At 72.6% G+C, this 57,671-nt stretch carries 48 protein-coding genes and 2 pseudogenes (2 of these 50 cut by a window edge); 25 read left to right on the top strand and 25 right to left on the bottom strand.

The genetic code is table 11. The features are described 5' to 3' along the window. Positions 1-534, top strand: the 3' portion of a protein-coding gene (locus tag OG335_RS19220; protein WP_405015452.1) for a potassium channel family protein. Its footprint begins 486 nt before the window's first position; only the last 534 of its 1,020 coding nucleotides appear in the window; its start codon lies off the left edge, out of view; the stop codon is at positions 532-534. A 15-nt stretch (positions 535-549) separates the two neighbouring features. Here OG335_RS19220 and OG335_RS19215 read toward each other — a convergent pair whose 3' ends face one another. The 5 genes and pseudogenes from OG335_RS19215 to OG335_RS19195 all read right to left on the bottom strand — a co-directional run bounded on the left by OG335_RS19215 (position 550) and on the right by OG335_RS19195 (position 4,578). Next, positions 550-1,758 (bottom strand): molybdopterin molybdotransferase MoeA, encoded by a 1,209-nt coding sequence (locus tag OG335_RS19215; protein ID WP_405012348.1) that lies wholly within the window; start codon positions 1,756-1,758, stop codon positions 550-552. Further along, positions 1,755-2,036: pseudogene (locus tag OG335_RS19210) on the bottom strand (DUF6457 domain-containing protein); the annotation flags it as partial. The gene OG335_RS19215 and the pseudogene OG335_RS19210, both read right to left, overlap by 4 nt. Before the next feature lie 219 nt (positions 2,037-2,255). Then, positions 2,256-2,822, bottom strand: a pseudogene (locus OG335_RS19205) (molybdenum cofactor guanylyltransferase); the annotation flags it as partial. 40 nt (positions 2,823-2,862) lie between these two features. Then, the gene (locus OG335_RS19200) at positions 2,863-3,774 is read right to left on the bottom strand and encodes an MBL fold metallo-hydrolase (RefSeq protein WP_405012347.1); all 912 of its coding nucleotides are present in this window, start codon (positions 3,772-3,774) and stop codon (positions 2,863-2,865) included. Between the two features lie 156 nt (positions 3,775-3,930). Beyond that, on the bottom strand, positions 3,931-4,578 hold the full coding sequence (locus OG335_RS19195; protein WP_405012346.1) for an FMN-dependent NADH-azoreductase: 648 nt from the start codon (positions 4,576-4,578) through the stop codon (positions 3,931-3,933). Between the two features lie 104 nt (positions 4,579-4,682). Between OG335_RS19195 and OG335_RS19190 the strand changes: the two genes are divergently transcribed. Continuing rightward, positions 4,683-5,042, top strand: coding sequence for a winged helix-turn-helix transcriptional regulator (locus OG335_RS19190; RefSeq protein WP_405012345.1), 360 nt, complete (start codon positions 4,683-4,685; stop codon positions 5,040-5,042). A gap of 103 nt (positions 5,043-5,145) precedes the next feature. Here OG335_RS19190 and OG335_RS19185 read toward each other — a convergent pair whose 3' ends face one another. Continuing rightward, positions 5,146-5,916, bottom strand: a complete 771-nt coding sequence (locus tag OG335_RS19185; RefSeq protein WP_405012344.1) for a polyprenol monophosphomannose synthase — start codon at positions 5,914-5,916, stop codon at positions 5,146-5,148. A gap of 347 nt (positions 5,917-6,263) precedes the next feature. Between OG335_RS19185 and OG335_RS19180 the strand changes: the two genes are divergently transcribed. Next, entirely contained in the window at positions 6,264-7,658 is a 1,395-nt protein-coding gene (locus OG335_RS19180) for a phosphomannomutase/phosphoglucomutase (protein WP_405012343.1), read from the top strand. A 119-nt stretch (positions 7,659-7,777) separates the two neighbouring features. Next, the gene (manA, locus tag OG335_RS19175; protein ID WP_405012342.1) at positions 7,778-8,968 is read left to right on the top strand and encodes a mannose-6-phosphate isomerase, class I; all 1,191 of its coding nucleotides are present in this window, start codon (positions 7,778-7,780) and stop codon (positions 8,966-8,968) included. A gap of 204 nt (positions 8,969-9,172) precedes the next feature. Here manA and OG335_RS19170 read toward each other — a convergent pair whose 3' ends face one another. Both OG335_RS19170 and dnaB read right to left on the bottom strand, forming a co-directional pair. Next, positions 9,173-10,009, bottom strand: a complete 837-nt coding sequence (locus OG335_RS19170; RefSeq protein ID WP_405012341.1) for a hypothetical protein — start codon at positions 10,007-10,009, stop codon at positions 9,173-9,175. A gap of 240 nt (positions 10,010-10,249) precedes the next feature. Then, a complete protein-coding gene (dnaB, locus tag OG335_RS19165) occupies positions 10,250-11,854 on the bottom strand; it encodes a replicative DNA helicase (protein ID WP_405012340.1) in 1,605 nt (534 codons plus the stop codon). A 494-nt stretch (positions 11,855-12,348) separates the two neighbouring features. Between dnaB and OG335_RS19160 the strand changes: the two genes are divergently transcribed. Further along, a complete protein-coding gene (locus OG335_RS19160) occupies positions 12,349-13,674 on the top strand; it encodes an MATE family efflux transporter (RefSeq protein ID WP_405012339.1) in 1,326 nt (441 codons plus the stop codon). Between the two features lie 99 nt (positions 13,675-13,773). On the opposite strand, the gene rplI is transcribed toward OG335_RS19160, so the two are convergent. From rplI to rpsF, 4 genes are all read right to left on the bottom strand, one after another. Then, complete coding sequence (rplI, locus tag OG335_RS19155; protein ID WP_405012338.1) at positions 13,774-14,220, bottom strand: 50S ribosomal protein L9; 447 nt, start codon at positions 14,218-14,220, stop codon at positions 13,774-13,776. Positions 14,221-14,237: 17 nt separating this feature from the next. Continuing rightward, positions 14,238-14,474: a 30S ribosomal protein S18 gene (rpsR, locus tag OG335_RS19150; RefSeq protein WP_030270170.1), complete on the bottom strand. Its 237-nt coding sequence runs from the start codon at positions 14,472-14,474 to the stop codon at positions 14,238-14,240. A gap of 111 nt (positions 14,475-14,585) precedes the next feature. Next, positions 14,586-15,197 (bottom strand): single-stranded DNA-binding protein, encoded by a 612-nt coding sequence (locus OG335_RS19145; protein ID WP_405012337.1) that lies wholly within the window; start codon positions 15,195-15,197, stop codon positions 14,586-14,588. Positions 15,198-15,301: 104 nt separating this feature from the next. After that, positions 15,302-15,592 (bottom strand): 30S ribosomal protein S6, encoded by a 291-nt coding sequence (rpsF, locus tag OG335_RS19140; protein ID WP_405012336.1) that lies wholly within the window; start codon positions 15,590-15,592, stop codon positions 15,302-15,304. A 308-nt stretch (positions 15,593-15,900) separates the two neighbouring features. On the opposite strand from rpsF, the gene OG335_RS19135 reads away from it, so the two are divergent. The 3 genes from OG335_RS19135 to OG335_RS19125 all read left to right on the top strand — a co-directional run bounded on the left by OG335_RS19135 (position 15,901) and on the right by OG335_RS19125 (position 18,562). Then, on the top strand, positions 15,901-16,206 hold the full coding sequence (locus OG335_RS19135; protein ID WP_405012335.1) for a hypothetical protein: 306 nt from the start codon (positions 15,901-15,903) through the stop codon (positions 16,204-16,206). 182 nt (positions 16,207-16,388) lie between these two features. Beyond that, positions 16,389-17,507 carry a lipid II:glycine glycyltransferase FemX gene (locus OG335_RS19130; protein WP_405012334.1) on the top strand — a complete coding sequence of 373 codons (1,119 nt, stop codon included), beginning with the start codon at positions 16,389-16,391 and terminating at the stop codon, positions 17,505-17,507. A 32-nt stretch (positions 17,508-17,539) separates the two neighbouring features. Further along, a complete protein-coding gene (locus OG335_RS19125; RefSeq protein ID WP_405012333.1) occupies positions 17,540-18,562 on the top strand; it encodes an alanine racemase in 1,023 nt (340 codons plus the stop codon). An 82-nt stretch (positions 18,563-18,644) separates the two neighbouring features. On the opposite strand, the gene OG335_RS19120 is transcribed toward OG335_RS19125, so the two are convergent. After that, the gene (locus tag OG335_RS19120) at positions 18,645-20,309 is read right to left on the bottom strand and encodes a glycosyltransferase family 87 protein (protein WP_405012332.1); all 1,665 of its coding nucleotides are present in this window, start codon (positions 20,307-20,309) and stop codon (positions 18,645-18,647) included. 99 nt (positions 20,310-20,408) lie between these two features. After that, a complete protein-coding gene (locus OG335_RS19115) occupies positions 20,409-22,973 on the bottom strand; it encodes a transglycosylase domain-containing protein (RefSeq protein ID WP_405012331.1) in 2,565 nt (854 codons plus the stop codon). A 388-nt stretch (positions 22,974-23,361) separates the two neighbouring features. Between OG335_RS19115 and OG335_RS19110 the strand changes: the two genes are divergently transcribed. The 4 genes from OG335_RS19110 (at position 23,362) to OG335_RS19095 (ending at position 27,654) form a co-directional block, all read left to right on the top strand. Further along, positions 23,362-24,048: a PadR family transcriptional regulator gene (locus OG335_RS19110; RefSeq protein WP_405012330.1), complete on the top strand. Its 687-nt coding sequence runs from the start codon at positions 23,362-23,364 to the stop codon at positions 24,046-24,048. Positions 24,049-24,182: 134 nt separating this feature from the next. Beyond that, a complete protein-coding gene (locus OG335_RS19105; RefSeq protein WP_405012329.1) occupies positions 24,183-25,265 on the top strand; it encodes an inositol-3-phosphate synthase in 1,083 nt (360 codons plus the stop codon). 261 nt (positions 25,266-25,526) lie between these two features. Further along, the gene (locus tag OG335_RS19100) at positions 25,527-26,825 is read left to right on the top strand and encodes an MFS transporter (protein WP_405015451.1); all 1,299 of its coding nucleotides are present in this window, start codon (positions 25,527-25,529) and stop codon (positions 26,823-26,825) included. 76 nt (positions 26,826-26,901) lie between these two features. Continuing rightward, on the top strand, positions 26,902-27,654 hold the full coding sequence (locus OG335_RS19095; RefSeq protein ID WP_405012328.1) for a hypothetical protein: 753 nt from the start codon (positions 26,902-26,904) through the stop codon (positions 27,652-27,654). Between the two features lie 104 nt (positions 27,655-27,758). On the opposite strand, the gene OG335_RS19090 is transcribed toward OG335_RS19095, so the two are convergent. Together OG335_RS19090 and OG335_RS19085 are read right to left on the bottom strand one after the other, a co-directional pair. Then, positions 27,759-28,469 carry a restriction endonuclease gene (locus OG335_RS19090; RefSeq protein WP_405012327.1) on the bottom strand — a complete coding sequence of 237 codons (711 nt, stop codon included), beginning with the start codon at positions 28,467-28,469 and terminating at the stop codon, positions 27,759-27,761. Positions 28,470-28,614: 145 nt separating this feature from the next. Next, a complete protein-coding gene (locus OG335_RS19085; protein WP_405015450.1) occupies positions 28,615-30,036 on the bottom strand; it encodes a CCA tRNA nucleotidyltransferase in 1,422 nt (473 codons plus the stop codon). Between the two features lie 356 nt (positions 30,037-30,392). Here OG335_RS19085 and OG335_RS19080 point away from each other — a divergent pair, with 356 nt between their 5' ends. The 7 genes from OG335_RS19080 (at position 30,393) to trxA (ending at position 41,336) form a co-directional block, all read left to right on the top strand. Beyond that, a complete protein-coding gene (locus tag OG335_RS19080) occupies positions 30,393-32,807 on the top strand; it encodes a DUF6049 family protein (protein ID WP_405012326.1) in 2,415 nt (804 codons plus the stop codon). Between the two features lie 41 nt (positions 32,808-32,848). Then, the gene (gene murJ, locus OG335_RS19075; RefSeq protein WP_405012325.1) at positions 32,849-35,356 is read left to right on the top strand and encodes a murein biosynthesis integral membrane protein MurJ; all 2,508 of its coding nucleotides are present in this window, start codon (positions 32,849-32,851) and stop codon (positions 35,354-35,356) included. Between the two features lie 224 nt (positions 35,357-35,580). Continuing rightward, positions 35,581-37,926 carry a hypothetical protein gene (locus OG335_RS19070; protein WP_405012324.1) on the top strand — a complete coding sequence of 782 codons (2,346 nt, stop codon included), beginning with the start codon at positions 35,581-35,583 and terminating at the stop codon, positions 37,924-37,926. A 26-nt stretch (positions 37,927-37,952) separates the two neighbouring features. Beyond that, positions 37,953-38,762 carry an RNA polymerase sigma factor SigM gene (gene sigM / locus OG335_RS19065; RefSeq protein WP_405012323.1) on the top strand — a complete coding sequence of 270 codons (810 nt, stop codon included), beginning with the start codon at positions 37,953-37,955 and terminating at the stop codon, positions 38,760-38,762. Then, positions 38,759-39,691 (top strand): hypothetical protein, encoded by a 933-nt coding sequence (locus tag OG335_RS19060; protein WP_405012322.1) that lies wholly within the window; start codon positions 38,759-38,761, stop codon positions 39,689-39,691. Before sigM ends, OG335_RS19060 begins: the two co-directional genes overlap by 4 nt. 239 nt (positions 39,692-39,930) lie before the next feature. After that, complete coding sequence (gene trxB / locus OG335_RS19055; RefSeq protein ID WP_405012321.1) at positions 39,931-40,899, top strand: thioredoxin-disulfide reductase; 969 nt, start codon at positions 39,931-39,933, stop codon at positions 40,897-40,899. 110 nt (positions 40,900-41,009) lie between these two features. After that, a complete protein-coding gene (gene trxA, locus OG335_RS19050) occupies positions 41,010-41,336 on the top strand; it encodes a thioredoxin (protein WP_405015449.1) in 327 nt (108 codons plus the stop codon). Between the two features lie 126 nt (positions 41,337-41,462). On the opposite strand, the gene OG335_RS19045 is transcribed toward trxA, so the two are convergent. The 9 genes from OG335_RS19045 to rpmH all read right to left on the bottom strand — a co-directional run bounded on the left by OG335_RS19045 (position 41,463) and on the right by rpmH (position 48,198). Then, a complete protein-coding gene (locus OG335_RS19045; RefSeq protein ID WP_405012320.1) occupies positions 41,463-42,080 on the bottom strand; it encodes a GNAT family N-acetyltransferase in 618 nt (205 codons plus the stop codon). Between the two features lie 113 nt (positions 42,081-42,193). Further along, on the bottom strand, positions 42,194-43,282 hold the full coding sequence (locus OG335_RS19040) for a ParB/RepB/Spo0J family partition protein (RefSeq protein ID WP_405012319.1): 1,089 nt from the start codon (positions 43,280-43,282) through the stop codon (positions 42,194-42,196). After that, positions 43,279-44,247, bottom strand: coding sequence for a ParA family protein (locus OG335_RS19035; RefSeq protein ID WP_405015448.1), 969 nt, complete (start codon positions 44,245-44,247; stop codon positions 43,279-43,281). The genes OG335_RS19040 and OG335_RS19035 overlap by 4 nt, the downstream gene beginning before the upstream one ends. A 306-nt stretch (positions 44,248-44,553) precedes the next feature. Beyond that, positions 44,554-45,381, bottom strand: a complete 828-nt coding sequence (gene rsmG, locus OG335_RS19030; RefSeq protein WP_405012318.1) for a 16S rRNA (guanine(527)-N(7))-methyltransferase RsmG — start codon at positions 45,379-45,381, stop codon at positions 44,554-44,556. A 155-nt stretch (positions 45,382-45,536) separates the two neighbouring features. Beyond that, positions 45,537-46,073, bottom strand: coding sequence for a protein jag (locus tag OG335_RS19025; RefSeq protein WP_405012317.1), 537 nt, complete (start codon positions 46,071-46,073; stop codon positions 45,537-45,539). 79 nt (positions 46,074-46,152) lie between these two features. After that, positions 46,153-47,298 (bottom strand): membrane protein insertase YidC, encoded by a 1,146-nt coding sequence (yidC, locus tag OG335_RS19020; RefSeq protein ID WP_405012316.1) that lies wholly within the window; start codon positions 47,296-47,298, stop codon positions 46,153-46,155. Between the two features lie 3 nt (positions 47,299-47,301). Further along, positions 47,302-47,616: a membrane protein insertion efficiency factor YidD gene (gene yidD, locus OG335_RS19015; RefSeq protein ID WP_405012315.1), complete on the bottom strand. Its 315-nt coding sequence runs from the start codon at positions 47,614-47,616 to the stop codon at positions 47,302-47,304. Next, positions 47,613-48,041: a ribonuclease P protein component gene (rnpA, locus tag OG335_RS19010; protein WP_405012314.1), complete on the bottom strand. Its 429-nt coding sequence runs from the start codon at positions 48,039-48,041 to the stop codon at positions 47,613-47,615. Before rnpA ends, yidD begins: the two co-directional genes overlap by 4 nt. Positions 48,042-48,060: 19 nt before the next feature. Next, positions 48,061-48,198, bottom strand: coding sequence for a 50S ribosomal protein L34 (rpmH, locus tag OG335_RS19005; RefSeq protein ID WP_078850492.1), 138 nt, complete (start codon positions 48,196-48,198; stop codon positions 48,061-48,063). 433 nt (positions 48,199-48,631) lie between these two features. Between rpmH and dnaA the strand changes: the two genes are divergently transcribed. The 6 genes from dnaA to gyrB form a co-directional block, all read left to right on the top strand. Next, positions 48,632-50,464 carry a chromosomal replication initiator protein DnaA gene (dnaA, locus tag OG335_RS19000; RefSeq protein WP_405012313.1) on the top strand — a complete coding sequence of 611 codons (1,833 nt, stop codon included), beginning with the start codon at positions 48,632-48,634 and terminating at the stop codon, positions 50,462-50,464. 997 nt (positions 50,465-51,461) lie between these two features. After that, positions 51,462-52,592, top strand: a complete 1,131-nt coding sequence (gene dnaN / locus OG335_RS18995; RefSeq protein WP_405012312.1) for a DNA polymerase III subunit beta — start codon at positions 51,462-51,464, stop codon at positions 52,590-52,592. Between the two features lie 210 nt (positions 52,593-52,802). Next, on the top strand, positions 52,803-53,678 hold the full coding sequence (gene gnd / locus OG335_RS18990; protein WP_405012311.1) for a phosphogluconate dehydrogenase (NAD(+)-dependent, decarboxylating): 876 nt from the start codon (positions 52,803-52,805) through the stop codon (positions 53,676-53,678). 27 nt (positions 53,679-53,705) lie between these two features. Beyond that, positions 53,706-54,839 (top strand): DNA replication/repair protein RecF, encoded by a 1,134-nt coding sequence (recF, locus tag OG335_RS18985; RefSeq protein ID WP_405012310.1) that lies wholly within the window; start codon positions 53,706-53,708, stop codon positions 54,837-54,839. Positions 54,840-54,900: 61 nt separating this feature from the next. Further along, the gene (locus OG335_RS18980) at positions 54,901-55,476 is read left to right on the top strand and encodes a DUF721 domain-containing protein (RefSeq protein ID WP_405012309.1); all 576 of its coding nucleotides are present in this window, start codon (positions 54,901-54,903) and stop codon (positions 55,474-55,476) included. 271 nt (positions 55,477-55,747) lie between these two features. Next, positions 55,748-57,671, top strand: the 5' portion of a protein-coding gene (gene gyrB / locus OG335_RS18975; protein WP_405012308.1) for a DNA topoisomerase (ATP-hydrolyzing) subunit B. Its footprint extends 77 nt past the window's final position; the window shows 1,924 of its 2,001 coding nt (coding positions 1-1,924); the start codon lies at positions 55,748-55,750; the stop codon falls past the right edge of the window.

Here is a 57,671-nt window from a genome sequence, read left to right as displayed (position 1 = left end):
CAGAAGGTCGTCGACCAGGCCTCCCTGGACGGGCTGGTCGGCGTCGTCGGGGACGGTACCCGCAGCGAGACCCTGCAGCGCGCCGAACTCCCCCGCGCCGCCCGCATCGTGGTCGCACCCGAACGCGACGACACCGCGGTGCTCGTCACCCTCACCGCCCGCCAGCTCAACAAGGCCGCCACCGTCGTCGCCGCCGTCCGCGAGGACGAGAACGCGCCGCTGCTGCGCCAGAGCGGCGCCAACGTCGTCGTCACGAGTTCGAGTTCGGCGGGACGCCTGCTCGGCATGTCGATCCTCAGCCCGCACGCGGGCGCCGTCATGGAGGACCTGCTGACGTACGGCAGCGGCCTCGACGTGTCGGAGCGGCCGGTCACGGCGGCCGAGGCGGGGCGCAGCCCCCGGGAGTGCGAGGACCTCGTCGTCGCGGTCGTCCGCGGGCGGCAGGTGCTCGCCTACACCGACCCGGACGCGGCGGCGCTGCGCCCCACCGACCGGCTGATCGTCATCCGCGACGCCGTCCACCACCAGGTCTGACGGCGGCCGGCCGGGTCACGGCAGGGCGAGCACCTCCGCCGGGCCGCCCGCCCGGACACCGCCCGGCGGCACCACGGCGACGGCCTCCGCGACCGCGAGGCCGCGCAGCATCGCCGGGCCGTCGAACGGCAGCGGCACCAGGCCGTCGGCGGTCCGCACCACCGGCACCAGCCGGGTGTCCGCGGGATGCCCCGGCAGGTCGACGGCGGCGCTCTCGGTGCGGCGGCGCGGCGCCGGGCGCCCGGACAGCGCGTGCAGCAGGGGCAGCGCCAGGGTGAGCGCCCCGGCCGCGGCGGCCAGCGGGTTGCCGGGCAGCCCGACCAGGTGGCCGCCACCGGGCAGCGCCGCGAGCAGCATGGGGTGCCCGGGCCGCACGGCGACACCGTCGACCAGCAGCCGGGCCCCCTCCCCGGCCAGCACGGGGTGCAGGAAGTCCGCCGGGCCGGAGGCCGTGCCGCCGGTGGTGACGACCACGTCGGCGGACGCGTGCCGGACGGCGTCGCGCAGCACCGCCCGGTCGTCGCCGATCCGGCGGCAGCCGGTGACCTCGGCCCCCGCGGCGGCCAGCCACGGCGGCAGCAGCGGGCCCAGGGCGTCCCGCACCCGGCCGGGGCCCGGCACCCCGGAGTCCTGGAGCTCGTCGCCGAGGAGGAGCAGCTCGACGGTCGGCCGACGGCGCACCGTCAGCCGGTCGTGGCCCGCGGCGGCGGCCAGGCCGAGAACCGCCGCGGTCACGGGAGTGCCGGCGGGCAGCAGCACCTCGCCGCGGCGGCACTCCTGACCGCGCGGCCGGACGTCCTGCCCCGGCCCGACCTGCCCGTGCAACAGGCCGTGCGCGAGCCGCCCGTGCTCGCGGCGCAGCACGCCGGTCGCGCCGGTCGGCAGCTGCGCGCCGGTGGCGATCTCCACCGCGCGGCCGTCGGCCAGCGGTGCGGGTGTGCTGCCGGCCAGCAGGCGCCCTGCCGGCCGCCACGGCCCGGGGCCGGCGACGGCCCAGCCGTCCATGGCGGAGGTGTCGAAGCCCGGCAGGTCGGTGACGGCGGTGAGCGGTTCGGCGAGGGTGCGGCCGAGGGCGGCCGCCGGCTCCACCTGCTCGGCCGGGACAGGAGCCGGGGCGGCCCGGCGGGCCTCCCGGCGGGCCTCCGGCCACGGACGGTCACGGGCGGGGCCGGGTGCGCCGGTCGCGGCGGCGGGGCCGTCCACGCGGGTCAGGCCGCCGTTCACGGCCCCTCCGGCGGGGCGGCGGCCACCCAGCGGTCGGCGAGGGCCCGGGCCCGGTCGGAGGCCTCGGCGACGGCCTCGGCGCCGCCGCCGCGGGCCGCGGCCGCGTACCCCACCAGGAAGGCGGTCAGCGGCGCACCGGGCCGGGCGACCCCGTGCGCGACCACCCGGGCCAGGTCGAGCAGACCCGGTACGTCGACGTCGAGGTCGATGCCCAACTCGGTGCAGACCTCGGTGATCCAGTCATCCAGCGTGCGCTCCATGGCCCCATGCTGCCCGATGGCCGTTCCGCGGGCGGTGGCACCACCGTGAGCGGGTCACTTCGTTTCGCTCACCGCCGGGCGCCGACCGCGGTGAGCAGGGGCCGCGCACCAGGTCCGTGCAGGCCCGGCGGGCTCAGCGCGGGCTGCCTCAGCGCTTGGCGGGCTCAGCGCGGCGGGCTCAGGGCCGGGCGGGCTCAGCGCGGCTGCCTCAGCGCGGCGGGCTCAGGGCCGGGCGGCGCGGGCCCGGGCGAGCGCGAGGTCGTCCCAGGTGTCGCAGTCGAGGGCCACCGCGCCGGTGTCGGGCACCCGGACGGTCCGCAGTCCACCGGTCAGCCGGCGCAGGGGGCGGTTCGCGGGGGTGCCGAGCGCGGCCAGGGCATCCCGGAGGGCGTCCGTCCGGTAGGCGGCGGTGAGGGGCTGGTCGCGGCCGTCCGCGTCGACCAGCACGGCGGCCTGCGCCTGCGGGTCGTCGTCGAGCGCGGTGAGCAGCCGCTGCAGGGTCGCGGGGTCGAGGAAGGGCAGGTCGGCGGCGAGCAGCAGCACCCGTCCGGCGGTCACCCCGGCCAGGCCGGCGGCGACCGCGGCGACCGGCCCGCCGCCCGCCGGTTCCTCGCGGGCCCACCGCACGCCGGGCCGGGCGACCGCGCGGGCGGGGCCGACCACCACGGTGGTGCGGGCACCGGCGCATGCGTCGAGCACCCGGTCGAGCAGCGTGCGGCCGCCGACCTCCAGGCCGGGCTTGTCGGCACCGCCGAGCCGTCCTGCGGCGCCCCCGGCGGGCACGATCACGTCGAAGACCGTCATGCGGCCAGTATCCGCCGGTGCGGCGGGGCCCGTCCGGTCCTCAGTCCTCGTCGACGATCTCCGCGTCGACGATCTCGCCGTCCTCGGGCGGGGCCGTGTTGGCGGCGGCGCCGAGCTCCAGGATGGCGGGCAGCGTGAGGGCGCCGTAGCGCTCGTTCATGGCCGCGGCGAACGCCTCGGCGTCGTGCGGGTGCGCGGCGAGCGCCCGGTCGAAGTCCTGGAGGTACTCGCCGGTGAAGGAGAGCACCCGCAGGGCGTCGTCGTCGGCGCCCGGGGCGCGGTGCCCGGCGACGACCCGGTCGACGCCGAGGTCGGCGATCCTGGCGAGGTTGTGGGCCCAGTCGATCCGCCGGTACGGGTCGGTGTCGGCCGTCCACACGTGGGTGCCGTTGTAGACGAAGTCGCCCGCCAGCACGGTGCGGATGCCCGGGATGTGCACGACCGTGGAGTCCTCGCAGTCGCCCTGGCCGAGCGGCAGCACGTGGATCAGCTGCTGGTCGACCATCAGCGGCTGCGGCAGCAGCGGGGCCGGCAGCAGCGGCTGGTCGGGGATGTCGTCGCCGTAGACCGGCTTCCACTCGGCGACCTTGGCGGCGCCGGTGCGGGCGATGCCGTCCACCACGCCCGGGGCGGCCAGCAGCCGCGCCCCGGGGAAGAGGCGCAGCACCTCCTCGGCCCCGAAGTAGTGGTCCGGGTGGCGGTGGGTGACGACGATCGCGAGGAGCGTACGTCCCTTGCCGGCGATCCACTCGGCGAGTTCGCGGCCGGCGCTGCGGGTGAGCTGGGCGTCGACGAGGATCGCGGTGCTCCCGCCCATGATCAGCGTGGAGGTGGCGAAGAAGGCGCTCTCCGGCCCGGTGAAGACGTCGATCTCCAGCGGGGGCGGCGGGTGGCCCGGCCCGGGGGCCGCGCGGTCGGGTCCGGCGGTCTCGTCGGGCGGGTTGGGCGTCACGTCGGCTCCCTCGTCGGCGCGGCGGGCCCGGGCGGGCCGCTCGTGCGCACCAGCTTGGGCGGTGGAGAGCCGGATCGCCGGTCAGGCGCGCCCGGGAGGGTGGCCTCGGCCACCGCCCGGGCGCGACCGGTTCGCCCCCGCACCACGGGCCTCCGGTCAGGCCGGGACGCCTGCGCCGACGGCCTGGGCACGGGCGGCGGCGTCGACGAGCGCCTGTGCCTTGGAGGCGTCGGCCAGGTCGGTGAACTCGGCCATCGCCGGGTTGACGCGGGCCAGCGTGAACTCGGGCACCACGAAGTCGACCTCCAGGCCGAGCATGCCGGTCAGCACCTTCTCCAGGTACGTGGTGACGAACTCGAAGCTCTCGCGGGGCGTGCCCGGCCCGTACGCGCCGCCGCGGGAGGAGACCACGGTGACCGGGGTGCCGGCCGCCGAGGGCTGCTCGCCGGCGCTGCGGCCCATGAGGATCACCTGGTCCAGCCACGCCTTGAGGCTGGAGGGGATCGTGAAGTTGTACATCGGGGTGCCGATCACCACGGCGTCGGCCTGCTCCAGCTCGGAGATCAGGCGGTCGCGGAGGTCGTGCGCCTCCTGCTGCTCGGGGCTGCGGTGCTCGGCCGGGACGAAGCCCGCGGTGATCCCGGCGGCGTCGAGGTGCGGCAGGGGCTCGGCGGCGAGGTCGCGGTAGATCACGGTGGCGCCGGGGTTGGCGGCCTCCCAGGCGGCCCGGTAGGCGGCGCTGACCTCACGGGAGACGGAACCCTCGGAGAGCGCGGACGAGTCGATGTGCAGCAGCGTGGGCATGGGAGCCTCCCTTTCGATAGTCGCTGCAATATTCTCTGCAGCTGTCAAAACAGTAGCAGCTTACTTTTCTATAGTCACTGGCGCCGGGGCAGTACCCTGGACCCATGACCCAGGAATCGGCACCGCCGCACCCCGCGTGCACCGGGGTGGACGTCACCATCACCCGGGTCTTCGCACTCCTCGGCAAACGCTGGACCGGCCTCGTCGTCGCCGTCCTCGCGCACGGCCCCGGCCACTTCTCCGAGCTCCGCCGCGCCATCCCCGGCATCAGCGAACGGATGCTCTCCGACCGCCTCACCGAACTCGCCGAAGCCGGCCTCGTCGTCCGCGAGGTCGAGGCGGGCCCGCCGCTGCGCGTCCGCTACCGCCTCACCGAATCCGGCTGCGCCCTCGGCCCCGCCATGACGGAGCTGCGCAGCTGGGCCGAGCAGTACCTGCCGCCGACGCCCCCCGGCGTCTGCTGACCCCCGGACACGCAGAACGCCCGGACACGCAGAACGCCCCGGCGCCGCGGGCCGACGGAATCGTCGTCCTGCAGCGCCGGGGCGTTCCCGGGTGTGCTGGGGGTCAGGTGGTGCGGTTCTTGCGGGTGAGCTTGTCGATGCGGGCGCGGACGCCCCAGGCGGTGACGCGCCAGAGGGCTTCGACGACGATGTTGCGGCTCATCTTGGAGGCGCCGTGTTCGCGTTCGACGAAGGTGATGGGGACCTCGGCGACCTTGTAGCCGGCCTTGACGGTGCGCCAGGCGAGGTCGACCTGGAAGCAGTAGCCGGCGGAGGCGACCTGGTCCATGCCGAGGCCGAGGAGGGTCTCCTTGCGGAAGGCCCGGTAGCCGCCGGTGACGTCCCTGATGGGGACGTCGAGCATGAGGCGGGAGTAGGTGGAGCCGCCGCGGGAGAGGAGCAGGCGGGACCTGGGCCAGTTGACGACCTTGCCGCCGGGAACCCAGCGGGAGCCGAGGACGAGGTCGGCGGTGCGCAGGCCGGTGAGCAGGCGGTGGAGTTCCTCGGGCTGGTGGGAGCCGTCGGCGTCCATTTCGACGAGGACGTCGTAGCCGTTGTCGATGCCCCAGCGGAAGCCGGCGAGGTAGGCGGCGCCGAGGCCTTCCTTGCCCTTGCGGTGCAGGACGCGGACGTGGTCGTCGTCGGCGGCGAGCTTGTCGGCGAGGTCGCCGGTGCCGTCGGGGCTGTTGTCGTCGGCGACCAGAACGTGGACCTCGGGGACCGCGGCGCGGACCCGGGAGACGATCCGCTCGATGTTCTCGGCCTCGTTGTAGGTCGGGATGATCACCAGCACCTGGCCGAGATCGGCGAAGGTGCTCTCCTCAGGGGCAGTCACGTCAGAGCCTTTCGAACAAGGGGGACAATGCGGCGAGCCCGCAGCCGGAGGTGGGGATCGACAGCGCACGTCATCGAGACAGGGCCCGGGTAAGCACCGGGCAAGGAACCCGGAAAGCGGATCGTACAACGTCGCGTCCACCCGGTGTCCGGCCGGGCCGGACCGCCCCCGGCGGGCAGGTAGCCTCAGGTCAACCTGAACACCCGTGGGTCGCGCAGCAGCCGGTCGCTCGCACCCGGCACCCGCCCCCGGCAGCACCGCTCCCGGCGGGCCGCGGTGCCGGAGCCCGCGCCGGGTGTCGAGCGACAGCGTGCGGACCGACCGCACCGAACAGGGTGGAGCCCCCCATGCGGGATCTGAGTCAGCTGGTGAAGGCGTACGACGTCCGGGGTGTGGTGCCGGATCAGTGGGACGGGTCGCTGGCGTGGGCGTTCGGTGCGGCGTTCGTGCGGGTGGTGGGGGCGTCGGCGGTGGTGGTGGGGCATGACATGCGGCCGTCGTCGCCGGGGTTGTCGCGGGCGTTCGCGGAGGGTGCGGCGGCGTTCGGGGCGGATGTGGTGGAGATCGGTCTGTGTTCGACGGATCAGCTGTACTACGCGTCGGGGTCGATGGATCTGCCGGGGGCGATGTTCACGGCGTCGCACAATCCGGCGGAGTACAACGGGATCAAGTTGTGCCGGGCGGGGGCGGCGCCGGTGGGTCAGGACACGGGGTTGTCGGAGGTCCGGGCGCTGGTGGAGTCGTGGTGCACGGGTGCGGACGGTGGTGTGGTGGTGCCGGCGGCCGCGGTGGGGACGGTGGTGGGTTCGCTGTCGTCGCGGGAGACGCTGGAGGGGTACGCGTCGTATCTGCGGGGGCTGGTGGACCTGTCGGGGATCCGGCCGTTGAGGGTGGTGGTGGACGCCGGGAACGGGATGGGCGGTCACACGGTGCCGACGGTGCTGGCGGGGTTGCCGCTGGAGGTGGTGCCGATGTACTTCGAGCTGGACGGCACGTTCCCCAACCATGAGGCGAATCCGCTGGATCCGGCGAACCTGGTGGATCTGCAGGCGCGGGTGAGGGTGGAGGGTGCGGACATCGGGCTGGCGTTCGACGGGGATGCGGACCGGTGTTTCGTGATCGACGAGCGGGGTGAGCCGGTGTCGCCGTCGGCGATCACGGCGCTGGTCGCGGAGCGGGAGATCGCGCGGGCGCGGGCGGGGGGTGAGGAGCGTCCGACGGTGATCCACAATCTGATCACGTCGTGGACGGTGCCGCAGGTGGTGGCGGACGCGGGTGCGGTGGCGGTGCGTACCCGGGTGGGGCATTCGTTCATCAAGCAGGAGATGGCGCGGACGGACGCGGTGTTCGGGGGTGAGCACTCGGCGCACTACTACTTCCGGGATTTCTGGCGGGCGGACACGGGGATGCTGGCGGCGTTGCACGTGCTGGCGGCGCTGGGCGGGCAGGAGCGGCCGTTGTCGTCGCTGTGCGAGCGTTACGACCGGTATGCGGCGTCGGGGGAGATCAACTCGACGGTGGCGGACCAGGTGGGGCGTACGGCTGCGGTGCGGGCGGTGTACGGGGTTCTGGAGGGGGTGTCGACGGACGAGCTGGACGGGTTGACGGTCGCGGGGGACGACTGGTGGTTCAACCTGCGGGCGTCGAACACCGAGCCGTTGCTGCGGTTGAACGTGGAGGCGAAGGACCCGGCGCGGATGGCCGAGCTCCGCGACGCCGTCCTCGCCCTCGTCCGCGCCTGACCCCACCCCACGCGGCGGCCCACCACGGGCCGCCGCGCGGGACACCGCCCGTACACCACGCTCGGCTAGAGTCGTCCGTCCCGACCGACCACCCTGCACGCCAGCGAGGAACCGAGCCGATGGACAGGCTGCACAACACCGTCCGCCCCTACGCCTGGGGATCCACCACCGCCATCCCCGCCCTGCTGGGCGAGGAGCCCACCGGTGAACCGCAGGCCGAGATGTGGATCGGCGCCCACCCCGGTGCACCGTCCCGGCTGGAGCGGAACGGCGCCACGACCACGCTCGACCAGGTCGTCGCCGCCGATCCCGAGCGCGAGCTCGGCGCCGCCGCTGCCCGGTTCGGCCCCGCCCTGCCCTTCCTGCTCAAGGTCCTCGCCGCCGGCCTGCCGCTCTCCATCCAGGCCCACCCCACCCTCGCCCAGGCCCGGTCCGGCTTCGCCGCCGAGAACGCCGCCGGCATCCCCCTCGACGCCCCCCGGCGCAACTACAAGGACGCCAACCACAAGCCCGAACTCATCTGCGCACTCGACGAGTTCGAAGGACTCTGCGGCTTCCGCACACCCGCCGACGCCGCCCGCCTGATGGCCTCCCTCGACGTCCCCGGGCTCGCCCCGCTCATCGACACCCTGCGCAGCAAGCCCGAGGCCGAGGCCCTCGCCGACGCACTCGCCGCCATCCTCTCGATGACCGGCGACCACGCGGCCCGGACGGTCGCCGACGTCGCCCGCGCCGTCACCGCCGCCGCACCGGCCGACCCGACCGGCGCACTCGCCGGATACGCCTTCGCCGCACGGGAGTTCCCCGGCGACACCGGCCTCGTCGCCGCCCTGCTCCTCAACTTCGTCCGCCTGCAGCCCGGCGAGGCCCTCTACCTGGGCGCCGGGATGCCGCACGCCTACCTGCGCGGCACCGGCGTCGAGATCATGGCCAACTCCGACAACGTGCTGCGCTGCGGGCTCACGCCCAAGCACGTCGACGTGCCGGAGCTGATGCGGGTCGTCGTGTTCGAGGCCTCCGAGCCGGACGTCCTGCGACCCGCCGCCGCAGCCGACGGCGAGCACCACTACCCCGTGCCGATCGACGAGTTCCGGCTCTCCCGCTACGCCCTCGGCGCGCAGCCCGCGGTCGTCCCCGGCGACGCCCCGCAGATCCTGCTGTGCACCGCCGGCACCGTACGCCTCACCGCCCGCGACGGCAGCACGCTGGACCTCTCCCCCGGCCGGTCCGCCTACCTCCCCGCGGACGGCACCGCCACCACCCTGGCCGGCCCCGGCGCCACCGTCTTCCGCGCCACCGTCACGCTCTGACCCGGCCCACCCCGCTCGCCCCCGCCTCGCGGAGCTGTCCGCCCCCGTGGCGTCGGGCCGGCTCACCGTAGGGGGCCGGCTCACCGTGCGGTGGCCCGGGTTGCCGTCCTCGCGTTGTGAGGCGGTGCCGACCCCGGACATGCCACGGGGCCCGCACCCCGGAAGGGATGCGGGCCCCGCGGCGGCCGACCGGCAGCGGCCCGATCAGACGCCGGACGTCCGCCGGCGCACCGCCACCACGACACCGGCCCCGACCAGCACCGCGGCGCCGCCCACGAGGGCGATCCCGGCGGTGGCCGGCGAGGAACCGGTGGCGGCGAGGGCCCCCGGGGCGGCCGTGGCGGATGGCGCCGCCGACGCACCCGGGGCCGGCACCGTCGCGGACGCGCTCGCGCTCGCGGAGGGTGCGGAACCCGTACCGGTGGTGGGGGTGGTGCTCCCGGTCGGCGAGGCGCTGGCAGCCGCCCTGGCGTCGGCCAGCGCCTTGTCCGCGGCCTGCTTGACGACCAGTGCCGCCTTCATGGCCCGCTCCGCCGCGCTGTACTCCTGGATGATCTTCACCTGGGCGTCCGCCAGCTCGTCGTGGGCCGCGGCGGACGCGGCGGCGGCCACGGCCTTGGCGGCAGCGGCGGCCTCGGCCGCCGCCTTCGCGTCGGTCACGGCCTGCTCGGCGTCCGCCCGGTCCTGCGCTCCGGCGCTCTCCGGGAGGGCGTCCAGCGCGGCCTTCGCGTCGGCGAGTGCCCGGTCGGCGGCCTTCGCCGCGGCGGCCGCGGCGATCGCCGCCTGCCGGGCCTCCTCGGCCTTGCGGCTCAGCTCGTTGGGCTTGCTGAGGAAGTCGTCCATCACCTTGTACGCGGCAGCCGCGGCGGCGACCGCCGCGTCGTAGGCCTGCTGGGCGTCGGCGGCCGCCTGCTCCAGCTCGGCCAGGGTCGGCGCCGTCCGGGTGTGGGCCACCGGCGTCGCCTCGGCGAAGGAAGGAACGACGGCGAGCAGCGCAACGGGCGCCATCACGACGGCCACGAGCGCACTGCGAATCTTCAAGAGAACTCTCTCCGGTAGGGAAGGACTGCGTGCCGCGGCCACGGCCGCGCGCAGGGGAAGGAGCTGGCGACCCGCTCGTACGGCGATCGGCGGCCCGGCCTCGGCGAGGGTACCCGAACCACTCTGAGGTGTCATCAGACAATTCCGCAGCCCGGCGCTACGGCTCCCGCAGGCCTGACCCCGCCCGGCGCCCGCCCCCTGCCGCCCTCCCCGCGACGGACGGCTCCGCGGGCGGCCGGCTCAGGTGACGTCGCGGGTCATGTCGACGAAGCGCGAGTAATGGCCCTGGAAGGCCACGGTGATGGTCGCGGTGGGGCCGTTACGGTGCTTGGCGACGATCAGGTCGGCCTCGCCCGCGCGGGGCGACTCCTTCTCGTAGGCGTCCTCGCGGTGCAGCAGGACGACCATGTCGGCGTCCTGCTCGATGGAGCCCGACTCGCGGAGGTCGGAGACCATCGGCTTCTTGTCGGTGCGCTGCTCGGGGCCACGGTTCAGCTGGGAGAGCGCGATGACCGGCACCTCCAGCTCCTTCGCGAGGAGCTTGAGGTTACGGGACATGTCCGAGACCTCCTGCTGGCGGCTCTCGGCGCGGCGCGAGCCGCCCGCCTGCATCAGCTGGAGGTAGTCGATGACGACGAGCTTGAGGTCGTTGCGCTGCTTGAGGCGGCGGCACTTGGCGCGGATCTCCATCATCGACAGGTTCGGCGAGTCGTCGATGTAGAGGGGCGCGTTGGTGACGTCGGGCATGCGGCGCGCGACGCGCGTCCAGTCGTCGTCGGTCATGTTGCCGGACCGCATGTGGTGCAGGGCGACCCGCGCCTCGGCCGAGAGGAGGCGCATCGCGATCTCGTTGCGGCCCATTTCGAGCGAGAAGATCACGCTCGGCAGGTTGTTGTGGATGGAGCAGGCCCGGGCGAAGTCCAGGGCGAGGGTCGACTTGCCCATCGCGGGACGGGCCGCGATGACGATCATCTGCCCGGGGTGGAGGCCGTTGGTGAGGGCGTCGAAGTCGGCGAATCCGGTGGGCACGCCGGACATCTGGCCGGCCCGGGAGCCGATCGCCTCGATCTCGTCGAGGGCGCCCTCCATGATGTCGGCCAGCGGCGCGTAGTCCTCGCTGGTGCGCTGCTCGGTGACGGCGTAGATCTCGGCCTGGGCGGCGTTGACGATCTCGTCGACGTCGCCCTCGCCGGCGTAACCCATGCCCGCGATCCGGGTGCCGGCCTCGACGAGCCGCCGCAGCACCGCCCGCTCGTGGACGATCTCGGCGTAGTACTCGGCGTTGGCCGCGGTGGGAACGGAGTTGACGAGGGTGTGGAGGTAGCCGGGGCCGCCGACGCGGGCCAGCTCGCCGCGCTTGGTCAGCTCGCCGGCGACGGTGATCGGGTCGGCCGGCTCGCCCCGGGCGTACAGGTCGAGGATCGCGCCGTGGATCATCTCGTGGGCGGGCCGGTAGTAGTCGGCGGGCTTGAGCACCTCGACGACGTCGGCGATGGCGTCCTTGGACAGCAGCATGCCGCCCAGCACGGACTGCTCGGCCGCGAGGTCCTGCGGCGGCACCCGCTCGAAGCTCTCGCCGGAGGGGCTGCGGTCCTCGGACGCGCCGCCGTCGCGGTCGTCGCGGCGGCGCCGGTCGCCCTTCTGGTACGAGCCCTCGCCCCGCTGGAACGTCCCCTTGCCCGCACCGTCGCGGCCGCCGACCTCGCCGCGGCCCCGGGAGACCGGCAGGCGGTCGCTGGGGGTGTCGGGGAACGAGGCCCCCGGGGCGAAGGCGTCGTCGGACGGCTGCCAGTCGTCCTCCGGCGGCGGGGGGACGTCGTGGTCGTCGTACTGGGGGCCGGTCAACGCGTGTTCCCCGATCAGCGAGTCGTGCGAGTGGTGCGAGCCTTGCCGGTGGCGCGGCTCCTTCCTACGCCACCGGGCCGACATTTCCGGCGCCGGGCACCAGGTGTCGCACGGTGCGGGCGCGGTCCGCCGCGGTACGGGGGCGGAGGGCCGGGAGGTCGGGTCGGGGCCCACGCTACGGCGCCGGGGGCCGTTCGGCCAAGATGGTTATCCACAGGGGGTGTGGACGACGGGCGCCGGGCTGTGGAGAAGTGCCGCAAACCTGTGCACAACCCTGTGGACGGCTCTGTGGATAACCGCACGACCCCCCTACCGTCAACCTCCTGACCTGCGCCTCCCTCCTCGGACGGCTGTGCATGAGAAATACTTCACACGGCCGGGTATCCACTGCGTCCACCGCACGGACCGGGCCCGGGGTGGATCTCGATCAGGATTTCGAGTAAGTGATGCAGTCCACCCACATCCCTTACCTGTGGATGAGTAGGCTGGCTCACATGACCACGCCGTCCACCCGCCGCCGCCACGACCGCGAGATCCTCGCCCTCGCCGTACCGGCCTTCGGCGCCCTGGTCGCCGAACCGCTCTTCCTGCTGGCCGACTCCGCCATCGTCGGCCGCCTCGGCACCGCCCAGCTGGCCGGCCTCGGCATCGCCTCGGCCGCCCTCACCACCGCCATCGGCGTCTTCGTCTTCCTCGCGTACGCCACCACCGCCGCCGTGGCCCGCCGCATCGGCGCGGGCGACCGCCGCGCCGCCGTCCAGCAGGGCGTGGACGGCCTCTGGCTCGCCCTGCTGCTCTCCGCCGGGCTGACGGTGCTCACCCTCGCGCTCGCCCCCCAGGCCGCCGCGCTCCTGGGCGCCTCCCCCACGGCCGCCCCGTACGCCGTCACCTACCTGCGGATCAGCGCCCTCGGCATACCGGCGATGCTGGTGGTGCTGGCGGCCACCGGCGTGCTCCGCGGCCTCCAGGACACCCGCACCCCGCTGCTGGTGGCGGTGGCCGGGTTCGCCGCCAACGCCGGGCTCAACCTCGGCCTGGTGTACGGCGCCGGGCTCGGCGTGGCGGGCTCCGCGTGGGGCACCGTGCTGGCGCAGAACGGCATGGCCGCGACGTACCTGCTGGTGGTGGTGCGGGGGGCCCGCCGCGAGGGCGCGAGCCTGCGCCCGGACCCAACCGGCATCCGGGCCTGCGCCCGGGCCGGCGGGCCGCTGATGGTGCGCACCCTCAGCCTGCGCGCGGTCCTGCTGATCGCCACCGCCGTGGCGGCCAACCTCGGCGACGCCGAGATCGCGGCGCACCAGATCACGCTGACCATCTGGGTGTTCACCGCCTTCGCGCTGGACGCGATCGCCATCGCCGGCCAGGCGATCGTCGCCCGCCACCTGGGGGCCGACGACGTGCCGGGGGCCCGGGCGGCGACCCGGCGGATGCTCCGGTGGGGCCTGGGCACCGGGGTGGTGCTCGGCCTGCTGATGGTGGCGGCCGGACCGCTGTACGTGCCGATGTTCACCGCCGACCCGGCCGTGCGGGGCCTGCTGTCGACCGCGCTGCTGCTGGCCGCCCTGACCCAGCCGGCGGGCGGGATCGTCTTCGTCCTGGACGGTGTCCTGATGGGCGCCGGGGACGGCGGCTACCTCGCGCGGGCGATGCTGGGCACGCTGCTGGTGTTCGTTCCCGCGGCGGTCGCCGTGCCGCTGCTCGGCGGCGGGCTGGCCGGCCTGTGGTGGGCGATGAACCTCTTCATGCTCACCCGGACGGCGTTCCTCGTCCTGCGGGTGCGCACCGGGCGGTGGCTGGTCACCGGCGCGGTGCGGACCTGAACGGAGCCGGCGCCCGCGCCGGGAGGGCACGGGCGCCGGACACGACCGAGGGCCGGCCTCCCCGGGGGGAGACCGGCCCTCGGGCCACGACTACGGCAGTCAGCCGGCCACGACGTCGACGTCGAGGTTGGCCAGCACGTCGGAGTGCAGCTTGACCGAGACCTTGTGGGTGCCCACGGTCTTGATCGGCGAGGCGATCGCGACGGCGCGCTTGTCCACGACCGGGCCGTCGGCAGCCTTGATGGCGGCGACGACGTCGGCCTGGGTCACGGAGCCGAACAGGCGGCCGGCGTCGCCGGAGCGAACGGCCAGCTTGACCTGCAGGCCCTCGAGCTTCGCCTTCACCGAGGTGGCGGCTTCGAGGGTCTGGATCTCGTGGATCTTGCGGGCGCGACGGATCGCGTCGACGTCCTTCTGGCCGCCCTTGGTCCAGCGGATGGCAAAGCCACGCGGGACCAGGAAGTTGCGGGCGTAGCCGTCCTTGACCTCGACGACCTCACCGGCGCTGCCGAGGCCGGGGACCTCGTGAGTGAGGATGATCTTCATTCTTCGGTCACCCTCTCTTAGCGCGTGGTGGAGGTGTAGGGCAGCAGCGCCATCTCACGGCTGTTCTTCACAGCCGTGGCGACGTCGCGCTGGTGCTGGGTGCAGTTGCCGGTGACCCGGCGGGCACGGATCTTGCCGCGGTCGGAGATGAACTTCCGCAGCAGGTTCGTGTCCTTGTAGTCAACGTAGTTGACCTTGTCCTTGCAGAAGACGCAAACCTTCTTCTTCGGCTTGCGAGCAGGCGGCTTCGCCATCATGTGCTCCATTGGGAATGGACGGTCCGTCGACACGGTGGACGTCGGACCGCACGAAATCTCTCAGCATGCCTGGGCCCGGTCCGAGGACCGTGCCCGGCGCGCACCGCTTTAGAACGGGGGCTCCTCCGAGAAGCCGCCGCCCGAGTTGCCGCCCCAGCTGCCGCCCTGGTTTCCACCAGAGGGAGCCGAAGAGGCCCACGGGTCGTCGGACGGGCCGGACTGGCCGCCGCCGGAGTTTCCACCCCAGTTGCCGCCACCGCTGCCGCCCTGCTGGCCGCCGCCGCTCCAGTTGCCACCGGACGGCGCGCCGCCCTGCTGGCCGCCGAAGCTGCCGCCACCGCCCTGGCCGCCGGACCGGTTGGCCCGGGTGACCTTGGCGGTCGCCGACCGCAGGCTCGGGCCGACTTCGTCGACCTCGACCTCGAAGACCGTCCGCTTCTCGCCTTCCTTGGTCTCGTAAGACCGCTGGCGCAGTCGGCCCTGCACGATGACGCGCATGCCGCGCTGCAGCGACTCGGCCACGTTCTCCGCCGGCTGACGCCAGACGTTGCACGTGAGGAAGAGGCTCTCGCCGTCCTTCCACTCGTTCGTCTGACGATCGAAGGTGCGCGGGGTGGACGCGATACGGAACTTCGCGACCGCCGCACCCGACGGGGTGAAGCGCAGCTCGGGGTCGTCGACGAGATTGCCGACGAGGGTGATGACGGTCTCGCCTGCCATGGTGGTGGTGACCTCTCGGAAAAGGAGTTCTGCGGTGCTCGCTCGGTGTTTCACGTGAAACACCGGACGTGAGCCTCCCGACACCCGGAGGTGTCAGCAGTGGCTCAGTGGGTGTCCGGGCGCAGGACCTTGGTCCGCAGGACCGACTCGCTCAGGCCGAGCTGGCGGTCGAGCTCCTTGACGACCTCAGGCGTGGCCTTCAGGTCGATGACCGAGTAGATGCCCTCGGACTGCTTGTTGATCTCGTAGGCCAGACGGCGACGGCCCCAGGTGTCGATCTTCTCGACCTTGCCGCCACCAGTGCGGACAACGTTGAGGAAGTTCTCGATCAGGGGGGAGACAGCGCGCTCCTCGACCGACGGGTCGAGGATCACCATCACCTCGTAGTGACGCATGGGTAACCCACCTCCTTTGGGCTCAACGGCCACGGTCTCTCCGTGGCAGGAGGGTTGTGCAGCGTCGCACCGGTGCAGCGACGACTCCGACCACCGTAGTGGCGGGGTCTGACAACCGGTGCCCGGCGAAGGGCACACGGGTGCACATCTACACCAGTGCAGACCGCACAGCCTACCTGCCCGGGTGCGGCGGACCAAAATGCCTACCGGTTGTGATCCTGGGCATATCACCATCAATCTGGACAGAACGGCACGTCTCCGACGCGCGCCGTGCGGATCGCCCCGATCCACCCCGGGAGGTGGGCTCCATGGCACAGACCCTTCGCCGATTTCCGGCCGTCACCCTCAACACCGACGGACACACGCACCCGCGCGAGAACTCCCTCGCCGCGGCGGCGGCCGTCCTGGGCGTGCTGGCGTTCGTCAGCTCGTTCTTCGACAGCCTCCACATCATGACCTCGTGGACCGGACTCTTCGGGATCGTGGCCGGCATGTGGGGGCAGTTCATCTCGGTCACCACCGCCGAGCGCTTCGTCCTCATCATCTCCGTGGGCCTGGCGGGCTTCGGCTTCTACCTGGGCCTTTCCCACGGCGGGTTCTTCGGGGGCGTGTAACGACGACCGCGCGCCGGAATTCTGCGTGACCTCCGGCGCCCTCCCCGCGTCCTTACCTGTGCACAGGTATGCGGGGAGGGCTCCGGCACGTCGGCCCAGCCCCACCGAAACGGACCATTCCGGGCGATAGGGTCGCCGTGATCTCACCCCTGGACCGCCCGACCGAGGAGGAGCAGCCCCGCATGAGCCTGCGCATGAGGACGATCACCCGCAAGGAACACCTGGCCTTCATCCAGTCCCGTCCCTCCGCCAGCCACATGCAGGTGCCGTCCTGGTCGGACGTCAAGGCGGAGTGGCGCTCCGAGAGCCTCGGCTGGTTCGACAGCACCGGCACGATCGTCGGCGCCGGGCTGGTGCTCTACCGCCAGCTGCCGAAGGTGAAGCGCTACCTGGCCTACCTGCCGGAGGGCCCGGTGATCGACTGGTTCGACCGCGACCTCGACGGCTGGCTCCAGCCGATGCTCGCGCACCTCAAGGCGCAGGGCGCGTTCTCGGTGAAGATGGGCCCGCCGGTGGTCGTCCGCCGGTGGGACGCCGGCACGATCAAGGCCGCGATGGCCGACCCGCAGGCCAAGCGGCTGCGCGACGTCGAACCCGACTGGTACGAGCCGCGGGCCTTCGAGATCGCCGACCGGCTGCGCAAGGCCGGCTGGCTGCAGGGCGAGGACGGCGGTGCGGGCTTCGGCGACGTCCAGCCCCGGTACGTCTTCCAGGTGCCGCTCGCCGACCGCTCGCTCGACGACGTGCAGCGCGGCTTCAACCAGCTCTGGCGGCGCAACATCAAGAAGGCCGAGAAGAGCGGCGTCGAGGTCGTCCAGGGCGGCTACGAGGACCTCCCGGTCTTCCACCAGCTCTACCTCGTCACCGCGGAGCGGGACCACTTCACGCCGCGTCCGCTCTCGTACTTCCAGCGCATGTGGCGCGCGCTGACCGACGAGGACCCGAACCGGATGCGCCTCTACATCGCCTACCACGAGGGCGAGCCGCTGGCGGCGACGACGATGCTCGTGGTCGGCGAGCACGTCTGGTACTCCTACGGCGCCTCCGCCGACCACAAGCGCGAGGTCAAGCCGTCGAACGCCGTCCAGTGGCGGATGATGCGCGACTCGTACGCGCTCGGCGCCGCCGTCTACGACCTGCGCGGCATCAGCGACACGCTGCAGGAGGACGACCACCTCTTCGGCCTGATCCAGTTCAAGGTGGGCACCGGCGGCCAGGCCGCCGAGTACCTCGGCGAGTGGGACTTCCCGCTGAACAAGCTCCTGCACAAGGCACTCGACCTCTACATGTCGCGCCGCTGAGGCGCGCTCACCACATCCTCGGGGAGTGACCGATGACCCTGTCGCTGTACGTGGACACCGCCCGCTGGCGGGCGCACCAGCAGGCGGTGCTGGCGGATTTCCCCGGTCTGGTGCCGGTCGCCAAGGGCAACGGCTACGGGCTGGGCGTCACCCGCCTCGCCGAGGAGGCGGCCCGGCTCGGCACGGGCGTCCTCGCGGTCGGCACCGCCCGCGAGGCCGCCGCCGTCGACTTCCCCGGGGACGTCCTGGTGCTCACCCCCTGCCGGGCCGGCGAGGACGTGCCGGGCCTCCCGGCCCGGACCGTCCGCACGGTGGCCCACGCGGACGTGCTGCGGGCCCTGCCCGCCGGCACCCGGGTGGTGGTCGAGTGCATGACCTCGATGCGCCGGCACGGCATCGCCCGGACCGACCTGCCGAAGCTGCCCGCCGACGGGCCGGTCGTGGAGGGCTTCGCGCTGCACCTGCCGCTGGACCGGCCGGACGGCTCCGACCCGGTGGAGGAGGTTGCCGACTGGGTGCGGGCGGTCTCCGCCGCCGGGCCGCCTCCCGCCACGGTCTACCTGAGCCACCTGGCGGCCCCGGACGTGACCCGCCTCGGCGCCCTCTTCCCCGACACGGTGTTCCGCTCCCGGATCGGCACCCGGCTCTGGCTCGGCGACGTCCAGGCCCTGCACGCCGCGGCCTCCGTCCTCGACGTCACCACCGTCGCCAAGGGCGACCGGTACGGCTACCGCCAGCACAAGGCGCCGTCCGACGGCCATCTCCTCGTGGTGACGGGGGGCACCGCCCACGGCGTCGGCCTGGAGGCCCCCAAGTACCTGCACGGCATGCTGCCGCGGGCCAAGGGACTGGCCCGGGCGGGCCTCGCCACGGTGAACCGCACCCTCTCCCCCTACGTGTGGGACGGTCGGCAGCTCTGGTTCGCCGAACCGCCCCACATGCAGGTGTCGATCCTCTTCCTGCCGGGCGACGTCAAGCCGCCGGTGATCGGCGACGAGCTCGCCCTGAACATCCGTCACACCACGACCCACTTCGACCGGGTGGTCGACCGGTAGGCCCTGCCGTGCCCGGGCCCGTCCGTCCGTCCGTCCGTCTGTCCGTCCGTCCGGGCAGGTCCGGTCCACCGGTCACGCGGCACTACGGGCGCTCGGGCTCCGGCGCCGGCCCGACCGGCCCGACCGGCTGCGCGTGCCCGGCGGCCGCGTCCCCGCCCGGTTCGCCGTCCGGGTCGCCGTCCGGGTCCGCGTCCGCACCGAGCACGTCGTGGCGGGCCTCGGCGACGTCCGCGAGCCAGTCGGTCTGCGGCTGCGGCGCGAACGCGCTGTACGTCGCCTCCTCCCGCAGGCGCCGGGCGGTGCCGAGCACGAACACGTCGGGGGCGCCGTCCAGCACACCGCCGGACGGGTCGTCGCTGCCGTCCCAGCGCACCGGGTCGACCTCCGGGTGGAGCATGTCGCGGATCACCATCACGCAGAGGTAGAGCGTGCCGAGCAGGTGCACCGCGATCGCCAGGTGGTACCAGTCCTGGCCGATGCCGTGCTGCTTGGAGTCGCCCGTGTAGGCGAGGTAGGACCACACCCCGAGGAAGTACAGCACCTCGCAGGTCTGCCAGATCAGGAAGTCGCGCCAGCGCGGACGGGCCAGCACCGCGAGCGGGATCAGCCAGAGCACGTACTGCGGCGAGTAGACCTTGTTGGTGAGCACGAACGCTGCCACCACCAGGAACGCCAGCTGCGCGAAGCGCGGGCGGCGCGCCACCGACAGCGCCAGCCAGCCGACGCCCAGGCAGCAGAGCACCAGCAGCACCGAGATCCAGGTGTTGAGGGTGGGCAGCTGCTCGTTGCGGTTCTGCATGAGGATCAGCCAGAACGAGCCGAAGTCCTCCTTGCGCACCTGGCTGAAGGTGTAGAACGTCGCCCAGCCCTTGAAGTTGGCGATCATCACCGGAAGGTTCACCAGCAGCCAGGCCGCGGCCGCACCCCCGAGCGCCTGCCCGAACGCCCGCCAGCGCCCGGCCCGCCAGCACAGCACCAGGAGCGGACCGAGCAGCAGCACGGGATAGAGCTTGGCGGCGGTGGCCAGCCCGATGAAGACACCGGCCGCCGTGGGACGGGAGTTGGCCCAGTACGCCATCGCGACGGCCGCCAGCGCGACGGCGAGCATGTCCCAGTTGATCGTGGAGTCGAGCGCCAGGCAGGGTGCCAGCGCGAACAGCAGCGCGTCCCAGGGGCGGCGGCGGTGCGTGCGGGTCAGCGCGACGACCGTGACGACCGCGCAGATCATCAGCATGCCCGCGTTGACCATCCAGAACCACTGCTCGCGCTCCTGCAGGGCCCCGCCGGACTTCGTCATCCATGCCGCGACCTGCATGAACAGGCCGGTCAGCACCGGGTACTCCAGGTACTGCATGTCGGCCGAGGGCGACGGCAGCTGGTCCAGGTACGGGTGGCGTCCGGTGTCGAAGCCGCGGCCCGAGAAGAGGTGCGGGATGTCGCTGTAACAGGCGTGCGTGTACTGCGTGGTGGCGCCCTGGAACCACCCGCCCTCGTAGCACGGGATCTTCTGGGCGAGCCCCAGCACGTACGTGACGATGACGACCAGCGCCAGGAAACGGGCCGGGGTCCACCAGGACGTCCCGAGCAGGGCGCGGCGGCCGGGCGGGCCTCCGAGGAACTCACTGCCGGCCGCGGCAACCGGGTCCTCGTCCGCCGGGACGACGACGGTGTTGGGCAGCGGGCCGGCGGCCGGGGCGGGTGGGGCCGCGGCGCTGTCGTCACGGGTGCTGGGCGTCATGGCGCACATCCTGCCGCACCACCGCTCGGAGGACGAGGAGACCCCGGCAAACACTCCGGCGCCGGCCCGCCCCGAAGGGTGGGCCGGCGCCGGAGTGGTGCCGCTGCTCTACTGGCCGGCTTGCGGACTGCTGGTGTCGGTCGCCGTGGGCGACGGTTTGCCCGGCCGGGTGGGCGTCCTGGTCGGCGGGCACAGGATGAGGCAGCTGTCCGTCGCCGTGGGCGACGGGCTGCTTCCCGGGCTGGGCCCGGTCGCGGTCGGCGAGGCCGACGGCGAGGCCGAGTCGGACGCGCTCGGCGAGGCCGAGGCGGAGGGCGAGGGCGAGGCGGTGGACGGCGCACCCGAGGAGTCGAGCTTCACGCCGGAATCACCGGGCTCCGGGAAGGACTTCGGCTTGCCGGGGCCGATGATCTTCATGTAGCGGGTGAAGACGTCGGTCGGGAAGTCACCACCGTGGATCTCCTTCTTGCCCGCGGTGCCGTCGAGCGAGAGCAGGCCGGGCTTGCCCGGCTCCTCGCGCCACATGCCGACCGCGGTCGAGAGGCTCGTGGTGTAGCCGACCCACCAGGCCGAGGTACCGGCGTCGGTGGTACCGGTCTTGCCCGCCACCGGGAAGCCCAGCTCGTTGGTCTTCTTGCCGGTACCGGCCTTGGCCACGTTCTCCAGCACGTCCGTGACGTCGTTGGCGACCGCGGCGTCCAGCACCTTCTTCACCGCCGGCTTGGTGAAGTTCGGCATCTCCACGCCGTCCTTCAGCACCTTCGTCACCGAGTACGGGTCGGCCTGCTGCCCACTGGCGGCGAACACCGAGTAGGCGGAGGCCATCCGGATCGCGCTGGGGGTCGAGGTGCCGAGCGGGAAGGTGATGGTGCTGGAGGGCGCGAGGCTCTCCTTGCGCAGGCCCATCTGCTTCACGAGGGCCTCGACGTTCTTGCCGCCGACGTCCTGGTTGAGCTGCACGAAGGGCACGTTGTAGGAGTTCCGCATGGCCTCCTTGAGCGTGACGTACCCGGGCTTCGAGGTGCTGTCGTTGCGCTGCTTGTACGGCTGGCCGTTGTCCCCTATGACCGGGCTGCCGTCCGACTTGAAGATCTCGGAGAGGTTGTCGGCCTCGTACCGGCTGTCGGTGCTGATCCGGGTCGGCTTGCCGTCCTCGTCCATCGTGGTCTGCACGCCCATCTGCATGGCGGCGGCCAGGACGAACGGCTTGAAGGTCGAGCCGACCGGGATGCCGGCGGCGTCGGCGTTGTTGGTGTAGTGCCCGTTCTCGATGCCGGAGCCGCCGTAGAGCGCCACGATCGCACCGTCGTTGGGCACGATCGAGGCCGCGCCCATCTGGACGAACTTGTCCTCGTCGCGCTTCTCCGGGTTGAGGTTGTCCGCCTCGAAGCCCTCGACGGACTTCTTCAGGGCGTCGACCTTGGCCTTGTCGAACGTGGTGTAGATCTTGTAGCCGCCCCGCTGGAGGCTGGCCTGGTTGATGGTCGGGTCCTTCGCCATCAGGTACTTGTTCGCGGTGTCGACCAGGTAGCTGATCTCACCGGTCATGTTGGCCGCGGGCTTGGGGTCGATCGGCGTGGGGAACGTCGCGCCGCACGCGGTGCGGTCCGCCTGGGAGATGAAGCCGGCGGCGACCATCCGCGTCAGCACGTACTCCCAGCGCTCCTGCATGCGCTTCTTGTTCTCGGGGTTCAGCGACGGGTCGTAGAGCCCGGCACCCTTCAGGAGGCCGGCCAGCATCGCGCCCTTGCAGGCGTCGAGGTCCTTGGCGTCGACGCCGTAGTAGGCCTGGGCCGCCGCCTGGATGCCGGTCGAACTCCGTCCGTACCAGCTGGTGTTGAGGTAGCCCTTGAGCACCTCGTCCTTCTCGCCGGCGATCTTCAGCGTGATGATCATTTCCTTCGCCTTGCGGGTCAGGGTCTGATCCTGGCTCAGGTAGTAGTTCTTCACGTACTGCTGGGTGATCGTCGAACCACCCTGGGTCTCACCGCCGGTGGCCATCTTGTAGACGGCGCGGGCGATGCCCTTCGGGTCGATGCCGCTGTCGGTGCGGAACGTCTCGTTCTCGGCCGCGATGGTCGCGTCCTGCGCGGCACGGCTGATGTCACCGAGCTGGACGATCTGCCGGTTGGTGGTGCCCTTGCGGGTCATCTCCGAATTGTCGGCCCAGTAGTAGATGTTGTTCTGCTCGTCGAAGACCTTGTTGGGGTCCGGCACCTCCGTGACGGCGAAGGCCGCACCGACCACCGCGACACCGCCGCCGAAGAAGACGAGGAACAGCGTCAGGAGCTGCTTCCACGACGGCAGCCAGCGACGGAACCCGTCCCTGCCGTGCCGCGGGTAGTCGATGAAGCGCTTCTTGCCGGGCGGGCCGCCGGCGCTGCCCCGGCCACCGCCGCCGGCGGGCGCACCACGGCGGCCGCCCTTCTGGCCCTGCTTGCGCATCTCGGCACGGGTCAGCCGGGGCTGCTGCGCCGTCTCCCGGGGGGCGGCGGCCCGGGCGCGGCGCAGCCCGTCCGCACGCAGCTCGTCCGGCGCGGGGGGCCCGTAGGAAGGGGCCCCCTCCGCCGGCGCGCCGTACGCGTGGGGGCGGCCGTCGGGCTGTCGGCCGTCGCCCCGACGGCCCGAGGGCTCGCCGCCCGCGTTGGGCGACCTGCGCCGGTGTTCGCTCATCTCTCAGCAACTCCTCGGTCGGGCTCTTCGGGCCCGAAGGCAGGGTTCACATCCGATGCCCGCAACCGCCTTAACCCCGGAGGTGGTCCTCGTGCACACGCGACAGCGTACGCACCCTTGAACTTCCTCAAATCCGACATTATGCATCAAATAACTCAAATTGGCGTCAGATCATTACAGGCCCGTTGCCTTCGCCACCGCGTCGCCCTTGACGCGGACCGCTCCGAGTACCACCGAATGCCCTGTGATCACGTTCACGCGTGGCCCCCTTGCTCGCATCGTGACCCGGGTTTACTGTTCTCGATATATCGAGCCGATACATCGGGACGGCATAAGCCACCCGTGTGCACCGGCCCGTTCCACGACGACGGGGAGAGGAGGCGGCAGGGTGAGCAGGCGTTCCGGCGTGCTGGAGTTCGCCGTCCTCGGCCTGCTGCACGACGCCCCGATGCACGGCTACGAGCTGCGCAAGCGGCTCAACGTCCTGCTCGGATCGTTCCGCGCCTTCTCCTACGGCACGCTCTACCCCTGCCTGAAGAACCTGGTCGCCCAGGGCTTCCTGGTCGAGGACAACCCGGACCTGGAGTACGTCCCGGCCACGGCGCTCAACGGCAAGCGGTCGAAGATCGTCTACCGGCTGTCGGCCGAGGGCAAGCACCGCTTCGAGGAGCTGCTCGCCGACTCCGGCCCCGACGCCTGGGAGGACGAGCACTTCGGCGTCCACTTCGCGTTCTTCGCCCGGACCGACAGGGCCGTGCGGATGCGCGTGCTGGAGGGCCGTCGCAGCCGGCTGGAGGAGCGCCTCGAACGGATGCGGACGTCGATCGCCCGCACCCGCGAGCGCTTCGACGACTACACGCTCGAACTCCAGCGGCACGGCCTCGAATCGGTGGAGCGCGAGGTCCGCTGGCTCAACGAGCTCATCGAGACGGAACGGGCCAACCGCACCGGGCGCGGCACCACGCCGACCGGTGCACCACCACAGACTTCGGACGGCCGTGGCCAGGAGGCCGGGTCCTCGGACCCGCCGAGGCCACCGCACGACCGCCCGGGGCGCTCCTCACAGGAGCGCTGAGACCCGCGGCTTCCGGCGCTCCCGTAGCGCCGGTCCGTGGGAGGAGTGGGCGCATCGCGCCCGTCAGACAGTCATTTGAGTAGGAATGAGCGCCGCCGTGACGGCGGGGCTCACGAGAACAGGGAGCAACCGGAATGGGTTCGGTTCGCGTAGCCATCGTCGGCGTGGGCAACTGCGCCGCCTCGCTGGTGCAGGGTGTCGAGTACTACAAGGACGCCGACCCGGCCGGCAAGGTCCCCGGGCTGATGCACGTGCAGTTCGGCGACTACCACGTCAGTGACGTGGAGTTCGTCGCCGCGTTCGACGTCGACGCCAAGAAGGTCGGCTTCGACCTCGCCGACGCCATCGGCAACAGCGAGAACAACACCATCAAGATCTGCGACGTGCCGCCGTCCGGCGTCACCGTGCAGCGCGGCCACACGCTGGACGGCCTCGGCAAGTACTACCGGGAGACCATCGAGGAGTCCGACGAGGCCCCGGTCGACGTCGTCACGATCCTCAAGGACCGCCAGGTCGACGTCCTCGTCTGCTACCTGCCGGTGGGCTCCGAGAACGCCGCGAAGTTCTACGCCCAGTGCGCCATCGACGCCAAGGTCGCCTTCGTGAACGCCCTCCCGGTGTTCATCGCCGGCACCAAGGAGTGGGCCGACAAGTTCACCGAGGCCGGCGTGCCGATCGTCGGCGACGACATCAAGTCGCAGGTCGGCGCCACCATCACGCACCGCGTGATGGCGAAGCTCTTCGAGGACCGCGGTGTCATCCTCGAGCGCACCATGCAGCTGAACGTCGGCGGCAACATGGACTTCAAGAACATGCTCGAGCGCGAGCGCCTGGAGTCCAAGAAGATCTCGAAGACGCAGGCCGTCACCTCGCAGATCCGCGACCGCGAGCTCGGTGCCCGCAACGTCCACATCGGCCCGTCCGACTACGTCGCGTGGCTCGACGACCGCAAGTGGGCGTACGTCCGCCTCGAAGGCCGCGCCTTCGGCGACGTCCCGCTGAACCTCGAGTACAAGCTCGAGGTCTGGGACTCCCCGAACTCGGCCGGTGTCATCATCGACGCCGTGCGCGCCGCGAAGATCGCCAAGGACCGCGGCATCGGCGGCCCGATCCTGTCGGCGTCCTCGTACTTCATGAAGTCCCCGCCGGTGCAGTACTTCGACGACGAGGCCCGCGAGAACGTCGAGAAGTTCATCGCCGGCGAGGTCGAGCGCTGAGTCCGACGAGGCCCGCGGCCGTAGCGCACCGAGCGCCGCCCGCAGCGGAGCCGGCGACGGAACGGCGCTGAGGCGCCGAACCCCGCGAGAGCCGTTGCGACGGCAGCGCGCCGAGCGCGCACAGCCTGCCTCACCAGGGGCTCCGGTCGATGACCGGAGCCCCTGCGGCGTTCCCGGCGCCGGGACCCGGCGATGTTTCACGTGAAACCGTCCGGCCAGGCATGGCAACCTGTCCGGGTGGCGATCACCGAGGACGGCATCATGCAGACACCCCACCGGGCCACGCTCCGCGGGCTGGCGCGCGGGCGCGGCTTCCGGCAGCTGCTGGCCGTCCGCATGCTCAGCCAGCTCTCGGACGGGGTCTTCCAGGTCTCGCTCGCCGCCTACGTGATCTTCTCCCCGGAACGGCAGTCGTCCCCCGAGGACATCGCCGCCGTGCTGGCGGTCATGCTGCTGCCCTTCTCCGTCGTCGGCCCGTTCGCGGGCGTGCTGCTCGACCGCTGGCGCCGCCGGCAGGTGCTCCTCGTCGGCAACCTCGCCCGGTTCGGCCTCGGACTGGTGACGGCGGCCCTGCTGCTGGGACGCGCCCCGGACTGGATGTACTTCGCCTCCGCCCTGCTGGTCACCGCCCTCAACCGGTTCATCCTGGCGGGCCTGTCCGCCGCGCTCCCCCGGGTCGTGGAGCCGGACCAGCTCGTGACGGCCAACGCCGCCTCCCCCACCCTCGGCACCGTCGCCGCCACCATCGGCGGCGTGCTGGGCTTCCTCGTCCACCAGGTCCTGCCGCCCGGCCCGCGGGCCGACGCCGGGCTGGTCACGCTGGCCGCGCTCCTCTACCTGTGCGCCGCACTCGCCGCCCAGCGGATCGACCGCGACCTGCTCGGCCCCACCCACCACCCGGACCGGCCGCCGCTGCGCCGGGCCCTCACCACGGCGGGCCGGGACCTCGGCCGCGCCCTGCGGCACCTCGTACGCGACTGCCGCCCCGCCGTGCACGCCCTGGCCGCGGTGACCCTGGCCCGGTTCTGCTACGGCGTCCTGATCGTCGTGGTGCTCATGCTCTCCCGCTACACCTTCAACCGCCCGGAGGACTCGGCGGCGGGACTCGCCAGCCTGGGCCGGGCCGTCGGCTTCTCCGCCGTCGGCTTCTTCGTCGCCGCCGTGGTGAGCCCCTGGTGCACCCGCCGACTCGGCCTCACCGGCTGGATGGTCGCATGCCTGGCCTCCGCCGCCGTGTTCGTGCCCGCCCTCGGCCTGTCGTTCCGTGAAGCACCGGGCCTGGCCGCGGCGTTGCTGCTCGGCGTGGTCACCCAGGGCGCGAAGATCTGCGCCGACACCCTCGTCCAGGAATCCGTCGAGGACGCCTACCGGGGGCGGGTCTTCGCCGTCTACGACGTACTGTTCAACATCTCGTTCGTGGCGGCGGCCGGGGTGACCGCGCTGGTCCTGCCGGTGAACGGCCGCTCCGCGGCGGTCGTCGGAGGGGTCGCGCTGGCCTATGCGGCGGGTGCGGTGCTCTATGCCCGCGCGGCCAGGCTCGACCGCGCGTCGGCACACTGACGCCCCGTCCGCCGGCAGCGACTCGCTAAGGTACGTCCGCGCACCAGCGCCACCTCAGTTGCCCACGGGGGGATCGATGAGCACACCGCAGAATCCGTACGGCACACCTCAGCAGGGCGGCGCGCCCCAGGGCGGCCCCGCCTACGGAGCCCCGCAGCCCCCGCCCGGGTACGGGCAGCCGCCCGCCTACGGCTACCCCGGCCCGGCACAGCAGCCGCCCGCCTACGGCCAGCCCCCGGCGTACGGGCAGCAGCCCCCGCCGCCGTACGGGCAGCCGCCCGCCTACGGCCAGCAGCCCCCGCCCGCTCCCCCGGGGTACGGCTACCCGGGCCCGGCGGCCGCACCGGGCCCGTACGGCAGCGCACCGCAGCCCCCGTACGGCGGCGGTCCCGGCCAGGGAGCGCCCGGCGGCCACCCCGGGCAGCAGCAGCCGGTCCCCGTGCCCCCGAACGCCTCCAGGCCGAAGCGACCGCTGCGCTTCTGGTTCCGCGCGGGCGTGGTGGTGCTCGGCGGCATCCTGCTGATCGTCAGCTTCTTCGTCGCCGACAGCTCGCCCTCCTCGGCGAAGGCCGGCGAATGCGTGGAGAAGACCGGCTACAAGTCGGTCTCCAAGATCGCCTGCACCGACCCGAAGGCGACCTACAAGGTGCTGCGGAACATCAGCGGCGGCGAACCCGCCGCCTGCGACGGGACGCCCGGCACCACGGCGACCTTCAGCGGCAGCACCGGACGGCGCTGGCGCAAGAAGCACTACGTGCTGTGCCTCGGCCCGCTCACCGGCGGCTCGGCCACCACCCCCGGCGGGACGTCCTCGCCGAAGTCCTTCTGAGACCGCCCGCCCCGACAGGACCGCAGGCCTACGGACCGACAGGTCCGCTCCGGTCCGGTGCCGGTGGATCGCGTGGATCCGCCGACACCGGCCCGGGCCGCCGGTCACCCCAGCAGGGCGTCCAGTTCCTCCTGGCCCGCTCCCGCGTCGATCGCGGCGAGCAGCCGGCGACGGCGCCGCGCGACGGTGCGCTCGTCGTCGTCCAGCACGAGGCGCTCCAACCGGTCGACCCGGTCGGCCAGCGCGTCGAGCTTGCTGCCGCTGCGGCCGACCTCGACCGCCAGTGCGGTGAGCAGCGGCACCACGGCCGTGCCGACGACATCGCGCACCACCCGCTCGGCGACCCTGGCCACCGCCGCGTCCAGCGACCCTTCCGGCGGCTGCGGCCGTTCGGTCACCGCGCGGCCGACCGGGTCGGCCCGACGGCTCCGCTCCTCGGCGTCCAACAGGTGGCAGCGCACCCGGCGCGCCGTCTCGCTGTCGCGCAGGAGCATCGCGACGTTGAGCACGGCCCGCCGGGTGAACAGCGCGAGCGAGCGGGCACGCGACTGGGTTCCACTGAGTTGCTTGAAGTAACCCAGTTCGGCTCCGCTCACCACCCGGTAGCCGTTGGCCGTCAGTTCCTGCCGGTGGTCGAAGACGACCCCCTTGATCACCGTCGGGGCGACCCCGAAGTACGCCGCCACGCCCTCCGTCGTGACGTGCACGTCGTCCGGCAGCACGCTCAGCGCGCCGACCCGGTCGAGCGCCTCGACCCGTCCGGCGACGGTCGCCCGCATGGTCGGCGACTCCAGCAGCACCGCGTCCACAGCCATGGCCGTGCCTCCCTCCCCGGGAGGGGGCGTTCCCCTCCCTCGGACGGAGCAACGCGGCCGCCGGTCGGACGGTCGCACGGAACGGCCGGATACACACGATCGGGCGGATTCGCTCAAGCCCTCCGGCCGCTGCCCGAGCCGGCCGTCACTGCTGTGCGGTCCACCACTCCCGCAGGGCGGCGACGGCCGCCTCGTGGTCCATCGGCCCGTGCTCCAGGCGGAGTTCCAGCATGTGCTTGTAGGCCTGTCCGACCTGGGGGCCGGGCCGGATGCCGAGCAGTTCCATGATCTGGTTGCCGTCGAGGGCGGGCCGGATGGCGTCGAGTTCCTCCCGCTCCTGGAGGAGCGTGATGCGCTCCTCCAGGGAGTCGTAGGTGCGGGCGAGGGCGGCGGCCTTCTTGCGGTTGCGGGTGGTGCAGTCGGAGCGGGTGAGCTTGTGCAGGCGCTCCAGCAGCGGTCCGGCGTCGGTGACGTACCGGCGCACCGCGGAGTCCGTCCACTCGCCGCCCCCGTAGCCGTGGAAGCGCAGGTGCAGCTCGACGAGGCGGGAGACCTCGTCGACGAGGTCGTTGGAGTACTTGAGGGCGCGCATCCGCTTGCGGGTCATCTTGGCGCCGACGACTTCGTGGTGGTGGAAGGAGACCCGGCCGTCCGGCTCGAAGCGGCGGGTGCGCGGCTTGCCGATGTCGTGCAGCAGCGCGGCGAGCCGCAGCGGGAGGTCGGGGCCGGCGGTCTCCAGGGCGATGGCCTGCTCCAGGACGGTCAGCGAGTGCTCGTAGACGTCCTTGTGCCGGTGGTGCTCGTCGCTCTCCAGGCGCAGGGCGGGCAGCTCCGGGAGGACGTGGTCGGCGAGGCCGGTGTCGACGAGCAGGCGCAGGCCCTTCACCGGGTGGTCGGCGAGCAGCAGCTTGTTGAGCTCGGCCTGGACGCGTTCGGCGGAGACGATGGTGATCCGCTCGGCCATGGCGGTCATCGCCGCGACGACCTCCGGCGCGGGCGTGAAGTCGAGCTGCGCGGCGAACCGGGCGGCGCGCATCATCCGCAGCGGGTCGTCGGAGAAGGACTCCTCGGGGGTGGCGGGGGTGCGCAGCACCCGGGCCTCCAGGTCGTCGAGGCCGCGGTGGGGGTCGACGAAGCCGCGGTCGGGGAGGTCGACGGCCATCGCGTTGACGGTGAAGTCGCGGCGCACGAGGTCCTGGTCGATGGTGTCGCCGTAGGTGACCTCGGGCTTGCGCGAGGTGCGGTCGTACGCCTCGGAGCGGTAGGTGGTGATCTCGATGAGGAAGGAGCCGTCCTCGGTGTCCTTGCGCGCACCGACGGTGCCGAAGGCGATGCCGACGTCCCAGACGGCGTCGGCCCAGCCCTTGACCAGCTTGAGCACGTCGTGCGGGCGGGCGTCGGTGGTGAAGTCGAGGTCGTTGCCGAGCCTGCCGAGCAGCGCGTCCCGGACGGATCCGCCGACCAGGGCCAGCCGGAAACCGGCGGTCCGGAAGCGGCGGGCGATCTCGTCGGCGACCGGGGAGACCCGGAGCAGCTCCTGCAGACCGAGGGTCTGCGCCTCGCTCAGCCCGGGGAGGGCGGTCGGCGCGGCGGAGCTGGAATGATGGACGCTGGACTCATTGGCAGTGGACACGGCTCCCTAGGGTACGTGCCCGGCAGGGCCCGCCGCCCGTCCGTTTCCCGCCGCCCGTCTCCCGCCGCCGCAGCCCGCGCCGGGCCGCCGCACGGTGGCCGGGGCCGGCAGGCGGCGGCCCGAACCACCGGCCGCCCGGATGCGTCGTTACCATGCGGGGGGACCCGACAGCGGTCGTGGCCCGCACGGGCGCGCCGTCGGGGCGGCAGGCGTCGGCGGCAGGCGGGACCGGGCTGCCGGTGGGCACGGCCATCCAGGAATTCGATCGAGGAACGGCGAGGGCACAGCACGTGGGCGAGGCGCGGCACGGCCTGACAGCGTACGGACGCGTCCGACGGGCGGCCTTCCGCCTGGGCGCGGTGCTGGCCGGCGGCACCGTTCTGCTGTCCACCGCGCCGGCGGCCCTGGCGTCACCCGGCGCGGCCGTGGGGCTCGCCGCCGCCCCCGCCTTCGTCGCGGCGTCCTCGGAGTATCCGGCGACGGTCGTGATCAACGCGCTCTCCGCACCGGTGGTGTCCGACGGCACCCCGATCGTGATCACCGGCACGGTGACCAACTCCGGGTCGTCCACGCTGCGGTCCGCGCACGCGGCGGTCCGCTCCTCCAAGGAGGAGCTGGACACCCGCAGCGAGATCAACTCCGTCGCCGGGCGCACCGCCCCGAGCGGCAAGGACGGCATCGACCTCGACCACCCGACGGCCGACCTCGGCGACCTGGCGCCCGGCCAGTCCCGCGCGTACTCCCTGCAGGTCACCGCCTCCGAGCTGGGTCTCAAGTCGGCCGGCGTGTACGAGCTGGCGGTGGACGTCCGCGACGCGGACGACGAGCACGCGCTCGGCATCGCCCGCACCTTCCTCCCCTACAACACGGAGCCGGGCGCCAGGCAGACGCAGATCGCCACGCTGTGGCCGATCACGCACACCGCCGAGCTGGTCGCCCAGACCATGCCCGACAACGACCAGATGCCGGTGCTGCGCGACGACGGCCTCGCCGCCGAGCTCGCCCCGAACGGCCGCCTCGGCCGCCTGGTCGCCATCGGCCAGACCCTGCCGAACCTCACGTGGATGGTCGATCCGGACCTCCTGGACACCGTCTTCGCGATGACCAAGCCGTACCGGGTGCAGAAGCCCGGCACGGCCGGCGAGTCGGCGAAGGAGGAGAACACCGTCGCCGGCACCGGTCAGCGGGTGGCCGCCGACTGGCTGGCCCAGCTGCGGACGGCCGTGGCGACGGGCGGCTCGCAGGTCGTGGCCCTGCCGTACGCCGACCCCGACCTCGCCTCGATCGCGCACAACGGCGCCGGTCTCGCCGGCATGGACACCGCGCTGCGCAAGGCCGCGACGGCCGGCAAGGTGACCGCGGAGGGCCGGCTGGCCGTCGACGTCCGCGGCGGCGTGGCGTGGCCCTACCGGGGACGGCTCGACGAGGCCACCGCCGCCGTCGGCCGTACCGCCGGCGCCGACCTGGTGCTGGTCGGCGGCGACAGCATGCCGGAGCCCCGGTCGCTCCCCTACACGCCGAACGCTGCCCGGCCCATCGGCAACGGGCAGACCGCCGTGGTCGCCGACGCCACGCTGTCCTCGCTCTTCCAGGGCGACCTGAACACCGACGCGGCGCAGAGCCTCGCCACGCAGCGCTTCCTCGCCGAGACCCTGACGATCACCGGCCAGCGCCCCGACAACCAGCGGAACCTGCTGGTGATGCCCTCGCGGACGATGACCGTCGGCACCGCCGAGGCGCTGGCGGGCGCGCTGACCGCCGCCTCGCAGCCGAACGGCTGGGTCGCGCCGACCCGGCTCGACACGGTCGCCGCGGCACCGGCGGACCCGGCCGCCAACTCCTCCGTCCCCGGCTCCTACCCGGACGAACTGCGCGGCTCCGAGCTGAACGGCGCCTCGCTGAACGCCGTCATGGGCGTCCAGAAGGGCCTGGACCAGCTGCTGGTCATCCTGACCCAGCCGCAGCGCGTCAGGGGGCCCTTCAACGCCGCGATGGTCCGGTCGGTGTCGACCCAGTGGCGCGACCACGCCGAGGAGGGCACGGCCTACCGGGACGGCGTGCAGAGCTACCTCGTCAACCTCACCGCGGCCGTCCGGGTGCCCGCGAAGAGCCTGATCACGCTGCCGGGTGACAACGCCACCCTGCTGATCAGCGTGAAGAACGACCTCAACCAGGCCGTCGGCAACCTGCAGCTGCGCGTCTCCTCGACGCAGGTCAACCGCCTCAACGTCGGCGACCCGGAGACGGTGGTGCTCGACGGCACGACCAGCCGTACCTTCCGCTTCCCCGCCGAGGCCCAGGTCAACGGCCCGGTGCAGATGACCGCCCAGCTGTGGACGACCGGCCCGAACCCGCGCCGGTACGGCGAACCGGTGACCTTCACCGTCGAGGTGACCTCGGTCGCGAGCGGCGTCATGTACGTGATCGGCGGCGGCGTGGTGCTCATGGCCCTCGCGGGTGTCCGGTTCTCCCTGCAGCGCAAGAAGCGCTCCGCGGCGGGCGAGACCGACCTCGACCCCGAGCGGCTGCTGGACGACGACGACCGCGACGCCGCCGAGGCACCCACCGCCGGCCCCGGCACGGCGGACGCCGCACCGGCCGCCGGGGTCCCCGCGGACCCTGCCCCGGACGGCCCCGGCACCGCGCCCACATCCGCCCCAGATGCCCGGGATCGGGCCACCGGTGATGAGAAGGTTGGTCACTGAGGGAACCCCGTCCGGGCTCCACCGACCAGCGAAGAGGTGGCATGAGCAGCGGTCCGCGCGAGGAGCGAGCACAGGGCCGGGGCGGCGCCGGTAGCGCGGGCCCGCAGGCGCCCGCAGATCCCACCGACTCCGACCGGTACGTCGCCGACACCTACGCCCACGACCCCTACGCGGGCGACCCGTTCGGCAGCGCCGACGACCAGGATCCGTACGGGCTGCGCGCCGCCGAGGCCGCCGCCCTGCCGGTGCGGCACCCCGCGGCGGTGTCCGTCGAGCCGCCGCTGCTGGCCACCCCGGCGCCCCGCTGGCCCGGGACCGACGTGCTCACCGCCGACGGGCCCGGGGACACGGACGCGCCGGAGGGCCCCGGCGCACCCGGCGGCGGGCACGCCGACGGGGACGACCCGGACGCGCGGACGGCCGGTCCCGCGGCGGCGCCCGCCCGGGAGCCCGCGGACGAGGACGCCCCCGACGACACCGACGACACCGGCGACACCCCTGCCGAGGACCCGTCCTCCCCCGACGCCGACGGCGCCGCCGGCCGGGGCACGGTCACGCCGCCCCCCAGCCCGTCCCCGCCCGCCCCCGGTACCGTCCGGACCGAGGAGGACGAGGCGGCGGACTACCTCGGGGTCGACGCGCTCTTCAGCGGCGACCACAGCGCACCCGAGCCGCAGCCCTTCGTCCCGGCCATCGAGTTCGACCCGCCGCTCACCCCGGAGGAGGCCGGACTGCACGCCTCCTTCACCGACGGCGTCGCGCCCCCGGCCGCGCCCGGAACCGCGCCCGGCAAGGCCGGGAAGGCCGACAAGGCCGGGAAGGCCGCAGCGACGCCGCCCGCGTCACCGCCGACCCCGCCGCCCCTCGCCGCACCGGCGCCGGTGCCCGCCGGTCCGTCCGTCGGCGGCCGGGTCGCGAGCCTGGTGAACTCCAGCGCGATCATGGCCACCGGCACCCTCGTCTCCCGCGGCACCGGCTTCCTGCGCACGATGGTGATCGCCGCCGCGATCGGCGTCGCCACCATGGGCGACTCGTACAACGCCGCCAACACGCTGCCGACGCTGCTGTACATCCTCATCGGCGGCGGCGCGCTGAACGCCGTGTTCGTGCCGCAGCTGGTCCGCAGCATGAAGAACGACGAGGACGGCGGCACCGCGTACGCCAACCGCCTCCTCACCCTCGTGATGACCGGTCTCGCGGGCGTCGCCTTCGTCGCGGTCCTCGCCGCGCCGCTCCTCGTCCAGCTGATCTCGCACTCCCTGATGCGCGACCAGGCGAGTGCCGACACCACGGTCGCGCTGGCCCGGTACTGCCTGCCCACGATCTTCTTCATGGGCGTGCACGTGGTGATGGGCCAGATCCTCAACGCCCGCGGCCGGTTCGGCGCCATGATGTGGACCCCGGTCCTCAACAACCTCGTGGTGATCTTCACCTTCGGGATGTACCTCTGGGTCTACGGCACGTTCCAGCACAGCGGGGTCACCCCGCAGACCATCGCCCCGGAGGGCATCCGGCTGCTCGGCCTCGGCACCCTGCTCGGCCTCGCCGTCCAGGCCCTGGCGATGGTGCCCTACCTGCGGGCGTCCGGGTTCGCGTTCAGGCCGCGCTTCGACTGGCGGGGCCACGGCCTCGGCAAGGCCGCACGGCTCGCCAAGTGGACCTTCCTGTTCGTCCTCGCCAACCAGGCCGGCTTCCTCGTCGTCACCCAGCTCGCCACCGCCGCGGGCATCGCCGCCGAGTCCGACGGTCACCTCGGCGTCGGCCTCGCCGCCTACTCCAACGCGCTGCTGATCTGGCAGCTGCCGATGGCCGTGGTCACGGTGTCGGTGATGAGCGCCGTCCTCCCCCGGCTCTCCCGGGCCGCCGCCGACCACGACGCCGGGGCCGTCCGCGACGACCTCTCGTACGGGCTGCGCACCTCGGCCGTCGCCATCGTGCCCGCCGCCTTCCTCTTCCTCTCGCTCGGCCCGGTCATCGGCTCCGCGATCTACGGCCTCGGCAACGGCGGCGACGCCTCGCACGGCGCCCGGTCGATCGGCTACATGCTCTCCGCCTTCGCCCTGGGCCTGATCCCGTACTCCGTGCAGTACGTGCTGCTGCGCGGTTTCTACGCGTACGAGGACACCCGGACCCCGTTCTCCAACACCCTCTGGGTGGCCGTCTGCCAGGCCGCCACCGCGGTGCTGTGCTGGCTGGTCCTCCCCGCGCAGTGGGCCGTCACCGGCATGGCACTCGGCTACGGCGCCGCGTACGCGGTCGGCGTGGCCGTGGCCGTCCCCCGGCTCAAGGTGCGGACCGGCGGCCTCGACACCGGCCGGATCGCCAAGACGTACGTGCGGCTCGCGATCGCCTCCCTGCCGGCGGCCGCCCTCGGGCTGGCCGTCGAGGTGCTGATGCTCGCGCTCCTGGACAGTTGGCTGGGCAACGTTCTGACGCTGGCGGTAGCGGGAACGGTCCAGGTCGCGGTATTCCTGGTGATCGCCCGGAAGATGCGGATCGAGGAGCTGAACGCGATGCTCGGCATGGTGCGCAGCCGTATCGGTCGCTGACCGATGACATGACGTCAACCCGGTGCGGCCCCCGTGGCCGCCCCGGCGGAACGCCGCCGCTGGGCCGTCCACCCGGATTGTGTCGATGACGCAACCGGGAGGGCGGCCCAGCGGTCGTACCCCGGGGAGAACAGTGGGCACAATTGTCCTGGCACCCGGCGCCCGAACGGCCGGGACAGCCGGCCCTCCGGGGCCGGGCCGATACAAGGGGAGGCAGGACCACGGTGGCTGATGGCACCAAGTCGGTCGTCGACGCGTCCGTGGCGGACGAGACGGCGCTGGCCATGGCAGTCGAGGACTTCGCGGCGACGCACGCGGCGGACGGCGGGGCGCGGTCCGGCGACCTTCCTGACGCGGCCTCGGACGCCGCTGACGACGACTCTGCCACCGGCCCCGACGCCGTCGACGCCGACCGGGACGAGGCCGGGGACTCCACCGCGGCCGCCACCCGCGACCCCGCCTCCGCCGAGGGCGCCGAGGGCGCCCCTGAGGCCGTGGGGAGCCCGGCACCCACCCGGAGGCCCACCCCGACCGAGAAGGCCGCTGCAGCCGCCGTGGAGGACGCTGTGACGGCCCGCAGGCCAGAGTCCGGCCCCGAGGCCGAAGCCGGCGCCGAGACCGGCTCTGACGCCGACTCCGACGCGGACGCGGACACAGGCCCCGCCGCCGCGGCCGAGCCCGACCGGGATGCGGCCGCCCCCACCGTCGCACCCACCGTCGAGCCCGCCGCCACCGCCCCGGCGGACCTGTCCGAGTCCACCGCCCAGCTGTCGGCCGGCGAGATCGCCGCCGAACTCGCCGCGGGCGGCGCGGCCCGGGCCGCAGGCCGCAAGCCCTCCCGCACCGCCTCCGCCGACCGCCGTCCGGCCACCCGCACGGCCGCCCGCACGGCCGCCCCGAAGACCGACCGCGACGCGGACCCCGCCACCCGCCCGGCCGTCAGCACCGAGACCCTGGACGCCGACACCGGTACCCTCCCCGCCTCCCGCCCCGTCCCGCTGCGCCACAGCGGCGACAAGATCGGCGGCCGCTACCGGCTGGAGGAGTGCATCACCCAGACGGAGACGTTCAGCAGCTGGCGGGCCGTCGACGAGAAGCTCCGCCGCGCCGTCGGCGTCCACCTGATGGCAGCCGGCCACCGCCGGGCCAAGGCCGTGCTGACCGCGGCCCGCTCGGCCGCACTGCTCGGCGACCCCCGCTTCGTCCAGGTGCTCGACGCCGTCCAGGAGGGCGACCTCGTCTACGTCATCCGCGAGTGGCTGCCCGGCGCGTCGGACCTGGCACACCTGCTCGCCGACGGCCCGATGGAACCGTACGACGCCTACCAGATGGTCCGTCAGGTCACCGAGGCGGTAGCGGCCGCCCACCGCCGCGGACAGGCGCACCTCCGGCTCACCCCGCGCTGCGTCCTGCGGACCGACACCGGCCAGTACCGGATCAACGGCATCGCCGTGGATGCCGCACTGCGCGGCCTTCCCACCGACGACGCCGAGCTCACCGACACCCGCGCCATCGGTGCCCTGCTCTTCGCCGCCCTCACCCACCGCTGGCCCTACCCCGAGGACCGCTACGACCTCCGCGGCATGCCGAAGGACCTCGGCTGCGTGCCGCCCGACCAGGTACGGGCCGGCGTGCACAAGGGCCTCTCCGAGCTCGCCGCACGGACGCTGTGCACCAGTCCGCCGCACCACAAGCCGGCGATCGACAGCCCCGAGGAACTCTCCAAGGCGATCGCGCTGATGCCGAAGATCCGTCAGCCGGAGACGCCCGCGCCCACCTTCACCCCCCGCACGCCCAAGCCCGCACCCGCGCCGCAGACCGCCCACCACACCGCCCGGCCGACGGCGTCGGAGCCGCGCCCGGCCCAGCACCACACCGCGTACCCGGACACCACCGCCGCCGCCCCGCGGCCGCCCCGCAGGCGCCGCCGACTGCTGCGCTCCGCCCTGCGGGCGACCGCCTCGCTGATCGCCCTCACCGCGATCGTGGTCGGCTCCTGGCAGGCCGTCGAGTACCTCCACAAGCCGCGCCCGAACTCCGCCGCGCTGCCCTCCGTCCTCCAGCCGACAGCCCCCGGCGGCCAGGGTGGCTCCTCCGCCCCGCTCGAAGGCGTGACGCTCGCCTACGCCCCCACCTCGTTCAACGCCTTCGGCTCCGAGAAGGCCGAGCACGCGACCTCGCTCCCCAACATCAGCGACGGCAAGCCCGGCACCACCTGGACCACGCAGACCTACCAGGACCCCTTCGGCTCCGGCTACCGGCCCGGCACCGGCATCCTGCTCGACCTCGGCACCGCCCGCACGGTCGGCTCGGTCTCCGTCCAGCTCGTCGGCGGCTCCCACACCGTCGAACTCAGGGCAGCCCCCGCCGCCACCACGAGCGCGCCCCTCGTCAGCGAGTCCGGGTTCCAGGTCTTCGGCGGGCCCACCGCCTCCGGCAGCGGCACCGACCTCCGGCTCAAGCCGGCGAAGCCGATCACCACCCGCTACCTCTTGATCTGGCTGACCGCCATCCCCAACGATGGTGGCAGCTACCGCGGCCAGGTCGCCGAGGTCACGGTGAACGGCTGAGCCACGACGGGCAGGAGGTGGGAGGCATGGCGGACGAACCGTCCGACGCCGACCTGCTCGCCCGGCACGTGAGCGGCGACCCCGACGCCTTCGGCCTCCTCGTGCAGCGCCACCGCGACCGCCTCTGGGCCGTCGCCCTGCGGACCCTCGGCGACCACGAGGAGGCCGCCGACGCCCTCCAGGACGCCCTGGTGTCCGCCCTGCGCGCCGCGCACACCTTCGAGGGCCGCTCCCAGGTCACCACCTGGCTGCACCGGATCGTGGTCAACGCCTGCCTCGACCGGGCCCGCCGGGCCGCCACCCGCCGGGCCGCGCCGCTCGACGACCACCCCCGCGACCTCGACGCCGCCCTGGGCAACGCCGAGCCCACCGACCTGCTCGTCGTCCGGGCCGAGCTCCGCCGCGAGATCGGCGACGCCCTCCACACCCTCCCGATCGAGCAGCGCGCCGCCCTCGTCCTCGTCGACATGCAGGGCTACTCGGTCGCGGAGACGGCCGAGCTGCTCGGTGTTCCGGTCGGCACGGTCAAGAGCCGCTGCGCCCGCGGACGGGCCCGCCTGCTACCCCTCGTCCGCCACCTGCGCGGCGGGGACGTTTCACGTGAAACACCGCCCGCCGGGGGCCCCGCTCCCGGCGGAGGTTCCGCCCGGGCCAGGACCGACCCCGCCGTCGGCACCGGCGCGACCGGGAGCCGAACCACCGGCAGCGGAACGCCCGGCCGCGTTTCACGTGAAACCGAGTCCGTCGACGGGAACCCGTCCGCCCCCTCCCCCGTCCCAGATACGGGCGCGGCCGGACGCCGCACCTCCCGGGAAGGAGATGCGACCACGCGATGACGCCGCACACGCCTTCCGCAGCCGAACCCGCACACCCGGACATCGACGCGATCGCCGACCTCGCCGAAGGCCTCACCGATCCGGCAGCCGAGCCCGCGCTGCGCGCCCACCTCGCCGCCTGCGCCTCCTGCGCCGACACCCTCGCGGCGCTCTCCGACGTGCAGGATCTCCTGGGCGCCGTCGACACACCGCCGATGCCGGACGACGTGGCCCGGCGCATCGACACCGCGCTCGCCGCCGCCCGGACCCCTGCCGCCCCCGCCCCTGAGCCGACCGAGGCCGGCCGCACCGCAGTCGACGGCCACGGTCGGCACGCCGTACCCACCACATCCGGCCCGGGATCCGCCTCCGGCCCCGCTTCCGGCCCGGCCGCACGCCCGGGCCCCGGCGGCCCGGGCCGCCGGGGGCGCGGCCGCAGGCGTGCCGTCCTGGCCGCCGTGGCGGGCGTCGCCCTCGGCCTGGGCGCCCTGCTCGTCCCGCTCACCGCCCGCACCACCGACGGCGGCTCCACCGCGGACAGCGCCGCCCGACCGGCCGCGGGAGCCCAGAAGCCCGACACCAAGGCCGGCACCGACTTCGACGAGGCCACGCTCGCGGACCGGATCGGGCAGCTCGTCCGGTCCGCCACGAGCAGCCCCGCCGCGGCCGGACCCGACGCCTCCACCGCACCCGGCGCCCCCGGCCTGCAGGCACCCGAAGGCACCCCGCCCGGCGGGTCCGCGACCGCGGCACCGCCCTGCGCCGCCGCACTCACCGGCCGGGAACCGGGCGCCCTCGTCACCGCCGCCCCCGGCAGCTACCACGCGTCGCCCGTCACCGCGCTGGTCTACGCCGTCCCCGGACAGGACGCCTCGCTCGACGTCTACCTGATCACCCCGGACTGCGCGGCCCCCGGAATCCTCCTCCACCGCACCGTCCCGGCCCCCTGACGCCTGCCCCTGACTCCCGGCTCCTGACCCCTGACTCCTGGCCCCTCGGGAGCGCCGCTCCGCCGCCGCACCACGGCGCCGCGGAACGCCCACCCATCGGAACCTCCGCTCCCACAGTGCGGGCGCGTGGTACTGCCCGCCCCGGGAATGCGGGAGACTGGGCAGTCGTTGTCCCGGGCGGCGGAGCAGGACCGCCCTCCCCGCACCAACGCGGGTCGCGAAGCGAACCAGGAGATGCAGTGAGCGACGTCCGAAACGTGATCATCATCGGGTCCGGCCCTGCCGGATACACCGCTGCGCTGTACACCGCGCGTGCTTCCCTGAAGCCGCTGGTCTTCGAAGGCGCGGTCACCGCGGGCGGTGCGCTGATGAACACCACCGAGGTCGAGAACTTCCCCGGCTACCGCGACGGCATCATGGGCCCCGAGCTCATGGACAACATGCGGGCCCAGGCCGAGCGCTTCGGTGCCGAACTCGTCCCGGACGACATCGTCTCCGTCGACCTCACCGGCGACGTCAAGACCGTCACCGACTCCGAGGGCACCGTGCACCGCGCCCGCGCCGTCATCGTGGCCACCGGCTCCCAGCACCGCAAGCTCGGCCTCCCCCGCGAGGACGTGCTCTCCGGCCGCGGCGTCTCCTGGTGCGCCACCTGCGACGGCTTCTTCTTCCGCGACCAGGACATCGCCGTCGTCGGCGGCGGCGACACCGCGCTGGAGGAAGCCACCTTCCTCTCGCGCTTCGCCCGCTCCGTCACCGTCGTCCACCGCCGCGACTCGCTGCGTGCCTCCAAGGCCATGCAGGAGCGCGCGTTCGCCGACCCCAAGATCACCTTCGCCTGGGACAGCGCCGTCGAGGGCATCCACGGCGACCCCAAGCTGACCGGCCTCACCCTGCGCGACACCACCACCGGCGAGACCCGCGAGCTGGCCGTCACCGGCCTGTTCATCGCCATCGGCCACGACCCGCGCACCGAGCTCTTCACCGGCCAGCTCGACCTCGACGCCGAGGGCTACCTCAAGGTCGAGGCGCCCGGCACCCGCACCAACATCCCCGGTGTGTTCGGCTGCGGAGACGTCGTCGACCACACGTACCGTCAGGCGATCACCGCCGCCGGCACCGGCTGCTCCGCGGCCCTGGACGCCGAGCGCTACCTCGCCTCGCTGGCCGACCTGGAGGCCCAGGCCGCCGCCGTCGTCGCGGTCTGACCACACCCCGGGAAACAGAACCGCCCTCGCGGTTGTTGAACCCTTCGAAGGTGCCGGACGGCTCTCCCGCCGTCCTGCACCGCCTCTCCCGTGACCCCAAGGAGTGCTCCGTGGCCGGCGCCACCATCACCGTGACCGACGCGACCTTCGACGCCGAGGTACTCAAGAGCGACAAGCCCGTCCTGGTCGACTTCTGGGCCACCTGGTGCGGCCCGTGCCGCCAGGTCGCCCCGATCCTGGAAGAGATCGCCACCGAGCACAGCGACAAGCTGACCATCGCGAAGCTCGATGTCGACAACAACCAGGAGACCGCTGCCGCCTACAACGTCATCTCGATCCCGACGCTGAACGTCTACCAGAACGGCGAGCTGGTGAAGACCATCACCGGCGCCCGCCCGAAGGCGGCGCTGCTGCGCGAGCTGGCCGACTTCATCTAGGTCGTCCGCCGTCCGGCAAATGTCGAGGGCCCCGGGTCAACCCGGGGCCCTCGACGCGTTCCCGGTCCGGCCCGCCGTGCCCGATCCGCGGCTGTCGCCCGGGCCGTCGCCGGGCTGGCACCCGGGTCAGAACGGTCGCAGCACCGGCTCCTTCCGCGCCCCGCCGAGGAGGCGCTCCAACGCACCCTCGACGTCGCTGCGCCAGGTGACCGTGGTCCGCGACTCCAGCCGCAGCCGCGGGTACCGGTGGTGCGGGCGCACCGTCTTGAAGCCGACCGCCAGCAGGTGGTCGACGGGCAGCACACAGCTGGGCGTGGGCCGGCCGACCGCACCGAAGGCCTCGATCGCCCGGACCCCGCGATGCATCAGGTCCTTCACCACCGTCTGCACCAGCACCCGTCCCAGACCCTGCCGCTGGTAGCCCGGCTGCACCCGGCTCACCATCAGCTGGACGGCGTCCGGCGAGACCGGACTCGTCGGGAACGCCAGCGACCGGGGCACGTACGCCGGCGGCGCATAGAGCACGAACCCGGCGGGAACGTCGTCGACGTAGGCGATGCGCCCGCACGAGCCCCACTCCAGGAGCACCGCGGAGATCCAGCCCTCCTTCTCCAGCTCCGCCTTGCCGTCCTCCACCGCGGCCCGGGCACTCACCGGGTCCAGCTCCCAGAACACGCACGAACGGCAGCCGTCCGGCAGATCGACCAGGTTGTCCAGCGTCAGTGGAGCGAGCCTTCGACCCACACCCCCACACCTCCTCCAGCTCGGACCCACACCACGAGCTTGCTCCGAAAAGCACGAGGGGTGCACGTTTCACGTGAAACATGCACCCGCTCGTTCCGTTCCCGCCGTGTCGGTCAGCCCGAGGAGAGCTTCAGACCATCCTCGCCCGGCGCCAGGCTGTCCAGGATCCGGTTCAGGTCGTCCACCGAAGCGAACTCCAGCACCACCTTGCCCTTGCCCAGCTTGCCGTTGCGCTGTGACACCTCGACCTTCACCCGGGTCTCGAACCGGTCGGACAGCCGCCCGGCGAGATCGTTGAAGGCCGGGGAGAGGATCTTCCCCGCCTTGGGCCCGGTGGCCCGCTGCGGCTTCTCGTCCCGGTCCATCAGCGCCACGATCTCCTCGGTGGTCCGCACCGAGAGACCCTCCGCGATGATCCGGTGGGCGAGGCCGTCCTGACGTTCCGCATCCGGCACACCGAGCAGGGCCCTGGCGTGCCCGGCCGTCAGCACACCCGCGGCCACCCGCCGCTGCACGGCCGGCGACAGCTTCAGCAGGCGGAGCGTGTTGGAGACGTGCGACCGCGAGCGGCCGATCCGGTCCGCCAGCTCGTCGTGCGTGCAGGAGAAGTCACGCAGCAGCTGGTCGTACGCCGCCGCCTCCTCCAGGGGGTTCAGCTCGGCCCGGTGCAGGTTCTCCAGGAGGGCGTCCAGCAGAAGCTTGTCGTCATCGGTGGCCCGGACGATCGCGGGGATCAGCTCCAGGCCCGCCTCGCGGGACGCGCGCCAGCGGCGCTCGCCCATGATCAGCTCGAAGCGGTCCGCACCGACCTGGCGCACCACCACGGGCTGGAGCAGGCCGACCTCCTTGATGGAGGCGACCAACTCCGCGAGCTTGCTCTCGTCGAACACCTCACGGGGCTGCCGCGGGTTCGGCGTGATCGAGTCCAGCGGGAGCTCGGCGAAGCGGGCCCCCTCCACGGGGGCCAGGGCCGCTTCCAGGACGCTCCGCGGGTGCGGATCCCCCGCCAGTTCCCGCAGGCTGTCCGCGGCCGCCTTGGCCGCCACCGTGCCGCGCCCGGTCGGAAGCAAGGGCACGGCCGCCGGAGGCACCACCACTCCCGTCGGCGCGGTCGGCGGTGCCGCCGACGTCCCCGTCGCCGGAGTGGCCGCGGGGATCAGCGCCCCGAGCCCCCGTCCCAGCCCTCTGCGCCCACCACTCACCGGTTGCCCTCCATCGTGCCGTGCTGTGCCGCGCCGACGCCGTGCGTCGCGTCGGCGGTCCGCTGCTGCCCGACCGCACCGTAGCCCGCGCCGGTCTCCACCGGCTGCTCGGCCGTGACGGCCCGCAGGGCGAGTTCCCGGGCCGCCTCCAGGTAGGAGAGCGCACCCGTCGAGCCGGGGTCGTAGGTGAGGACCGTCTGACCGTAGCTGGGCGCCTCGGAGATCCGGACCGAGCGCGGGATCGCCGTCCGCAGCACCTCTCGTTCGAAGTGGGTCCGGACCTCCTCCGCGACCTGGGCGGCCAGCCGGGTACGGGCGTCGTACATCGTGAGCAGGATGGTCGAGACGTGCAGCGCCGGGTTCAGGTGCGCCCGCACCAGCTCGACGTTCCGCAGCAGCTGGCCGAGGCCCTCCAGCGCGTAGTACTCGCACTGGATCGGGATCAGCACCTCCGCGCCCGCGACCAGAGCATTGACGGTCAGCAGGCCGAGCGACGGCGGGCAGTCGATCAGGATGTAGTCGAGCGGCTGCTCGTACGCGGCGATCGCGCGCTGCAGCCGGCTCTCGCGTGCCACCAGCGAGACGAGCTCGATCTCGGCGCCGGCCAGGTCGATGGTGGCCGGGCAGCAGAACAGCCCCTCCACGTCCACGACCGGCTGGACGACGTCGGCGAGCGGCTTGCCCTCGACCAGGACGTCGTAGATCGACGGCACCTCGGCGTGGTGGTCGATACCGAGCGCCGTCGAGGCGTTGCCCTGGGGGTCGAGGTCGACGACCAGCACCCGCAGCCCGTGCAGTGCCAGTCCGGCGGCCAGGTTGACGGTGGTGGTGGTCTTGCCCACCCCGCCCTTCTGGTTGGCCACCACGATCACCCGGGTCGCGGCAGGCCTGGGAAGGCCCTCACCGGCCCGCCCGATGGCCTGTACCGCCGCCTGAGCGGCGCGCCCGATGGGCGTGTCGTCGATCTGGTGGATGGTCTCCGAGTCCTGCATGGGGGTCAGTGTTTCACGTGAAACCGGAGCGGCAACAGTCACCGCCATGGCACGGTCGAGGATTCCGGGGAGCAGTGAGCGACGTTTCACGTGAAACACCATGCCCGGATTGTCGCAAATCTGATGGTGCGACACTCCGTGTCGGGCCCACCTGCCCCGACCGGCCCAGTCCGCGCGCACCCGCCCGGCCCGCACACACCCGCCCGGAACGCCGGAACGCCGAGAGCGGGCGGCCACCGGGCCACCCGCTCTCTCTCCCCGCCCCGACACCGTCAGGTGTCAACGCCTCCGGCGCGAACCGCCCCGGCCGCCCTCGCGCGTCCCGCGGCCGGCCCGCGCGGCCTTCGCGCGCCGGGTGGCGGCCTTCACACCGCCGGGGCTCTCGCCCGCCTCGACCCGCACCACCTTCGTCGACGTCTCCAGCGTGCCCTCACCGACCGAGATCACCGACCAACCGACCGCACCGAGCCGCGTCAGCGCCGACCGCGAGTCCGCCAGCTCCTGCTCCGCGGTGTCGCCCTTGAGCGCCAGCATCTGCCCGTACGGCCGCAGCAGCGGCATGCCCCAGCCCGCCAGCCGGTCGAGCGGCGCCACCGCGCGTGCCGTGACGACGTCCACCGCCACCTTGCCGATCATCTCCTCGGCCCGGCCGCGCAGCACCGTGACGTTGTCCAGCCCCAGCTCCCGCACCACCTCCTCCAGGAAGGTCGTACGCCGCAGCAGGGGCTCCAGCAGGGTCACCGACACGTCGGGACGCGCCATCGCCACCGGGATGCCCGGCAGGCCCGCACCCGAGCCCACGTCGCACAGCGAGGCGTGCTGCGGCAGCAGCTCGGCCAGCACGGCGCAGTTCAGCACATGGCGGTCCCACAGCCGCGGCACCTCACGCGGCCCGATCAGCCCGCGCTGCACACCCGCCGTCGCCAGCAACCCGGTGTACCGCTCCGCGACGGCCAGCCGCTCACCGAAGATCGCCCGCGCCGCCTCGGGAGCATCGCCCGGACCCTCGGCGGGTGCGCCGTCCGCCGGGACGTGCCGCTCGGCAGCGTCCCGGCCGGGCACATCCTCCGACGGCCCGCCCTCGGTCGCCACGCCGTCCGTCTCCATGTCAGCCTCTCCGCTCACCGTATCCACCCCACATCAGGGACCATCCTCACGCGAGCCCCCACCCCGCGCGCAACCGGGACCCGCACCACCTGCCCGGAAGGAACGACGACCCCGCCCGCACAGGGCGGACGGGGTCGCTCGGTACAGCACCGACGTCAGCTCGGCAGCACGACCACGCACCGCTCGGGCTCCTCGCCCTCCGACTCGCTGCGCAGACCCGCAGCGGCCACGGCGTCGTGCACGACCTTGCGCTCGAAGGGCGTCATCGGCCGGAGCTTGACCTGCTCGCCACTGCTCCGGACCTGCTCGGCGGCCTCGGCGCCGAGCGCCGCCAGCTCCGACCGCTTGCGCGCCCGGAAACCTGCGACGTCGAGCATCAGCCGACTGCGCTCACCGGTCTCCCGGTGCACGGCCAGACGCGTCAGCTCCTGCAGTGCCTCCAGCACCTCGCCGTCCTGGCCGACCAGGCGCTGGAGCGTCCGGTCGTTGCCTTCTCCGACGATCGAGACCAGCGCCCGGTCGCCTTCGACGTCCATGTCGATGTCACCGTCGAGGTCCGCGATGTCCAGCAGACCCTCCAGGTAGTCGGCGGCAATGTCGCCCTCGCGCTCCAGCCGGGCCACGAGGCCCTCGCCGGACTCCGCGCCGGGCTCGACGTCGACCTCGACGGCGGAGGTGGTGCCTTCCGTCACTGATGGACTCCTTCGGGGATGGGCCCCCGGGTGGGGCCGGGAACGAAGATCTGCGGCCGTTCGGGCCGACTCCGACCGGTCAGGGCTTCTTCTTCGGCCGCTGGCCGCCGCGCTTGGGCTGCTGCCGGGTTCCGGCCTTGCCGACCGGCTGCTTGGACACGGGACTGCCTGCCGGCACCGCGTCGTGCTTGGTCAGGTCGGTCTGCGGCGCGTCCGCGGCGGCCTGGTCCTGGCCCGGCTCGCCCACGACCGGCTGGCCGCTCGCGTGCTGCCGCTGCGCCTTGGACTGCTTGCGCGGCTGCTGCCGGCGCACCTGCACGGTCTCCTCGACGACCGCGGCCGCGCTGGTCGCCGCCGGCTTGCCGCCGCCACCGCTCAGCGTGGCGAGCAGGCCGACCTTCTTGACGGAACCGTCGGGGTTGAGCCGGCCGGCCTTCTTGAGGCGGGTCTGGCGCTCGTCCCAGGCCTTCGAGCCGGGCGTCGGGTTGTTGCGGATGACGATCAGCTGCTGGCCCATCGACCACACGTTGGTGGTCAGCCAGTAGACGAGGACACCGACCGGGAAGTTGATGCCCATCACGGCGAACATGATCGGGAAGACGTACATCAGCATCTTCTGCTGCTGCATGAACGGCGTCTTGACCGTCAGGTCCATGTTCTTGGTCATCAGCTGGCGCTGGGTGATGAACTGCGACAGCGACATCAGCACGATCATGATCGCGACGACGATCTTGACGCTGACCTCGTCCGAGCCCAGGAAGGTCGCGGACAGCGGGGCGCCGAAGATGTGCGCCTGCTGCGCGCTGTTCAGCAGGTCGCTGTTGATGACGCCGATCGTCTTGTCGTTGGCCACCGAGGCCAGCACACCGTAGAGGGCGGTGAAGAACGGGGCCTGGACCAGGATCGGGAGACAGCTCGAGAAGGGGTTGGTACCCGCCTCCTTGTAGAGCTTCATCATCTCTTCGGACTGGCGCTGCCGGTCGTTCTTGTAGCGCTCCTGGATGGCCTTCATCTTCGGCTGAATGGCCTGCATCGCGCGGGTCGCCTTGATCTGCTTCACGAAGAGCGGGATCAGGCAGATCCGGATGACGATCACCATCGAAACGATGGACAGACCCCAGGCCCAGCCGCCGTCCGGATCGAAGACGTGGCTGTACAGCGAGTGGAACTGGACGATGATCCAGGACACCGCTGTGTAGAGGGGATTCAGGAAGGAGAAGGTCACCGGTCAGGCTCCTTGGACATCAGGATTGGCCACCGGCTCCGGCCCGGCGGTTCCACTCTTCGGGCTCAGCAGATTGCGCACCCGGCGGTGCCACACCGGATGCTTGCGCGGTGGCACGTGATCGACCCCGCCCGGCGACCAGGGGTTGCAGCGCAGGATGCGCCACGCGGTCAGAGCGCTCCCCTTGACCGCACCGTGCAGGTGCACCGCGTCGTACCCGTAGTGCGAGCACGAGGGGTAGTAACGGCACACCGGTCCGAGCAGCGGACTGATCGTCCACTGGTAGAGCCTGATCAGCCCCATCAGCAGGTACTTCATCGCCCTGCTCCCGTCGGCGCGGTGCCGGTCGGTTCTGCCCGGAGCAGTCGCCGCAGCGCCGCATCCAGGTCACGTTCGAGATCGAGATACGACGCCGTCCCCGCAGGGGGCAGCGCGCGTACCACTATCAGGCTACCTGCGGGCAGCCTGGGCAGACGCTCACGGACCAAGTGACGAAGCCGACGCTTCACGAGATTGCGCACGACCGCGGGACCCACGGCCTTGCTCACGACGAAACCCGCACGCACCGAAGGAAGACCTTCGGCCGCGTGCGGGCCACAGTCGCTCTCCCGGTCCGCCTGCCCCGGCCTGCCGCCCTCTCTGTCGAGATGGACGACCAGCAGGGGCTTGCCGGCCCGGCGACCGCGTTTCACCGCGGTCGAGAAGTCCTGGCGCCGCCGCAGCCGATTCTCGGAGGGCAGCACGTCGGAACCCGTGCGCTGATCAGGCGGACAGGTTGGTGCGGCCCTTGCCACGGCGGTTGGCCAGGATGGCGCGGCCGGCGCGGGTACGCATCCGCAGCCGGAAGCCGTGGGTCTTGGCGCGACGACGGTTGTTCGGCTGGAAGGTGCGCTTGCTCACTCGGGGGCTCCTGAGGTGAATCGTAGGATGACGGGGCGTCGCCTGGCCGTCACCGTGCGTCCGCGCGATCTTCCCTGGGCGGGAAATCCGACCTCAACCACCAGGTCTGCTGGGGTTGGGGCAATGCACACGGCGCCCGTGCTGCGCGCCTTGTGGAAGCGGGTGGACCCGCGGGCATGCGGCAGCGGCCATCGACAACTCGACCTGGTTACGGTACGCGGCAGCGCACCGAGGGGTCAAACCGGCAGCCTCCGCGCCCGTCGCCCACAGCCTGTGGACAACAACTTGAATCCACTCTGCCCGCTGACTACCGTTGCAGGACTTGTCGGGTTTGTTCATCGATCGGACCGGCACTCCGAGTCCATCTGACACCACCCCGAGCCGGGGGCATCCCCGGCCGAAGGCTGGGGGCAGAACGAGAAAGCGTGCACCAGTGGCTGATGTCAACAGCGATCTCGTCCCGCTCTGGGCGAAGGTCGTCGAGCGGCTGGTCAACGACGCTGACGTCGGGGACAGCGACAAGATGTGGCTCCGCCGCACGCAACCCATGTGGATGATGCACGACACCGCCCTGCTGGCGGCCCCCAACGAGCGGGCCAAGCAGGTGCTGGAGGGCCGGCTCCTCCCCCAGCTCACCGAGGCGCTCACCTACGAGTTCGCCCGCCCCGTGCGGATCGCCGTCATGGTGGACGCCAACGCGATGCCCACCCCGGCGTCCGCGCCGGAGCCCCCCGCCGAGCCGTCCCGGCTGCCTCCCGGCCAGGAGTGGCCGGCCCAGCCGTACCACGGCGAGCAGGAGTACGGGGCGCCCGCCTACGAGCAGCAGCAGCCGTACGGGCCCCGCCAGGACCGGTACGAGAGCCCTCGCTACGAGCAGCCGCAGCAACCCCCGTACCAGGACGAGCAGCCCTCCTGGGCGGAGCAGCAGGGCGGGCCGTCGGTCTGGGAGCAGGCGCCGTACGAGCAGCCCGGCCCGGGCGCCGGACGGCGCCCGGAGCAAGCCCGGCCGAAGGGCCTCCCGGCGGCGACGCCCGCCCAGGGCGACCTCTTCGGCGGCGTCCTCGGCCCCGACCCCGGGGAGGCCCGGCCGCGGCCCGGCGGCCCCGCGCGCCGCGCGGCCGCGCACCGCCCGGCCCACCAGCACCCGACCGGTCCGGCCCTGCCCGAGCGGACGCCCGGTGTGCCGGCCCCGCCCGGCGCCCCGCCGGCCGGCGGCTCCCGCAAGGACGAGCCGGCGGCCCGGCTGAACCCCAAGTACCTGTTCGACACCTTCGTGATCGGCGCGAGCAACCGCTTCGCGCACGCGGCGGCGGTCGCCGTGGCCGAGGCCCCGGCGAAGGCGTACAACCCGCTGTTCATCTACGGCGAGTCCGGGCTCGGCAAGACGCACCTGCTGCACGCGATCGGCCACTACTCGCGGAGCCTCTTCCCGGGCACCCGGGTGCGGTACGTGAGCTCGGAGGAGTTCACCAACGAGTTCATCAACTCGATCCGGGACGGCAAGGCGGACGCGTTCCGCAAGCGGTACCGGGACATGGACATCCTGCTGGTGGACGACGTCCAGTTCCTGGCGAGCAAGGAGTCCACGCAGGAGGAGTTCTTCCACACCTTCAACACGCTGCACAACGCGAACAAGCAGATCGTGCTCTCCTCGGACCGGCCGCCCAAACAGCTGATCACGCTGGAGGACCGGCTGCGGAACCGCTTCGAGTGGGGACTCATCACCGACGTCACCCCGCCGGAGCTGGAGACCCGGATCGCGATCCTGCGCAAGAAGGCGATCCAGGAGCAGCTCAACGCCCCGGCGGACGTGCTGGAGTTCATCGCCTCCCGGATCACCCGCAACATCCGCGAGCTGGAGGGGGCCCTGATCCGGGTCACCGCCTTCGCGAACCTCAACCGGGCGCCGGTCGACCTGGAGCTGGCCGCGATCGTCCTCAAGGACCTGATCCCCGGGGGCGACGAGGACGCGGGCCCCGAGATCACCGCGCAGGTGATCATGCAGCAGACGGCGGCGTACTTCGGCCTCGGTGTCGAGGACCTCTGCGGGTCGTCCCGCAGCCGTGTCCTGGTGACGGCACGCCAGATCGCCATGTACCTGTGCCGGGAGCTCACGGACCTGTCGCTGCCGAAGATCGGCGCCCAGTTCGGCGGGCGGGACCACACGACCGTCATGCACGCCGACCGGAAGATCCGGTCGTTGATGGCCGAGCGGCGGTCCATCTACAACCAGGTGACCGAGCTGACCAACCGGATCAAGAGCTAGCTGCGACAGCGCCCCTGACGGCGCTGCGGACACCTCCAGGGCCTCGTCGGCCACCGTCGGCGGGGCCTTTTCGCATGCCTGCGGGCCGGGTGTGCGGCGGGTGCGGGCCGATGTGGCCGGCCGGGCGCGGGCCGGACGCGGGGCGGGTGTGCGACGGCAGGAGCGGGGCAGCATTCCTCCCGGGGGCGTGAACGGGCGGAAAGCGCCCGATGGAACATCTGACCGTTCATTCGAACGGGGCAGGTCGGCGGCGCCGTAATCCACAGGAACGGGTGGTTTTCCCCGTCCACAGCCGCTGCGGGGCGGAGTTATCCAGAATTCCTCCACAGGGCCGCCCGGGTTACGCTCGTCCGTGCAGGTCAGGTGCCTGTGGACTTGTGCACAACAGTTATCCACAGGCTGTGGACAGTTGACGCTCCGCCAGTCGGGTGGTCGGGTTGTCCACCGACTGTCCCCAGGAAGTCTGGGCTTATCCCCAGGTTCTCCACAGCTGTATCCACAGTTCGGCAACATGCCGCTACTGTTCACCCCCAGGTGTGAAAGGCGTCACGTGATGTTGCTCGACGCCCGTGGATAACCGGGGCATCATCTGGGGACGGACCTGGGGATAACCTGTGGATACTCAGCGTGCCCTGTGGGTAACTCTCGGTTGTCCACAGCAGGGCCTGGTTGTCCACAGTCGCGGTCCACAGGCGCTGTGGACAAAATCCGGGGTCTGACCTGTGGAAACGGGGTTATCCACGGTATCCACAGGCCCTACTACTACCACTACACATAGAGACCTGGAAGCTTGATCAACAGTGGGGCGGGCCGAAATCTGTGGACAACCGCTCCCCGACATCTGTTCGGGTTCGCGGTGCCCATCTGCCCCGAGTGTCCGTGGAGTACGTCAGACTGTTCTCGGCAACTGGAAGCCGGAGTGGTTGCTCCGGCCGGCCCAGTGCACGAAGACGATCGATCGCGGAAGCGACGGCAGTGAGCCAGGAGGCGGTTACCGGTGAAGTTCCGGGTGGAGCGTGATGTCCTCGCGGAGGCGGTGGCCTGGGCTGCTCGCAGCCTCCCGGCGCGGCCGCCGGTGCCGGTGCTGGCCGGCCTGCTGCTGACGGCCCAGGAGGGTGCTCTGGCGCTCTCCGGGTTCGACTACGAGGTCTCGGCCAGGGTCGAGCTGGAGGCGGACGTCGAGGAAGCGGGTACGGTGCTGGTCTCCGGCCGCCTGCTCAACGACATCTCGCGCAACCTGCCGAACCGGCCGGTGGAGATCTCCACCGACGGCATGCGGGTCAGCCTGGTCTGCGGCAGCTCCCGGTTCACCCTCCCGACGCTGCCGGTCGACGAGTACCCGGCCCTGCCGCAGATGCCGACCGCCACCGGCACGGTCTCCGGCGACGTGTTCGCCTCCGCCGTCAGCCAGGCCGCGGTGGCCGCGGGCCGCGACGACACCCTGCCGGTGCTCACCGGCGTCCGGGTCGAGATCGAGGGCGACCGGATCACCCTGGCCGCCACGGACCGGTACCGCTTCGCCGTCCGCGAGCTGCTCTGGAAGCCCGAGCAGCCGGACATCAGCGCGGTCGCCCTGGTGCCCGCCAAGACCCTGCAGGACATCGCCAAGTCCCTCGGCAGCGGTGACACGGTCTCCATCGCGCTCGCCTCCGGCGGCGCCGGTGAGGGCCTGATCGGCTTCGAGGGCGCGGGCCGCCGGACGACCACCCGGCTGCTGGAGGGCGAGTTCCCGAAGTTCCGCAGCCTGTTCCCGACCGAGTTCTCGGCGGTCGCGGCGATCCAGACCCAGCCCTTCCTGGAGGCGCTCAAGCGCGTCTCCCTGGTGGCCGAGCGCAACACCCCGGTGCGGCTCAGCTTCGAGCAGGGAGTGCTCACCCTGGAGGCCGGGTCCGGCGACGACGCCCAGGCCACCGAGCGGGTCGACGCCGACCTCGAAGGCGACGACATCTCGATCGCGTTCAACCCGGGCTACCTGGAGGAGGGCCTCAAGGCCATCGACTCCGCCTACGCCCAGCTGAGCTTCACCACGCCCACCAAGCCGGCCCTGCTCAGCGGCAAGCCCGCCGTCGACGCCGAGGCCGACGAGGCGTACCAGTACCTGATCATGCCGGTGCGGCTCTCGGGCTGACGAGGGGCGCCGCCGCGAGCCCGCTCGCCGGCCCCGCGCGGTCGCGGCCGCACCGGGTCGTGCATCCACGGCACCGTCCACAGACTGTGGACACGAGGCCTCGTCCGGTCGGCTGCGACCGCGCGGGGCCTCGCCGCTGGGCGGCGTAGGCTCAGCCTGTGCGGCAACGGCGCCGCCGTCTCGGCACGAAACCACAGTGAAGGACTTGTCATGGAGCTCGGCCTCATCGGTCTCGGCAAGATGGGCGGCAACATGCGCGAGCGCATCCGCCGCGCCGGCCACACCGTCATCGGCTACGACCGCAACCCCGACCTCGCGGACGTGAACAGCCTCCAGGAGCTCGTCAGCAAGCTCCAGAGCCCCCGCGTCGTCTGGGTGATGGTCCCCGCCGGAGGCCCGACCCAGGACACCGTCGACGAACTCGCCGACCTCCTCGCCCCCGGCGACGTCGTCGTCGACGGCGGCAACTCCCGCTGGACCGACGACGTCAAGCACGCCGAAACCCTCGCCGCCCAGGGCATCGGCTTCGTCGACTGCGGCGTCTCCGGCGGCGTCTGGGGCCTGGAGAACGGCTACGCCCTCATGTACGGCGGCGACGCCGCCCACGTCGCCACCGTCCAGCCCGTCTTCGACGCCCTCAAGCCCGAAGGCGACTCCGGCGCCGTCCACGCCGGCAAGGTCGGCGCCGGCCACTTCGCCAAGATGGTCCACAACGGCATCGAGTACGCCATGATGCAGGCCTTCGCCGAAGGCTGGGAACTCCTCGAAGCCGCCCCCGAGGTCACCGACGTCCGCGAGGTCTTCCGCTCCTGGCAGGAAGGCACCGTCATCCGCTCCTGGCTCCTCGACCTCGCCGTCCGCGCCCTCGACGACGACGAACACCTCGCAAAGCTCAAGGGCTGGGCCGCCGACTCCGGCGAAGGCCGCTGGACCGTCGAAGCCGCCATCGACCACGCCGTCCCCCTCCCCGCCATCACCGCCTCCCTCTTCGCCCGCTTCGCCTCCCGCCAGGACGACTCCCCCCAGATGAAGATGATCGCCGCACTGCGCAACCAGTTCGGCGGCCACGCGGTCGAGTCGAAGTAACCCACAGAAGGCGGGCGCAGCCCCCACATGCATGTCGCGCACCTGTCGCTCGCCGACTTCCGTTCGTACGCCCGGGTCGAGGTGCCCCTCGACCCGGGCGTCACGGCGTTCGTGGGGCCCAACGGCCAGGGCAAGACCAACCTCGTCGAGGCGGTCGGTTACGTCGCCACGCTGGGCAGCCACCGGGTGGCCACGGATGCCCCGCTGATCCGTCTCGGCACCGAGCGGGCCGTGGTGCGCTGCTCGGTCGTCCGGGACCGGCGGACGACCCTGGTCGAGCTGGAGATCACCGCGGGCAAGGCCAACCGGGCCCGGATCAACCGCTCGGACAACGTGCGCCCGCGGGACGTCCTCGGGCTGCTGAGGACGGTGCTCTTCGCCCCCGAGGACCTGGCCCTGGTGAAGGGCGATCCCGGTGAGCGCCGCCGCTTCCTCGACGAGCTGCTGACCGCGCGCGCACCCCGCCTCGCGGGCGTGCGGCAGGACTACGAGCGGGTGCTCAAGCAGCGGAACGCCCTGCTGAAGACCGCGGCGATGGCCCGCCGGGCGGGCGGCGGCAAGGGCGCGGACCTCTCCACCCTGGAGATCTGGGACGGCCACCTGGCCCGGGCCGGTGCCGAACTCACCGCCTTCCGGCTGCAGCTGGTCGCCACCCTGCAGCCGCTCACCGCGGAGGCGTACCGGCAGTTGGCCCCGGGCGGCGGCGAGCCCGTGCTGGAGTACCGCAGTTCCTTCGAGGGCGCGTTGCCGACCAGCCGCGAGGAGGCGGAGGAGCAGCTGCTGGCCGCGATGCAGGCCGCCCGCAAGCAGGAGATCGAGCGGGGGCTGACCCTCGTCGGCCCGCACCGTGACGAGGTGGTGCTGCGGCTCGGCCCGCTCCCGGCCAAGGGGTACGCGAGCCACGGCGAGAGCTGGTCGTTCGCGCTGGCGCTGCGGCTCGCCTCGTACGAACTGCTGAAGGCGGACGGCGGCGAGCCGGTGCTCATCCTCGACGACGTCTTCGCCGAGCTGGACGCCCGGCGCCGGGACCGGCTGGCCGAGCTCGTGGCCGGCGGCGAGCAGGTGCTCGTGACGGCCGCGGTGGCGGAGGACGTGCCGAAGGCCCTCGCGGGAGTGCGCTACGGCGTCTCCGACGGCACGGTGGACCGTCTGGACGCGTGAGTCCCGTGGGTTCCGTACGCTGGAAGGCTCATCCGTCGCCGGGACCAAGGAGCACCGCGCCATGAGCGAGACGCCGGAGCCGTCGGGTGCGGGTGCGTCGGGTGCGTCGGAACCTGCGGGGGCGGGGGCATCGGCGGCGGGCACGTCGGGGGTCGACCTGGCCCGGGTCGCGCTGCGGGCGGCCAAGGAGCAGGCGCGGCAGCGCGGCGAGCAGGTCCGGGAGAAGCGTGAGGCGAAGCGGCACGGGCTGCGCAGCGGGGCGCGTGCGGACGGCCGTGACCCGGTGCCGCTGGGGGCGGCGCTGAATCGTTTGATCACGGAGCGGGGTTGGGAGGCGCCGGCGGCGGTCGGCGGGGTGATGGGCCGGTGGCCGCAGATCGTCGGGCCCGACATCGCGGCGCACTGTGTGCCGGTGCAGTTCGTGGAGGCCGAGGCGGTGCTCACCGTGCAGTGCGACTCCACCGCGTGGGCCACCCAACTCAGACTTCTGGCAAGACAGTTGGTGGCACGGCTGAACCACGAGCTCGGGCACGGCACGGTCCGGGTGATCAAGGTGCTCGGGCCGGACGCCCCCAAGCGCGGCTACGGCCGGCTGCGGGCACCGGGGAGCAGGGGCCCGGGCGACACCTGGGGCTGAGCACGTCACCCGGAGTGAACCGTTCCGGAACGGCTGACGGCCCGCGTAGGGGCACTGAAACCCCCGGCCGAGTATCGGGACATGTGCGGAGGGGATTCAGGGCGGCACATCTGCCCTCAGGGGCTGCCAAACGCCCATCTCTGTCAGTCGTACCGGTAGACTGGAACGCAAACACAGTTGCTCGTAGCAACCGAGTCGAAACGCCGTGGTCGCAGACCCGCCCGAGACGGGGGCGGGGGTGCGGCCCGCACTGTGCCAGAGAGGGCGCTTCGTGGCCGATTCCGGCAACCCCAGCCAGACCAATGAACCCATCGACCCGGCGACCGGGAAGTCCTACGACGCCAACGCCATCCAGGTGTTGGAGGGCCTCGACGCCGTTCGCAAGCGCCCCGGCATGTACATCGGATCCACCGGCGAGCGGGGCCTGCACCACCTGGTGCAGGAGGTCGTGGACAACTCCGTCGACGAGGCGATGGCCGGGCACGCGGACACCATCGGCGTGACGATCCTGGCCGACGGCGCCGTGCGGGTCGTCGACAACGGCCGCGGCATCCCGGTGGGCAACGTCCCGGGTCAGGAGAAGCCGGCGGTCGAGGTCGTGCTGACCGTGCTCCACGCCGGCGGCAAGTTCGGCGGCGGCGGCTACGCCGTCTCCGGTGGTCTGCACGGTGTCGGCGTCTCGGTGGTGAACGCCCTCTCCACCCGGCTCTCCGTCGAGATCCACACCGACGGTCACCGCTGGACCCAGGACTACAAGATGGGCGCGCCGACCGCGCCGCTCGACCGGCACGAGACGACCGACCGCACCGGCACCAGCGTCACCTTCTGGGCCGACCCGGACATCTTCGAGACCACGGTCTACTCCTTCGAGACGCTGTCGCGGCGCTTCCAGGAGATGGCGTTCCTCAACAAGGGCCTCACCATCTCGCTGACCGACGAGCGCCCCGAGCACTACGACGACGAGGGCAACCCGCTCACCGTCAGCTACCGGTACGACGGCGGCATCGCGGACTTCGTCGCCCACCTCAACTCCCGCAAGGGCGAGCCCGTCCACCCGTCCGTCATCGACTTCGAGGCCGAGGACAAGGACCGGACGATCTCCGTCGAGATCGCCATGCAGTGGAACAGCTCGTACACCGAGGGCGTCTACTCCTTCGCCAACACCATCCACACCCACGGCGGCGGCACCCACGAGGAGGGCTTCCGCGCCGCGCTCACCGGCCTGATGAACCGGTACGCGCGCGACAAGAAGATCCTCCGCGAGAAGGACGACAACCTCTCCGGCGAGGACATCCGCGAGGGCCTGACCGCGATCATCTCGATCAAGCTCGGCGAGCCGCAGTTCGAGGGCCAGACCAAGGACAAGCTCGGCAACACCGAGGCGAAGACCTTCGTGCAGAAGGTCGTCAACGAGCACTTCGCCGACTGGCTGGACCGCAACCCCGTCGAGGCCGCGGACATCATCCGCAAGTCCATCCAGGCCGCCAGCGCGCGCGTCGCCGCCCGCAAGGCCCGCGACCTCACGCGCCGCAAGGGCCTGCTGGAGACGGCCTCGCTGCCCGGCAAGCTCTCCGACTGCCAGTCCAAGGACCCGGCGGAGTGCGAGATCTTCATCGTCGAGGGCGACTCGGCCGGCGGCTCCGCCAAGCAGGGCCGCGACCCGCGCATCCAGGCGATCCTCCCGATCCGCGGCAAGATCCTGAACGTCGAGAAGGCCCGCATCGACAAGGTGCTCCAGAACACCGAGGTCCAGGCGCTGATCTCGGCGTTCGGCTGCGGCATCCAGGAGGACTACGACGAGTCGAAGCTCCGCTATCACAAGATCGTCCTGATGGCGGACGCCGACGTCGACGGACAGCACATCCGCACCCTGCTGCTCACCCTGCTCTTCCGCTTCATGCGGCCGCTGGTCGAGTCCGGGTACGTCTACCTCGCCATGCCCCCGCTGTACAAGATCAAGTGGGGCAAGGACGACTTCGAGTACGTCTACTCCGACCGCGAGCGCGACTCCGTCATCGCCGCGGGCGTCGCGGCCGGGCGCCGACTGCCCAAGGACGACGCGATCCAGCGCTTCAAGGGCCTCGGCGAGATGAACGCCGAGGAACTCCGCATCACCACCATGGACCAGGCGCACCGGCTGCTGCAGCAGATCACCCTGGAGGACGCGGCCCGCGCCGACGACCTCTTCTCCGTCC

Source organism: Kitasatospora sp. NBC_01539, from assembly GCF_045040525.1.
Taxonomy (GTDB): domain Bacteria; phylum Actinomycetota; class Actinomycetes; order Streptomycetales; family Streptomycetaceae; genus Kitasatospora.
This window is presented reverse-complemented; position numbering and strand designations above follow the sequence as displayed.

What these genes read in the sequence shown, in the direction of transcription:
- OG335_RS19195 (WP_405012346.1), bottom strand. Translation starts at nt 4,578, where the DNA reads ATGCCCACGCTGCTGCACATCGACTCGTCCGCGCTCTCCGAGGGTTCC.
- OG335_RS19190 (WP_405012345.1), top strand. Translation starts at nt 4,683, where the DNA reads ATGACCCAGGAATCGGCACCGCCGCACCCCGCGTGCACCGGGGTGGAC.
- OG335_RS19180 (WP_405012343.1), top strand. Translation starts at nt 6,264, where the DNA reads ATGCGGGATCTGAGTCAGCTGGTGAAGGCGTACGACGTCCGGGGTGTG.
- manA (WP_405012342.1), top strand. Translation starts at nt 7,778, where the DNA reads ATGGACAGGCTGCACAACACCGTCCGCCCCTACGCCTGGGGATCCACC.
- OG335_RS19160 (WP_405012339.1), top strand. Translation starts at nt 12,349, where the DNA reads ATGACCACGCCGTCCACCCGCCGCCGCCACGACCGCGAGATCCTCGCC.
- rplI (WP_405012338.1), bottom strand. Translation starts at nt 14,220, where the DNA reads ATGAAGATCATCCTCACTCACGAGGTCCCCGGCCTCGGCAGCGCCGGT.
- rpsR (WP_030270170.1), bottom strand. Translation starts at nt 14,474, where the DNA reads ATGGCGAAGCCGCCTGCTCGCAAGCCGAAGAAGAAGGTTTGCGTCTTC.
- OG335_RS19145 (WP_405012337.1), bottom strand. Translation starts at nt 15,197, where the DNA reads ATGGCAGGCGAGACCGTCATCACCCTCGTCGGCAATCTCGTCGACGAC.
- rpsF (WP_405012336.1), bottom strand. Translation starts at nt 15,592, where the DNA reads ATGCGTCACTACGAGGTGATGGTGATCCTCGACCCGTCGGTCGAGGAG.
- OG335_RS19135 (WP_405012335.1), top strand. Translation starts at nt 15,901, where the DNA reads ATGGCACAGACCCTTCGCCGATTTCCGGCCGTCACCCTCAACACCGAC.
- OG335_RS19130 (WP_405012334.1), top strand. Translation starts at nt 16,389, where the DNA reads ATGAGCCTGCGCATGAGGACGATCACCCGCAAGGAACACCTGGCCTTC.
- OG335_RS19125 (WP_405012333.1), top strand. Translation starts at nt 17,540, where the DNA reads ATGACCCTGTCGCTGTACGTGGACACCGCCCGCTGGCGGGCGCACCAG.
- OG335_RS19120 (WP_405012332.1), bottom strand. Translation starts at nt 20,309, where the DNA reads ATGTGCGCCATGACGCCCAGCACCCGTGACGACAGCGCCGCGGCCCCA.
- OG335_RS19115 (WP_405012331.1), bottom strand. Translation starts at nt 22,973, where the DNA reads ATGAGCGAACACCGGCGCAGGTCGCCCAACGCGGGCGGCGAGCCCTCG.
- OG335_RS19105 (WP_405012329.1), top strand. Translation starts at nt 24,183, where the DNA reads ATGGGTTCGGTTCGCGTAGCCATCGTCGGCGTGGGCAACTGCGCCGCC.
- OG335_RS19100 (WP_405015451.1), top strand. Translation starts at nt 25,527, where the DNA reads ATGCAGACACCCCACCGGGCCACGCTCCGCGGGCTGGCGCGCGGGCGC.
- OG335_RS19095 (WP_405012328.1), top strand. Translation starts at nt 26,902, where the DNA reads ATGAGCACACCGCAGAATCCGTACGGCACACCTCAGCAGGGCGGCGCG.
- OG335_RS19090 (WP_405012327.1), bottom strand. Translation starts at nt 28,469, where the DNA reads ATGGCTGTGGACGCGGTGCTGCTGGAGTCGCCGACCATGCGGGCGACC.
- murJ (WP_405012325.1), top strand. Translation starts at nt 32,849, where the DNA reads ATGAGCAGCGGTCCGCGCGAGGAGCGAGCACAGGGCCGGGGCGGCGCC.
- sigM (WP_405012323.1), top strand. Translation starts at nt 37,953, where the DNA reads ATGGCGGACGAACCGTCCGACGCCGACCTGCTCGCCCGGCACGTGAGC.
- OG335_RS19060 (WP_405012322.1), top strand. Translation starts at nt 38,759, where the DNA reads ATGACGCCGCACACGCCTTCCGCAGCCGAACCCGCACACCCGGACATC.
- rsmG (WP_405012318.1), bottom strand. Translation starts at nt 45,381, where the DNA reads ATGGAGACGGACGGCGTGGCGACCGAGGGCGGGCCGTCGGAGGATGTG.
- yidD (WP_405012315.1), bottom strand. Translation starts at nt 47,616, where the DNA reads ATGAAGTACCTGCTGATGGGGCTGATCAGGCTCTACCAGTGGACGATC.
- gnd (WP_405012311.1), top strand. Translation starts at nt 52,803, where the DNA reads ATGGAGCTCGGCCTCATCGGTCTCGGCAAGATGGGCGGCAACATGCGC.
- recF (WP_405012310.1), top strand. Translation starts at nt 53,706, where the DNA reads ATGCATGTCGCGCACCTGTCGCTCGCCGACTTCCGTTCGTACGCCCGG.
- OG335_RS18980 (WP_405012309.1), top strand. Translation starts at nt 54,901, where the DNA reads ATGAGCGAGACGCCGGAGCCGTCGGGTGCGGGTGCGTCGGGTGCGTCG.